This window comes from Myroides odoratimimus, assembly GCF_038039805.1.
GTDB lineage: Bacteria > Bacteroidota > Bacteroidia > Flavobacteriales > Flavobacteriaceae > Flavobacterium > Flavobacterium odoratimimum_B.
Genome location: NZ_JBBPHK010000002.1, coordinates 346,029 through 396,837 on the forward strand (window position 1 = coordinate 346,029; position 50,809 = coordinate 396,837).

General features: G+C 33.2%; 45 protein-coding genes and 1 tRNA gene (1 of these 46 running past the window's edge). 26 read left to right on the forward strand and 20 right to left on the reverse strand.

Features of this window, described 5'->3' with window-relative positions:
- Nucleotides 1-952: the 3' portion of an ornithine--oxo-acid transaminase gene (gene rocD, locus AABL85_RS03380; RefSeq protein WP_286420138.1), read on the forward strand. The gene continues 290 nt to the left of window position 1, outside the view; only the last 952 of its 1,242 coding nucleotides appear in the window; the start codon falls outside the window, past its left edge; it ends in the stop codon at nt 950-952.
- Nucleotides 953-1,082: 130 nt separating this feature from the next.
- Here rocD and AABL85_RS03385 read toward each other — a convergent pair whose 3' ends face one another.
- Nucleotides 1,083-1,370 (reverse strand): hypothetical protein, encoded by a 288-nt coding sequence (locus AABL85_RS03385; RefSeq protein WP_006258901.1) that lies wholly within the window; start codon nt 1,368-1,370, stop codon nt 1,083-1,085.
- Between the two features lie 25 nt (nt 1,371-1,395).
- Nucleotides 1,396-2,415, reverse strand: a complete 1,020-nt coding sequence (locus AABL85_RS03390) for a M28 family metallopeptidase (protein ID WP_341309218.1) — start codon at nt 2,413-2,415, stop codon at nt 1,396-1,398.
- A 218-nt stretch (nt 2,416-2,633) separates the two neighbouring features.
- Here AABL85_RS03390 and AABL85_RS03395 point away from each other — a divergent pair, with 218 nt between their 5' ends.
- Both AABL85_RS03395 and fsa read left to right on the forward strand, forming a co-directional pair.
- Nucleotides 2,634-3,446, forward strand: a complete 813-nt coding sequence (locus AABL85_RS03395) for an SDR family oxidoreductase (RefSeq protein WP_286395297.1) — start codon at nt 2,634-2,636, stop codon at nt 3,444-3,446.
- Nucleotides 3,447-3,590: 144 nt separating this feature from the next.
- A complete protein-coding gene (gene fsa, locus AABL85_RS03400; RefSeq protein ID WP_006258898.1) occupies nt 3,591-4,247 on the forward strand; it encodes a fructose-6-phosphate aldolase in 657 nt (218 codons plus the stop codon).
- Nucleotides 4,248-4,342: 95 nt separating this feature from the next.
- Here fsa and AABL85_RS03405 read toward each other — a convergent pair whose 3' ends face one another.
- Nucleotides 4,343-4,726, reverse strand: coding sequence for a hypothetical protein (locus AABL85_RS03405; protein ID WP_341309219.1), 384 nt, complete (start codon nt 4,724-4,726; stop codon nt 4,343-4,345).
- Nucleotides 4,727-4,940: 214 nt separating this feature from the next.
- On the opposite strand from AABL85_RS03405, the gene AABL85_RS03410 reads away from it, so the two are divergent.
- The 4 genes from AABL85_RS03410 to AABL85_RS03425 all read left to right on the forward strand — a co-directional run bounded on the left by AABL85_RS03410 (nt 4,941) and on the right by AABL85_RS03425 (nt 10,222).
- Complete coding sequence (locus AABL85_RS03410; RefSeq protein WP_341309220.1) at nt 4,941-6,404, forward strand: hypothetical protein; 1,464 nt, start codon at nt 4,941-4,943, stop codon at nt 6,402-6,404.
- A 256-nt stretch (nt 6,405-6,660) separates the two neighbouring features.
- Nucleotides 6,661-7,164 (forward strand): hypothetical protein, encoded by a 504-nt coding sequence (locus AABL85_RS03415; RefSeq protein WP_341309221.1) that lies wholly within the window; start codon nt 6,661-6,663, stop codon nt 7,162-7,164.
- Nucleotides 7,165-7,376: 212 nt separating this feature from the next.
- Nucleotides 7,377-9,590, forward strand: coding sequence for a sensor histidine kinase (locus AABL85_RS03420; protein WP_341309222.1), 2,214 nt, complete (start codon nt 7,377-7,379; stop codon nt 9,588-9,590).
- Between the two features lie 2 nt (nt 9,591-9,592).
- The gene (locus AABL85_RS03425) at nt 9,593-10,222 is read left to right on the forward strand and encodes a response regulator transcription factor (RefSeq protein WP_341309223.1); all 630 of its coding nucleotides are present in this window, start codon (nt 9,593-9,595) and stop codon (nt 10,220-10,222) included.
- A gap of 467 nt (nt 10,223-10,689) precedes the next feature.
- Here AABL85_RS03425 and AABL85_RS03430 read toward each other — a convergent pair whose 3' ends face one another.
- Entirely contained in the window at nt 10,690-12,882 is a 2,193-nt protein-coding gene (locus tag AABL85_RS03430; RefSeq protein ID WP_341309224.1) for a S9 family peptidase, read from the reverse strand.
- Between the two features lie 318 nt (nt 12,883-13,200).
- Between AABL85_RS03430 and AABL85_RS03435 the strand changes: the two genes are divergently transcribed.
- From AABL85_RS03435 to AABL85_RS03445, 3 genes are all read left to right on the forward strand, one after another.
- Nucleotides 13,201-13,896: an SDR family oxidoreductase gene (locus AABL85_RS03435; protein ID WP_341309225.1), complete on the forward strand. Its 696-nt coding sequence runs from the start codon at nt 13,201-13,203 to the stop codon at nt 13,894-13,896.
- 125 nt (nt 13,897-14,021) lie between these two features.
- Nucleotides 14,022-14,426, forward strand: coding sequence for a DoxX family protein (locus tag AABL85_RS03440; protein ID WP_286385784.1), 405 nt, complete (start codon nt 14,022-14,024; stop codon nt 14,424-14,426).
- Nucleotides 14,427-14,495: 69 nt separating this feature from the next.
- The gene (locus AABL85_RS03445) at nt 14,496-14,879 is read left to right on the forward strand and encodes a hypothetical protein (RefSeq protein ID WP_341309226.1); all 384 of its coding nucleotides are present in this window, start codon (nt 14,496-14,498) and stop codon (nt 14,877-14,879) included.
- 11 nt (nt 14,880-14,890) lie between these two features.
- Here the strand turns inward: AABL85_RS03445 and AABL85_RS03450 are convergent, their stop codons facing one another.
- Entirely contained in the window at nt 14,891-15,511 is a 621-nt protein-coding gene (locus tag AABL85_RS03450; RefSeq protein WP_341309227.1) for a class I SAM-dependent methyltransferase, read from the reverse strand.
- A gap of 254 nt (nt 15,512-15,765) precedes the next feature.
- Between AABL85_RS03450 and AABL85_RS03455 the strand changes: the two genes are divergently transcribed.
- Nucleotides 15,766-16,368 carry a Crp/Fnr family transcriptional regulator gene (locus tag AABL85_RS03455; RefSeq protein WP_286385780.1) on the forward strand — a complete coding sequence of 201 codons (603 nt, stop codon included), beginning with the start codon at nt 15,766-15,768 and terminating at the stop codon, nt 16,366-16,368.
- Between the two features lie 30 nt (nt 16,369-16,398).
- Here AABL85_RS03455 and AABL85_RS03460 read toward each other — a convergent pair whose 3' ends face one another.
- The 3 genes from AABL85_RS03460 to AABL85_RS03470 all read right to left on the reverse strand — a co-directional run bounded on the left by AABL85_RS03460 (nt 16,399) and on the right by AABL85_RS03470 (nt 19,147).
- A complete protein-coding gene (locus AABL85_RS03460) occupies nt 16,399-16,764 on the reverse strand; it encodes a DUF2200 domain-containing protein (protein ID WP_341309228.1) in 366 nt (121 codons plus the stop codon).
- Nucleotides 16,758-17,126 carry a hypothetical protein gene (locus AABL85_RS03465; RefSeq protein WP_341309229.1) on the reverse strand — a complete coding sequence of 123 codons (369 nt, stop codon included), beginning with the start codon at nt 17,124-17,126 and terminating at the stop codon, nt 16,758-16,760. The genes AABL85_RS03460 and AABL85_RS03465 overlap by 7 nt, the downstream gene beginning before the upstream one ends.
- A gap of 854 nt (nt 17,127-17,980) precedes the next feature.
- Nucleotides 17,981-19,147 (reverse strand): MFS transporter, encoded by a 1,167-nt coding sequence (locus AABL85_RS03470; RefSeq protein ID WP_341309230.1) that lies wholly within the window; start codon nt 19,145-19,147, stop codon nt 17,981-17,983.
- A gap of 97 nt (nt 19,148-19,244) precedes the next feature.
- Here AABL85_RS03470 and AABL85_RS03475 point away from each other — a divergent pair, with 97 nt between their 5' ends.
- Nucleotides 19,245-20,078, forward strand: a complete 834-nt coding sequence (locus AABL85_RS03475; protein WP_341309231.1) for an AraC family transcriptional regulator — start codon at nt 19,245-19,247, stop codon at nt 20,076-20,078.
- A 67-nt stretch (nt 20,079-20,145) separates the two neighbouring features.
- Here the strand turns inward: AABL85_RS03475 and AABL85_RS03480 are convergent, their stop codons facing one another.
- Genes AABL85_RS03480 through AABL85_RS03490 form a run of 3 tightly spaced genes read right to left on the reverse strand, consistent with a single transcriptional unit; the run spans nt 20,146 to nt 25,651 of the window.
- Entirely contained in the window at nt 20,146-23,232 is a 3,087-nt protein-coding gene (locus tag AABL85_RS03480) for a CusA/CzcA family heavy metal efflux RND transporter (protein ID WP_341309232.1), read from the reverse strand.
- Between the two features lie 19 nt (nt 23,233-23,251).
- Complete coding sequence (locus AABL85_RS03485; protein WP_341309233.1) at nt 23,252-24,352, reverse strand: efflux RND transporter periplasmic adaptor subunit; 1,101 nt, start codon at nt 24,350-24,352, stop codon at nt 23,252-23,254.
- Nucleotides 24,353-24,370: 18 nt separating this feature from the next.
- A complete protein-coding gene (locus tag AABL85_RS03490) occupies nt 24,371-25,651 on the reverse strand; it encodes a TolC family protein (protein ID WP_286385772.1) in 1,281 nt (426 codons plus the stop codon).
- 785 nt (nt 25,652-26,436) lie between these two features.
- On the opposite strand from AABL85_RS03490, the gene AABL85_RS03495 reads away from it, so the two are divergent.
- The 4 genes from AABL85_RS03495 (at nt 26,437) to AABL85_RS03510 (ending at nt 29,142) form a co-directional block, all read left to right on the forward strand.
- Complete coding sequence (locus tag AABL85_RS03495; protein ID WP_041891683.1) at nt 26,437-27,075, forward strand: LexA family transcriptional regulator; 639 nt, start codon at nt 26,437-26,439, stop codon at nt 27,073-27,075.
- A gap of 125 nt (nt 27,076-27,200) precedes the next feature.
- The gene (gene ung, locus AABL85_RS03500; protein WP_341309234.1) at nt 27,201-27,863 is read left to right on the forward strand and encodes a uracil-DNA glycosylase; all 663 of its coding nucleotides are present in this window, start codon (nt 27,201-27,203) and stop codon (nt 27,861-27,863) included.
- 49 nt (nt 27,864-27,912) lie between these two features.
- Nucleotides 27,913-28,503, forward strand: coding sequence for a hypothetical protein (locus AABL85_RS03505; RefSeq protein ID WP_341309235.1), 591 nt, complete (start codon nt 27,913-27,915; stop codon nt 28,501-28,503).
- A 30-nt stretch (nt 28,504-28,533) separates the two neighbouring features.
- A complete protein-coding gene (locus AABL85_RS03510; RefSeq protein ID WP_341309236.1) occupies nt 28,534-29,142 on the forward strand; it encodes a porin family protein in 609 nt (202 codons plus the stop codon).
- A gap of 97 nt (nt 29,143-29,239) precedes the next feature.
- On the opposite strand, the gene AABL85_RS03515 is transcribed toward AABL85_RS03510, so the two are convergent.
- The 4 genes from AABL85_RS03515 to AABL85_RS03530 all read right to left on the reverse strand — a co-directional run bounded on the left by AABL85_RS03515 (nt 29,240) and on the right by AABL85_RS03530 (nt 35,579).
- On the reverse strand, nt 29,240-30,412 hold the full coding sequence (locus tag AABL85_RS03515) for a proline dehydrogenase family protein (protein ID WP_341309237.1): 1,173 nt from the start codon (nt 30,410-30,412) through the stop codon (nt 29,240-29,242).
- A 373-nt stretch (nt 30,413-30,785) separates the two neighbouring features.
- Nucleotides 30,786-31,814, reverse strand: coding sequence for a response regulator transcription factor (locus AABL85_RS03520; RefSeq protein ID WP_286386322.1), 1,029 nt, complete (start codon nt 31,812-31,814; stop codon nt 30,786-30,788).
- A gap of 592 nt (nt 31,815-32,406) precedes the next feature.
- Nucleotides 32,407-34,191: a hypothetical protein gene (locus AABL85_RS03525; RefSeq protein ID WP_341309238.1), complete on the reverse strand. Its 1,785-nt coding sequence runs from the start codon at nt 34,189-34,191 to the stop codon at nt 32,407-32,409.
- An 815-nt stretch (nt 34,192-35,006) separates the two neighbouring features.
- Nucleotides 35,007-35,579: a hypothetical protein gene (locus tag AABL85_RS03530; protein ID WP_341309239.1), complete on the reverse strand. Its 573-nt coding sequence runs from the start codon at nt 35,577-35,579 to the stop codon at nt 35,007-35,009.
- A 136-nt stretch (nt 35,580-35,715) separates the two neighbouring features.
- Here AABL85_RS03530 and AABL85_RS03535 point away from each other — a divergent pair, with 136 nt between their 5' ends.
- Complete coding sequence (locus tag AABL85_RS03535) at nt 35,716-36,561, forward strand: hypothetical protein (RefSeq protein ID WP_286386328.1); 846 nt, start codon at nt 35,716-35,718, stop codon at nt 36,559-36,561.
- Between the two features lie 54 nt (nt 36,562-36,615).
- Here AABL85_RS03535 and AABL85_RS03540 read toward each other — a convergent pair whose 3' ends face one another.
- Nucleotides 36,616-38,886: an FUSC family protein gene (locus AABL85_RS03540; protein ID WP_341309240.1), complete on the reverse strand. Its 2,271-nt coding sequence runs from the start codon at nt 38,884-38,886 to the stop codon at nt 36,616-36,618.
- A gap of 145 nt (nt 38,887-39,031) precedes the next feature.
- Between AABL85_RS03540 and def the strand changes: the two genes are divergently transcribed.
- The 4 genes from def (at nt 39,032) to AABL85_RS03560 (ending at nt 43,125) form a co-directional block, all read left to right on the forward strand.
- Entirely contained in the window at nt 39,032-39,619 is a 588-nt protein-coding gene (def, locus tag AABL85_RS03545) for a peptide deformylase (protein ID WP_341309241.1), read from the forward strand.
- A 63-nt stretch (nt 39,620-39,682) separates the two neighbouring features.
- Nucleotides 39,683-40,102: a DUF5606 domain-containing protein gene (locus AABL85_RS03550; RefSeq protein ID WP_286386331.1), complete on the forward strand. Its 420-nt coding sequence runs from the start codon at nt 39,683-39,685 to the stop codon at nt 40,100-40,102.
- A 77-nt stretch (nt 40,103-40,179) separates the two neighbouring features.
- Nucleotides 40,180-40,950 carry a nucleoside triphosphate pyrophosphohydrolase gene (gene mazG, locus AABL85_RS03555; RefSeq protein ID WP_341309242.1) on the forward strand — a complete coding sequence of 257 codons (771 nt, stop codon included), beginning with the start codon at nt 40,180-40,182 and terminating at the stop codon, nt 40,948-40,950.
- Between the two features lie 120 nt (nt 40,951-41,070).
- Nucleotides 41,071-43,125, forward strand: a complete 2,055-nt coding sequence (locus AABL85_RS03560; protein WP_341309243.1) for a S8 family serine peptidase — start codon at nt 41,071-41,073, stop codon at nt 43,123-43,125.
- Nucleotides 43,126-43,192: 67 nt separating this feature from the next.
- Here the strand turns inward: AABL85_RS03560 and AABL85_RS03565 are convergent, their stop codons facing one another.
- Nucleotides 43,193-43,825 (reverse strand): hypothetical protein, encoded by a 633-nt coding sequence (locus AABL85_RS03565; protein ID WP_341309244.1) that lies wholly within the window; start codon nt 43,823-43,825, stop codon nt 43,193-43,195.
- 112 nt (nt 43,826-43,937) lie between these two features.
- Here AABL85_RS03565 and AABL85_RS03570 point away from each other — a divergent pair, with 112 nt between their 5' ends.
- Nucleotides 43,938-44,780, forward strand: coding sequence for an alpha/beta hydrolase family protein (locus AABL85_RS03570; RefSeq protein WP_341309245.1), 843 nt, complete (start codon nt 43,938-43,940; stop codon nt 44,778-44,780).
- Between the two features lie 82 nt (nt 44,781-44,862).
- Here the strand turns inward: AABL85_RS03570 and AABL85_RS03575 are convergent, their stop codons facing one another.
- Genes AABL85_RS03575 through AABL85_RS03585 form a run of 3 tightly spaced genes read right to left on the reverse strand, consistent with a single transcriptional unit; the run spans nt 44,863 to nt 47,930 of the window.
- Nucleotides 44,863-45,900, reverse strand: a complete 1,038-nt coding sequence (locus tag AABL85_RS03575) for a COX15/CtaA family protein (RefSeq protein ID WP_341309246.1) — start codon at nt 45,898-45,900, stop codon at nt 44,863-44,865.
- A gap of 5 nt (nt 45,901-45,905) precedes the next feature.
- Nucleotides 45,906-47,342 carry a CCA tRNA nucleotidyltransferase gene (locus AABL85_RS03580; RefSeq protein ID WP_286395274.1) on the reverse strand — a complete coding sequence of 479 codons (1,437 nt, stop codon included), beginning with the start codon at nt 47,340-47,342 and terminating at the stop codon, nt 45,906-45,908.
- An 18-nt stretch (nt 47,343-47,360) separates the two neighbouring features.
- Nucleotides 47,361-47,930 (reverse strand): L-threonylcarbamoyladenylate synthase, encoded by a 570-nt coding sequence (locus AABL85_RS03585; RefSeq protein ID WP_286386345.1) that lies wholly within the window; start codon nt 47,928-47,930, stop codon nt 47,361-47,363.
- A 343-nt stretch (nt 47,931-48,273) separates the two neighbouring features.
- Here AABL85_RS03585 and AABL85_RS03590 point away from each other — a divergent pair, with 343 nt between their 5' ends.
- From AABL85_RS03590 to AABL85_RS03605, 4 genes are all read left to right on the forward strand, one after another.
- Nucleotides 48,274-48,696 (forward strand): PaaI family thioesterase, encoded by a 423-nt coding sequence (locus AABL85_RS03590; RefSeq protein WP_286386347.1) that lies wholly within the window; start codon nt 48,274-48,276, stop codon nt 48,694-48,696.
- A gap of 30 nt (nt 48,697-48,726) precedes the next feature.
- Entirely contained in the window at nt 48,727-49,791 is a 1,065-nt protein-coding gene (locus AABL85_RS03595; RefSeq protein ID WP_341309247.1) for a chorismate-binding protein, read from the forward strand.
- 73 nt (nt 49,792-49,864) lie between these two features.
- Entirely contained in the window at nt 49,865-50,581 is a 717-nt protein-coding gene (gene bshB1, locus AABL85_RS03600) for a bacillithiol biosynthesis deacetylase BshB1 (protein ID WP_286386351.1), read from the forward strand.
- A gap of 79 nt (nt 50,582-50,660) precedes the next feature.
- Nucleotides 50,661-50,734, forward strand: a tRNA-His gene (locus AABL85_RS03605).
- Nucleotides 50,735-50,809 lie beyond the last annotated feature (75 nt).

Below are 50,809 nucleotides of genomic sequence, written 5' to 3' on the forward strand. Positions count from 1 at the left end.
TTTTGGTTTTGATAAAGTTCTTCCTATGAACTCTGGAGCAGAAGCTGTAGAGACTGCTTTAAAAATCTGTAGAAAATGGGCTTATGAAGTAAAAGGTATTGCTGAGAATCAAGCGAAAATCATCGTATGTGAGAACAACTTCCACGGAAGAACGACTACGATTATTTCTTTCTCTAACGATCCTGATGCACGTAAAAACTACGGACCTTACACAGACGGATTTATCCGTGTAGCTTATAATGATGTAGAGGCTTTAAAAGCAGCTTTAGAAGCTAACAAAGGAACTATTGCTGGTTTCTTAGTGGAGCCTATTCAAGGTGAGGCTGGTGTTTATGTACCAGACGCAGGTTATTTAACTGCTGCTAAAGCGTTATGTGAAGAGCACAATGCTTTATTTATTGCAGACGAAGTACAGACAGGTATCGCTCGTACAGGTAAAATGTTAGCTATCGATCACGAAAATATCAAAGCCGATATCATTGTATTAGGTAAAGCATTATCAGGAGGAGCATATCCTATCTCTGCTGTGTTAGCAAATGACGAGATCATGAATGTAATCAAACCTGGTCAGCACGGTTCTACTTTTGGAGGTAACCCTACTGCTGCTGCTGTAGCTATGGCTGCTTTAGATGTAGTATTAGACGAGAAATTAGCAGATAACGCTGAGAAACTTGGACAATTATTCAGAGCAGAGCTAAACAAGTATATTGCTACTAGTAATATCTGTACTTTAGTACGTGGTAAAGGTTTATTAAATGCTATTATCATCAACGATACAGAAGAAAGTGATACAGCTTGGAACATCTGTCTTAAATTAAGAGACAACGGATTATTAGCAAAACCAACGCATGGCAACATTATCCGTTTCGCTCCACCATTAGTAATGAACGAAGAGCAGTTATTAGACTGTGTAAATATCATTACTAAAACATTAAAAGAATTCGAAAGATAGAATATCTCATTTATAAATATAAAAGCTCACGTTAATTCGTGGGCTTTTTTTGTTGTTGAGAACAATAGATTCTCCGATGTGATTTCTAAGTAGATAAGTATGAAAATGTCTGCCCATAAAGGCAGACATTTTACCTTAACACAAAGATCAAAAAGAAGTTAATAACTAAACACTTTAAGGATAGGAAGGTAAAGGATTGTATTGAGAACTTTCTATTAATCATGGTTGCTACTACTAAGACTGGTAGGATAAATAAGGCGTATAGCATCGGGGTATATGCTTCTTCATAGATCCATTGAAAGGTCTCAGAAGTATTTGTTCCGATAACGTATAAGCCACGCATGATCCATAGAATCAGATTAATGGTGCACAATAGAAATAAACTTATATCTATAGTTTTGATCCAAATCATTTTCATATCTAAAAGAGGTTTAGCGTTATATTTAGTCTAAACGAGGTTTGTGCTCTGCATTTAGAATAGTCCACGCTGTAGCAAAAGCTAATTGTGTGCGTTTTTTCATTAATTCAAACTCTATTTTGTCATAGGTATCCGTCGGTTGATGATAGTCAGCATGTGTTCCATTAAAGTAGAACATAGCAGGGATATTTTTCTCAGCAAAACTATAGTGGTCTGATCTATAGTATATTTGCTCTGGGTGTTGAGGATCGTTATAAGTATAGTCTAAATCAAGGTTGACAGATAGCTTATTCGCTCTTTCTGAAATGTCGTGTAAATCCTGACTTAATCTATCTGCCCCTACTACATAGATATAATCTCCCTCTTTTTTATACTTATCACTTTTTCTACCTATCATATCGATATTGATATTTGCAATCGTATTCTCTAGTGGAAGAATGGGATGCTGAGCATAGTATTTAGAGCCAAAGAGCCCAAACTCTTCTCCTGTAACGTGTAAGAATAACACAGAGCGCTTCGGTCTAATGCCTTGGCTTTCTAGAGATTTAAATACTCTCGCTAGTTCCATGACAGCTACTGTGCCTGAGCCATTGTCATCAGCACCATAGTATATCTGGTCAAGTAATATCCCCATGTGGTCATAGTGTGCAGAAATTACTAATACTTCTTCAGGCTTTTCACTTCCTTCTATAAAAGCCATAATATTTTCACTATCCTTTAGTTTCATTTGCGCTCTTCTCATGAATTTGGCAGGTACGTGCTGTAAGTAGCCTTCTGGTGATACAGCAGGGGGAGTGATATTTCTCTTTTTATAAAAGTCAACGATGTATTCTGTAGCCTTCTTTTGTCCTGGCTCACCAGTTCTTCTACCTTCTAATTCGTCTGAGGCCATAACCTTTAGGTTCACAGCCATCGAATCAGCAGATATTTGTTTCCAATAATCAGTTTGTACTGTAGTGGGATTACTTGGAGTAATTGTTGTCTTACAACCAGTAATCGAAAGACCTAAAGCGATAAGTCCTAAGGCTATTTTGTAATTATTCATGGTGAGTGTAAATGTGTTTGGGGTAAAGATAATGAAGAAAGGGGAATGAACAATGAGGAATAATCAGTAGGGGCAATCCGTAACAAATAACAAAATGACAAATACTCAAAGTCGGGTAGAGTTTGCCTAGAGTGAGATAACAAAATCACGAAACCACAAAAAAGAAAACTTCATTCTACATTGAATATTTTTATCTTTGTTCTAAATCAAAAAAAACAATGAGTAAAATCGTTTTTATTACAGGAGGTTCTTCTGGTATAGGTAGAAGTGTAGGGGAGTATCTAACACTACAGGGGTGTAAAGTATATGGTACGAGTAGAAATCCTGAGAGAGTGGTAGATTCTAAGATTCCTTTAGTGTGTCTAGATGTTCGCGATACAGCGAGTATTCAGGCTGCTATTCAGGAAGTTATCGATATAGAAGGGAAAATAGATGTATTAATCAATAATGCTGGAGTAGGAATTACGGGGCCAATAGAAGAAATCCCAGCAGAGCATATTCTCAATAATTTCCAAACAAATGTATTTGGACCTATCGAAGTAATGAAGGCAGTACTACCTCATATGCGTAGTAGAAAAGAGGGGTTAATCATTAATGTTACTTCTATAGCAGGATATATGGGATTGCCTTTTAGAGGAATCTACTCTTCATCTAAAGGAGCGTTAGAGCTAATTACAGAGGCTCTGCGAATGGAGTTAAAGCCTTTTAATGTAGAAGTGACTAATGTAGCACCTGGTGATTTTGCAACTAATATAGCTGCAGGACGTTATCATGCGCCTGTGCTAGAGGACTCTGCTTATAGAGAAGTATATCAGATGTCATTAGACATGATGGATGAGCATGTGGATAGTGGTGGGGACCCAATAGAAATGGCAAAGGCAATTCACAAAGTAATTAATACGGCTAAACCAAAAGTAAGGTATAAAGTAGGAGAGCCTTTACAGAAATTCTCATTGATTCTAAAAAAGATACTACCAGGTAAGGTTTATGAGAAGATGCTAATGAATCACTATAAGATTAAGGGGGAATAAAGGAGTTCTTATTACTATTTGGCACTCAACGGATAGAGATGATAGACATAAGTATTGTGATAAAAACTCTTTATAAATCATCGTTTAAAGCAATTTATATTGTACTTTTGGGCTACAACATAACATAATATAATAATATAGATTATGAAGTTTTTTATTGACACAGCTAATTTGGATCAAATTAGAGAAGCTGAGGCACTGGGGGTATTAGATGGTGTTACCACTAACCCTTCTTTAATGGCTAAAGAAGGAATCACAGGAGCTGAAAACATTTTAAATCACTACAAAGCTATCTGTGAGATAGTAGAAGGTGATGTAAGTGCAGAGGTTATTTCTGTAGATTACGAAGGGATGATAAAAGAAGGTGAGCAACTAGCTGCACTTAACCCTCAGATCGTAGTAAAATTACCAATGACTAAAGAAGGAGTAAAAGCATGTAAATACTTTTCTTCTAAAGGAATCAAAACTAATGTAACATTAGTATTCTCTGCTGGACAAGCTTTATTAGCTGCTAAGGCGGGTGCTACTTATGTATCTCCATTCATTGGAAGATTAGATGATATCTCTACTGATGGTCTAACATTAATCGAAGATATCCGTCTTATCTATGATAACTATGGATTTGAAACTCAAATCTTAGCTGCGTCTGTACGCCATACTATGCACATCGTAAACTGTGCTAAGTTAGGTGCGGATGTAATGACAGGACCTTTAAGTGCTATCACAGGTCTTTTAAAACACCCATTAACTGATAATGGATTAGCTCAGTTCTTAGCTGACTACGCTAAAGGAAATAAATAAGAAGAAAATTCTTATACACATATTACAAACTACAAACAAAGAAAAAGGCTACTGTAAGGTAGCCTTTTTTTGATACGTATTTAATTCTATTCTTTCTAATTAAAGTACTTATCTAACTGAGATACAGGACTTGTAATAAATTCTTCGAAAGTACATAGAACTGTAAGTTCTTGGTGTTCTAAATCATAACAAGCTATTTTCTTAGCCTTTGGATTCCAAACAATAATAGTATCTGTGTAATCTCCAGTTTCTTTAGAAATGCGAAGTAGCTTCTGTCGTCCAAATTTGAACGGAACTGTCTCAAGTAAGGTAAAGAATTCAAGATACTCAAAGTCTGAATCAGGTAAGTCAATGCGCAAATTGTCTCCTTGTAAGAACTCTAAAAGGACTTTAGGTAGCTTATAGGCTTTTAACTCATCGAATTTATTGCTTAGATTGTGGAAATCTGCTGGTTCTATAGACTTAAAGTAGTCTGCCATTTTACAATCTCCTTTAAACTTATCATAACTTGGTTTATTTTGATCGTTAAAAGTAGGTATTATTCATTTTAAAAGTATTGTTTTTGTTTTAGATAAATAATGTAAGAGTTAGAATTATCAGTGAGCTAGTCTACTAACATCCCCACTAATAGGGATTGACTCCTTTTGGTTATCTCTTTAATATTGTTACTTACCAAATACAAAAATGTAAAGTATGAAAGTAGCAGTGTTAAGTACCCTTTTGATATTGATCTCTATCATAACTTATGCTCAATTGAAAAAAGACAAATCCTCTTTAAATATGCCTCAAGTAGAACCTACTCAACTTATTCCGTTTTTAACTAAGCAAAATGACTTTATCTATGTAAATAGGGATAATTTAAAGCCTTTTAATGGGATAAGGTATAAAAGCGCATCTGCTTATACTTCGACAGGTTATGCGATGGTTATAAATAATAAGGGAGTTTCTGTTGTTATAGATACCAATGGAAAAGAAGTACTTGAAGTAGGAGAGAGTGAGATAGAGATAGAAGTGGTGAATGGATTGACTTTCTATAAGAAAAGTAGAGAATACGAGAGAAAGATGCTTATCTGGAAATGGGAGTGGAATATCTTAGGAGGAGCTATTAAAAAAGAACAAACCTATCATAGCATTGAGATTGGTGTGATTGAAACCAAGCAGGTCTTACTGCAAAAAGAAGTCCCTTATTTAGAAGATAGTTACACTCTAAACCCTGAAGCAGTAGACGACCAACATATTTATTGGAATGAGACACTTTATGCAATTAAGAATCAATATCTAAAGAAAAAGGAGTCTGATATTATCACAACCTTAGGCAATAAGCGATTTGTAAAGGGATTTAAAGACTCTTTTTCTATTTATGATGTACAGCAGAAGGAAGCAATACATCAGGGCTTAGAAGGTGTTAATACACTTACTATAAAGTATGGTAATGAAGACCTTATACTTGATCAGTTGATGCAAGAACGATTTGAACCAATCGTTCCTAAGTTGTTAAAAGATAGAAATACAGGAAGTGTCTATCCATATCCTCAGTATGACAAGGCTTTTCCTAAAGAGATTAAAACAGCAACAGCTGAGCAAGCAGCCTTTATAAAGAATGCCTCTTTGATTTATTCTATTGCTAATTCTCCTTATTTTTTAATAGGTGTTTTTAACTATGATCACGATATTTGGGCTTATGATTGGCTTTATCTAGATATAAATGGTCAGGTGGTAGAACAGTTTGATTTGGATAGTTTTAAGGTGTCAGATCAAATAGGGAGGCTTGTATGGCCTTCTAAAGAAATGGTTATACCTCATCAGAAAGTTACCTCTGTAAAGTATTATACCGATAGTGATGAATTGTATCTTGTCAACATAGAGGGCAAAGAAGGTGAAAGTAAGTATGGGGTCTGGGATAGAAAAGCTCAACTATGGAGTATAGAACCTGAGTACACTTCTATACTTGCTTTGGATATTTCGAAAGGGATTTATGCTTTGCAGAACGAGAAAGATAAGAATTATACACTTTACAATCAGATAAAGGAGGAGAAGCTAGGTGTGAAGGCTTATCAATACATTGATTCAGATGGTTTAGTTCAAGTAAAACTTGAAGATAAAATAGTTAGTTATTATATCGATATTTATACTGGTAGAGCGTATTTAGAACAATAAAGAGATGAAAGAGAATAGTCAGTTGGTTAGTGACGTTGACTGACTGAAATTAATAGCTTTGAATGGTAAAGGGTATAGAGTAGATGTACTCGATCATCAAAGGAATAGGTTTATATCTAAGTTCTCTTTATTATTAATAAAGAAGTCTTGTTACTTCATCCATATTGTAGTAAAATTAGAAAACCACTACTATCAGTGAGATGTTTTTAAGACAAGAAGCAGTACTTTTAACCAAAATATAGCAATGAAATACCTTATGATTTTAATGTCAATATTTGCTTTGTTTGGCTGTCAGACTAAGGCTCAAACACTGGAAATAACAACTATACATATTGAGCCAAAACGAGTAACTCAAGAAGTACCCGAAACGGGTAAACAACATACTTATACAACTTATCAGGAGGTTACAGAGAGATCTGTACCTGCTGTTTCTTTAGTGTCTAAAGAAGATAATGTGTTGCGATTTAGGATACAAGGAAATATTAGTTCTAGAGGGTTACAGATTCGCAAAGTTTCTAAGATACGCTTTGAACAAGGAGAGCAATTAGGCAATGGTATAACGCTTAAGTACTATGTAAATATTAAACACATACCTGGTAAAGAAGGAGCTACTATAGCTGGGTACAATTATAGTAAGGAAGAGAAATATAAGATACCTCATGATGTAAAAGTAGTTCACGTAGAAGTATATGAAGAACATCCAAATCAAGAACCTAAGTTAATTGCAAAGAATAAGTTTGACTTTTTTGCGAAGATATAAATTATAGAAATGAATATAGAAGATGAATACTTTAAATGACAATCCTTATCAATAAGAATGCTTTGAATAGCTATAATTCTATTTAAGCCAGAGGAGAATAAAGTCTTCTCTTTTTTAAATCCTTTTATCTTTGTAACTAATTTTAGATTAATATAAACCTTTATTTTTTGAAGATATTTCGAATCCTTATTGTGTCTGTAAGGCCTTATTTAATGAGTGCCGCGGTTGTAGTAGTGTGTACATTATCTACGTCGTCTGCGTACGCACAGTCCTTACAATATTGGGAGAAACAATATAAGGCAATTCAAGACAAAAATAAAGCACAGAGCAACACCGTTATCTCTTATCTATCTGCTCTTTATGCCAATAAAGAGTTTGAACAGGCAGAACGTGTGCTTACCCGAAGTATCGATACAGCATTAAAAAGCGAAAACTATAGTGATGTCAGTATTCTGTACTGCATTCAGGCTATGAATTTGCGCATTATGGAGAATACTATAGGAGCAGAGAAGAGTCTTGACTTAGCTAAGCAGTACAGTATAAAAGCAAATGATGCTGAGACTAAGGGATATGTAGCGTATAGTCAGGGATGGTTAAGTAGTCGTAATGGTCAGCAAGAGAAAGCTGTACAACATATTATAACAGCGATTAAGCACTACGAATCAGCACCTAACTCAAATACGCTGAACAAGAGAAAGTCTGTTGCTAATAGCGAGCTAAGCGTTATCTATAACCGTTTAGGTGAAGAGGAGTTGAATGAAAAATATGCCAAGGCTTCTCTTAGCTACGCTTTATTACAACACGAGCCGCAGACTAAGTTTTCGGCTTTTATGCAAATGGGTAATTTATATGATCGATTGTATAGTACTCATCCTGATCATGTAAATTATAGAGATTTGGCAGAGCGCTACTTTTTACAGTCCATAGATATCTTTAATCAGAATAAAGAGGTCATGTATAATCTCTCTGATTTGTCTTTTGCCAATAATAACTTAGCTAGTTTATACCTGTATTCTTTTCCTGACACCTATCGCTCTAAAGCTTTAGAATATGCTAAAAAGGCTAATGCTATTGCACTAAAAACAGAGCGGGCAGATCACATAGCATCATCTTATGGGATTATATCTTCTGTCTACTTAGCAGAGGGGGATGCTGAGAGAGCTATTTCTTACTTGTTAGAAGCAAAACAAGCTCTAGAAAAATCAAGTATTGCAGATCGCAATATAGAATTAAATATATATGAATCTCTTGTAGAAATATACGCAGAGTACGGCAATTATAAAGAGGCTTTTCACTATCAACAGGAGTACTTGGAGTTATTCAAGAAGTTGTATAACCAAGACAAATTAGAAATAGTAAGAAAGTTAGAAGCTCAGTTTGACAAGGAGAGACAACAACAAAGGTTGGTCAAACTTCAATATGAATCAGAAAAGAATAGACAACAGATTGCGCTAATGCACGTTTTAGCTCAGCAGAGAGAGCAGCTGTTGAGCAATCTAAAGTTGATAGAGGAGAATCAACGTAGCAGACTGAAGTTCTCTGAGTTGGAAGCACAGAAGAATGCTCAACAGCTACGTCTATCACAGTTAGAAACAGAACAAAAGAATAAAGATTTATTGACATATAAGAGTATTGTGGCTTATAAGGATAAGCTCAACACTTTTTATGTAGCTTCTATGATATTCTTTATAGTAGTGGTTCTTCTATTATTATATGCCTATAGACAACGTCTAAAGACTATGAAACAGAGAGATACACTACATCACTTAGCCATCGAGAAGGAAAAACAGAACTCTAAAATATCGACTTTAACAGCTCTTTTAGAAGGGCAAGAACAAGAGAGAGGGCGTTTGGCTCGTGATTTACACGATGGTTTGGGAGGACTACTCTCAGGTACCAAATTACACCTTACACAATTAAATAAGAAAGTAGGTGAGTCAGCACAAGAGGGATTGAATAAGTCTGTGGAGCAAATAGATGCTGCAGTCACAGAGCTACGTAAAGTAGCGCATAATCTGATGCCTGATCTATTAGTTAATTACGGACTGAAAGAAGCGTTAGACGAATTTGGGATTCGTATGTCTAATGAGACTTTAGATATTCATATTGAATTTCTGAGCTATACGAGTTCCCTATCCCAAGAAAAACAATTGTTGGTCTATCGCATTATACAAGAGTTAGTAAACAACGCTATTAAGCATGCAGAGGCCTCTCAGATTATTATTCAATTGGTAGAAGAAGAACACGAAATTATTATAACAGTTGAAGATGACGGAAAAGGCTTTGATACTAATAAATTAGATTTGAAGAAGTCAGCTGGTTTTCACAATATACAATCGCGCATACAGTTTATGAAAGGGACACTAGCTGTGCACTCAGAAGAAAATATAGGAACAAGTGTAGAATTTAAATTTCCTAAAAAGTAATTATGATAAAAGTAGCTATTACAGATGATCATCCTTTGTTATTAGAAGGATTAAAGAATATATTGAGCAACCAAATAGAAATAGAGGTAGTCGCATGTTTTTCGGATAAAGAAAGTATGATGCAAGGGCTGCTAACTATAAACACAGATATCATACTATTAGATATCAATTTAGCAGATATTAATACCCTAGAATTAATAAAACCGCTTAAACAGAAATTTCCACACATAGAGATTATCATGTTGAGTGTACACAACGAATATGCTGTTATCAATAGTAGCTTAGTAGAAGGAGCCAAGGGATATATTCAGAAGAATGCTTCAGTAGAAGAAATAATCCACGGTATACAGGCTGTACACAGAGGTCAGAAGTATCTGTGTTCTCAGTCCACTATTGTATTGGATAAGAAAGAAGAAGTGGGTTTAAAACAAATCCCAAAACTGACTCGTCGTGAGAAAGAGATCTTAATAGAGGCTGCATCAGGTCTAACAACCAATCAAATAGCAGAGAAGTTATTTATAAGTCACCATACAGTAGAGAGTCACCGCAAAAACTTAATTGAGAAGTTCCAAACTTCTAATCTGAGTACTGCTATTAAAATGGCAATAGAGTATAACCTGATACAGAAATAGTCATCAATATATTCTGAGCAATGTATTGTTTGTATAATTCACTCAGTAGTTAAATATGTTTTTGTTTAGCTAAATTTATACAGTGTAGCTTATTATTTGCATATTTATTTATACTCTAGTCAGTTGTGATTCTTTTGTATATATCATTAGAACATGCTTGAGGATTGCTAGAGGTATGCTTGCCCAGTTGTTCGACAAAAAGGCCTTCTAGGCTAGAAAACATAAAGAAACCCCCTAGCAATCTCCTAGAAACAGCAAGCGGAGCATGGAGTAGTTATAAAGAATAGAGACAATAAATAGATTGTAAATTAGTGTTTATTAATGCTTTAGTACTATAAGTTTATATTTGATAATACATATAATAAGCTTGAGGTACTTACTAGAGATAATATAAAACGAGAGAAATTATACTATCAGTAAAATAAAAAAGCCGAGACATTGTCTCGGCTTTACTGTTTATGAAAATACTATTTTGTATTTGGTTTCTCTAGGTAATCAAAGAAATACTGTGCTATCTTGTCATTTAAGTGAACTCTATCTACTCCCATAACATTGTGTTCATGAGAAGGGTATAAGAAGTAATCTACTTGTTTCTTTGCTTTAATAGCAGCTTCTATAAACTCCATAGAATGCTGCTGAACCACTACAGGGTCTTGAGCTCCATGAATAATTAAAAGCTTGTTGTTTATTTTATCTGCTTTGTTAAGTAAGCTTGTTTTTTCGTATCCATCAGGGTTTTCGCTAGGCATATCCATATAGCGTTCTCCATACATGATTTCGTACATTTTCCAATCCATTACAGGGCCACCTGCTACACCTACTTTAAATACTTCTGGGTAGTTAACAGATAAAGTTGTAGTCATAAACCCACCAAAACTCCATCCATATACACCTATCTTGTCTTGATTTACATAAGGAAGTGATTTTAAGTAATCAACCCCTTTCATTTGATCTGCCATCTCAGCTTGACCTAATTGTCTATGGATTACTTGTTCGAAGTCACGTCCTCTATTAAAACTACCTCTACTATCTACCGTAAATACGATGTAGCCATGCTGTGCCATATAGTTAAAGAATAAGTTCGCTCCACCTAGCCATGTGTTGGTTACTAACTGTGCATGAGGCCCTCCATATACGTATACCATCACTGGGTATTGTTTGTTCGCATCGAAGTTAGTAGGGTAGATGATACGTGCATTTAAAGGGGTTTTTCCATCTGCAGCTGTAATCGTCTTAATCTCTGTCTTAGGCATCGTCACAACACCATCAAAAGGATTTTTAGACTCTAGTACTTGTTGCTCTTTTTTAGAATCAGCATTGACAATAGTAACTTTGTTAGGAGTCTCTAAGTTGTTAAACTGATCTAAGAACAATGATTTACTCTTGTTTAAGACTACACTATGTGTTCCTGATAACGTAGTAATCTGTTCTGTTTTACCTTTTTTAAGGTTTGTTTTGAATAACTGTCTATCTAATCCTTGATTTGTAACTCCTATATAGTAAAGATTTTTAGCCTCTTCATCGAAACCTAAGAACTCATTTACTATCACGTTTTCATGACCTAATTTCTTAATTAGTTTACCGTTTGTATCGTATAAGTAAAGTTGTCTATACCCATCTGCTTCAGAGAAATATAAGAATTGATCAGTAGTACCAGGGACAAATACTAGACTGTTAGAAGGCTCAGTATACGTTTTAGATTTCTCTTCGAATAGAGTTTTTTCAAAGGCACCTGTAGCAGCATTGTATTGATTTACTTTTAAGTGATTTTGTTCTCTATTAAGCACTCCTACATAAACATAGTTTCCAGAAGGGTCCCAAGTAACCATGGTTAAGAATTGATCTGCTTCCCCTGTTTGTAGAGTTACCTTTTTACCAGTGTATACATCATAGATTACTAATGATACTTGTTCATTAGCCATACCAGCCATAGGGTATTTGATGTTTTTTACTTCAGCTACGCGCTCACTCCATTGAATGATAGGGTATGAAGTCACCATACTCTGGTCTTTTCTATAGTATAGAAGTTGGTCTTGTTTTGGGCTCCACCACATACCTTTATTAATACCAAACTCGTTACGGTGAGTATCACTACTTCCGTTAATGATATCTAGTGCAGGATCATTAGTCACTTTAACATTGTCACCTTTATTAGTAGTTACTACGATATTATTATCTTGTAGCCAAGCGATGTGATCTCCATTGCGCGAGATGATTTGTTGACTTCCTTTAATATCAAATTTAAATGAGCTAACTACCTTTTTATCAGCAAGATCAACTTTAAAGTAATACTTTAACTTATTCGTTGAATCATTGGTGTAAAACTCTATTTCACTGTCGTTTAACCACGTTAAATTAGTAGGGATGATCTTAAGGATGAAAGTAGCTCCTTTGACCGCATTATTGATTATCTCTTCTAATTGCTTAGCCGTAAGAGCTGTTTGAGATTCCCATTTGTTAGCTTGACTTTTTATTAAAAGACTATCTCTATTTTTAGTTACAAAACTCAGGGTATTGTCATTCTTCCAAGATGGTTGAAGGATTCTTTCTGTAGCGAACTGTCTACCTTGTCCTAGTGTAGCCTCTGTCATATCAAAGTTGCGTTGTGCAAACATGATGTTCCCAGCTAGCAAAAAGAATAATACTGATTTGTTCTTCATAATTACTATAGTTGTTTTTATCGTTGGCTAATTTAAATCCAAATATGTCACTAGCCAAATTAGAGTATAAAAAAAAACAAGGTATCAGTCTTTATGACAAGATAAAATTGTTCTTTATTTTATATCTTTATTTTTTTAAACTCAGATTCCGAGATAGACATATAGACAAAAAGTAATTATACAAAATAGCTCTGAATTAGTGAGTAAAGCATACTATAGTATGGTTTTAAAACTAATGAAAGAAATAGGAAGTAGAATTGCTTTATAGTATATGGCTAATGCTGAATCTGGGTTGAAATAACTCATAAAGAAAAGTATATGCAGAAAGTAGTGTACATCACAGGAGGTACTAAAGGTATAGGAAAAGGAATAGCTCAGGCTCTTTTAGAACAAGGGTATAAAGTAGCGATATCAGGTAGAAATATAGATACAGTAAATGAAGCCATCAGTGAGTTGGGCCATACAGATGATGTATTAGCGATTCAGTCTGATGTGAGAAAGTATGAAGATGAAGAAAAGGCTGTGGAACAGATCATTCAGAAATTTGGAAAATTAGATATTGTGATTGCCAATGCGGGAGTAGGTATCTTCTCATCTATAGAAGATATGAGTCTAGAGGATTGGAATACGATGATAGATACTAATCTAACAGGGGTGTTCCATACCTTAAAGGCATCTGTAAAGCAATTAAAACAGAATAAGGGATACTATATTAGTATTGCAAGCTTAGCAGGGATAAACTTCTTCGCTAATGGAAGCGGTTATAACGCTAGTAAATTTGGTGTAGTAGGTTTTACTCAAGCAGCTATGTTAGATCTTAGAAATGCTGATGTAAAGGTGACAACAATCTTACCGGGTTCTGTGACTTCTAACTTTAATAATCATCAGCCGTCTGATGCAGATCACTGGAAGATACAACCAGAGGATATGGGACAGTTGGTAGTAGATATCTTAGCGATGAATCCTCGTGTACTGCCTAGTAAGATAGAAATAAGACCTACTAAAACTAGTTAATACAATATACCTCAGAGTAAGGAGACTTAGAAAAATTAGTTTGTATAAGGTATTATTTCTGTGTTTTTTATTGCAAAATGCCAAAATCACGAAATAACAGAATCACAAAAAAAACAATAGAATATATGAATGCAGATTTCGGAAAGTTTTTATTAAGACTAGGTGTGGGAGGGTTAATGATCTTCCACGGGATCCATAAATTAATACATGGACATGACTTTATTATTAATCAATTAAAAGCGCATAATCTACCAGAGCTGTTATGGATAGGCGTTCCTATTGGTGAGATAGTGGCACCTATATTTTTACTTGTAGGATTTGCAACACGTATTTCGGCTTCTATTGTAGCATTTACGATGTTTATGTCTTTATTTTTAGTGAAGGGAATGGGGAGTTTTGGTCTAGATCCTAATACAGGTGGGTTAAATGCTGAACTGAACTTGTTGTATTTATTATCTGCATTAGCTATTGCCTTTATCGGTCCTGGAACTATCCGTTTTTATAAAGGGAAAAAAGGTATTTGGGTATAGTTATTTTGTAAACCTTAATACAAAATCACAGAATCACAAAAAAAAACAAAAAAACAAAATCACAATAGAATGAGAGTGTCATTTGATTTTGACGGAACATTGACAGAAAAAGAAGTCGCCCAATATGCAGAAGAGTTAATTAATAGAGGAATAGACGTTTTTATCGTAACGGGGAGGTATAACGAATTGCTTTGTGCTATGAATGGAGGGAGAAGTAATGATGATTTGTTTTTATTAGCAGATAAAATAGGTATCGCACATAAGCATATTATATTTACCAATAGGGCAGATAAGAGCTACACTATAGGAGGTAGTGGTCTTATCTGGCATTTAGACGATGATTTAAACGCTCTAAACGATATTAATAGACATTCAGACGTGAAGGGAATTTGGATAGGAGAGGACGACTGGAAAGAGCAATGTACTAAATTGATAAAAGAGGCTAGTATCTAATACATAGCCTCTTATTTTTTTCGTAAGACAACTAGTTTCTCTGTAAGAGTCTCTATTTGATACCCAAATTGTTTTGCTATATACTCAATAGTTTTGAAGGTATATATAAAAACATGTGTTTGATCCTTGCGATAATACCAATTTTTAAAATCAGCTTGTTCTGTAAACAAATGTGTTTTAATGATGAGTAAGCCTCCTTGTTTTAAAATCTTCGTTAGTTTATCAATTTCTTTATAAGGGGTATAAAAATGCTCAAATACTTCACAGCTAAAGATATAATCATATACTTTATCTAGATAAGTAAGGTCTGGATGAAAAAAAGGATCATAAAGATCGACAGTATAGCCTCGCTCCACCAGTTGTTTTGTAATTACGGGCCCTTTTCCACATCCATAATCTAGACCTAGCATAGCTGGTGTGCAGTGTGCTAATACGGTATTCGTTACAGGAGCTGTAAAATGTTGATAACCTAGATCATTTACATCATTATTATGACATTCATAGTGACTTTTTTCTTTGTCTTGATCAAAGTAAAGTACTTCATCCTTTAGATATGCGTTACATGTATGACAGCTATAATATTCTTCATCAATCTTATTTATTAAGGGCTTTTCGCAAAGGGTACAGTTCATGTTTAGGTTTTAATTAGAGTACAAAAGTAACTTTATTACCCTAAACACAACTATAAATTTCATTCAATAGATATTTTCTGAAGCACAGAGAGATAGCTTTATAATTTAAGAAATAATTAAGTTAGAGAAGTCTATAAGATGACAATAATCATACGTTATTAATTATCCTTTATTTAATCTAATTTATTAACAATATATATTCTTGTTCTGGCATATAATATGATATCTTTAATATATACCAATATTTTATCATTATGATGAATATCAAATTGTTAAAAAAATATGGGGCAGAGACAGTTGTTTACGAAAAAGATGATTTCATTTTTGAAAAAGACATGTGGCCAGAATATTTTTACTATATCGTAAGTGGAGAAGTTAAGCTAAACATTTATGATGAAGATGATACTAGAGAGTTTATATTTAGTTTCTATTCTCAAGATCAGAACTTCGGAGAAGGGACTATATTTCTAGAAACTACTTATATCTGTAATGCCATTGCAGTTGAACAAACAGAAATATTAAAACTACATAAAGATAGCTTTTTAACTCTTATCAAAGAGAACCATGACTTTTCTTTATTGATTAACTATAATCTGTCAAAGAAATTATACTTCCAAGGAGTGATGGCTCCTAAGATTTCGGCTCAGGATGCTGAATTGCGCGTACTAACGTTATTAAATTATTTAAAAACTAATTGGCAACACCCTTTGATTCAGCAAGATCTATACATAGTAGATTTAACTCGACAAGAGATTGCAGATATGACAGGTCTAAGAGTAGAAACTGTGATTAGAAGTATTAAAAAATTGAGAGAAGACAACAAGTTAAGAATTATAAAAGGAAGAATTGTATTATAGAAAAGCCTCTGTTTTAGAGGCTTCTTTAGTCTAAGTTCGCAGTATTTTTTCCATTGTTTTTCCTTTTGCTAGCTCATCAATTAATTTGTCTAAGTAGCGTATTTTCTGCATAAGTGGATGTTCAATATCTTCTACGCGGTAACCGCAGATAACCCCTTTTATAAGCTTAACATTAGGATTAATGAGAGGAGCATTAGCAAAGAAATCCTGAAAGTTTACTTTAGTCTCTACTATCTGCCTCAAATCATCTTGATTATACCCTGTAAGCCATCCTATGATAGTATCTACTTCTTCTTTTGTCCTACCTTTTTTCTCTGCTTTAGCAATATAATGTGGGTATACACTCGCAAAGGAGGTGCTGTATATTCTATGATTCTCCATGTCTTTACTTACCATATTTCAATTTCTTTTGTAAATGTCTGGTCACCGTCTACTTCTATAATAACCTTAGAAGGGATAAAGCTATTGCCCTTATACTCAGGAAAAGCTTTGTATTGTACTTTATAGCCCTGTTGAAGTAAAGCTACAATATAATTATCTATCTCTCTTTTTTGAAGAGCAGCTGCAGGTGAAACATATAGAGTATTAAAAGAAGAATCGTCTCCACCGAATGCTAATCCTATTAGATGAAGTTTCTGTAAATGTCCTGCAGCATAATATTGTTCTGCAGTGTCATTGCTACAGATATCCGCATAGCTACAAGGTCTAGTAGGATCTATGAGGCTACTTTTGCTCTTTAAAAAATTGAAGAATTTCATAATCGTCATTGTTTGGGTTAGTTAATGGTAGTGTAAATATAATTAAGCTTGATATAATTACAACAGTTTATACTTCCCTATTTCTTGTTAGGCAAGTTAATATTGGTTTATCATTCAGGGAATTAAAAGGATGGGGGCTTTTTTCTAGAATTGATAATATAGATAGCCTTAGACTAGAAAACTTATGACTGATAATTTATTATATATAGTTTTCTTTTTTTGGATATTCCATTTTATTCAAAAGTAAACCTAAAATGAGATTAAAAAATAGAAGCCTAAATGCACGTTGTTCGGGAATTTATTGGACAGTCTTCGGATGTTCTTCGGAAAACTGCCCCTCCGTCCGAACAAATACTGAACTCTTCCGAAGAGCTTCCGAAGAAATGGGTGTGTTTAAAAGTGTTATATATTGATATTCAGTTATTTAAAATTTTAAAAGTGGAAATAAATGGACTTTTTTGGAACTATTAGGAAGAATTCGGAAAAGAATGGAAGAAAATGGAAAAAAGTGGAAGTAAGTAGGATTAGTACATTTAAGTCTTTATAGATTTGTAATCTACGAAAGAGGGGAATACAATACTTTGGGGTCAACTTAAGCAACTGCTAAAAAACAATGTACAATTAAATAACCATAAATAATACATGCCTTGCTAGTGAAAATGCCTCCTATAGAGAAGTTTGAAGAAGGTAAATATCTAAATATCATACTGCGGGATAAGCCCACAGGGTATAATCAGTTAATATACTAGGAGTAGTGATCATACTAAGATAGCCCTCTAGGTTCAAAAGTTATATTTTTAAAATCTAGAGAGCTATAGGTTGGAATTAGTTATATTAAACTAATAATGTCGAGATTATAGTTTGCCCTTCTTAGATAGAAAGACTATACCTAAAGCTAAGAAACTCCACAACAGCATTTGGGTTAGAGAACCTATCCAGCCATTTATACTCCAACTAATCAGACCAAAAAAAGTACCTATACCTGCTCCAATAAAATAAGCGGTCATATAGACTGTATTCAACCTACTGTGTGCCTCTTCACTAAGAGCGTAAATACGAGTAAAATTAGTGATTTGTGTTGCCTGAACTCCGATGTCTAATAAGAATATAGCGATAATAAGAACAAGAATAGAGTTAGGGAAAATCAACATAGCGATAAGGCTAATAATGACTAAAGAAATAGTTAGAAACAAGTTTTGAAAGACTTGTCCTTTGTCTGCTAATTTGCCAAAATAAGGGGCTACTAAAGCTCCTCCGATAGCGACTATTGCAAACATACCTATCATAGAGGGTGTATAGTTAAAGGGAGTTCCACTTAAGTGAAAAGTAAGTGTAGTCCAAAAAGAACAGAAGATTCCAAAGGTTAAAGAGCCTAATAAGGCGGCTTGTCGCAATGTTTTGTGTTCTTTGACTAAGCGTAGTGTAGATTGTAGTAACTGTATATAACTACCCTTAAACTTAATAGGAGCATTAGGTAAAAATTGCCACATTAATATGATACTAATAAAGATCATGATAGCAGAAAAAGTATAGACACTCTGCCATCCCCATAAATCTGTTAACCATCCACTGATAAGACGAGAGCCGAGAATACCACATAATATTCCACTAAATACAATACCGACACTTTTTCCTCTATTCTCTTTGTTTAACAAAGCTGCCATTGGTAGAATAATTTGTGCAGGAGTAGAGCATACCCCAGCTAGGAAGCTCAAGATTAGCAAGATGTTTAGATGAGTGGTGTTAGCAATGCATAGAAGTACAAGAATCTGTATTATAGATATTGCAATGATTAATCTTTTTCTATTGATCTTATCTCCTAAGGGAAGTAGAAAGAACATACCAATACCATAACCAATCTGAGCTAGCATAGATACTCTCCCTACTGTAGCTTCAGGCTCTATAAGTGTTTCTGCTATATTTTTTAAAATAGGTTGGCTATAATATACATTAGCTACAATGGTTCCAGCGGTAAATGCCATAATAGGGATAGCATATTGTTCTTTGTTTTTGATTGACATATTGTTTAGTTTGTTAAGTAGGCAAATGTAGTAGAGTTATCGGTTGTGCTTTTGTATATTATGTCATATTAATGGTATATTTCGTTATGTTTGTAAGATGAAGTTAGTACAGTTTGAACCTTTGTTTTTAAGGCATTTTCGCACAGAAGAGTGGCCATTTACTTACCATAATCACAATCACTATGAATTAATGTTGATCAGTGAGGGGAGTGGTATACACGATTTAAATAAAGAGCAATCTGTCTATCAGGGAGATACTGTTTTCTTTCTCTCTCCAGAAGATAGTCATCATTTCTATATAGAAAAAAGAACTAGGTTTAGAGTCATCAAGTTCTTGCCTAGTGCAGTTAAAGATGGAGTCAATGCTAGTACAACAGATTATTGGGATAACCTACTGATTAACTTAGGTAGGAGATGGGAGGTTGTTAAAAGTAATGTTGTTGATATAGAGTTGGTTAATAAGATTATATCAATTATTAATTTAATGATTATAGAGTGGGAAGTTAATAATAAACAAGTGTCAGAATTACATACTAATTTATTAAGAAGTGTATTATTATTAATGGATAAATATACGACAGATAATGCCCATATAATAGATCAGTATGACACTTCAAAAATAGAGAGAATACAGAATTATATTCATGCTAATATTCATGCTCCAGAGAAGTTAGTACTCAAAAGGTTGAGTTATTCTTTTGGGCTATCAGAATCGGGATTTAGAAACTACTTCTCAACTAATATGGGAATGAATCTGACACAATATATAAATGGTTTAAAAATAGAAATGATCAAAAAGAGAATTAAGCATAGTGATCATAATTTGTCAGCAATAGCATTAGAGTTTGGTTTTACTGATGCTAGTCATTTCACGAAGTATTTTATAAAGCATACTGCGCTGACTCCTTTACAGTTTAAAAAAGAAAAATAAAGTATAAAAAAGGGACACTTTATTAAAAGATAAAGTGTCCCTCCAAAAAAAAATATATGAAAAAAATCTACTTCTTATTTCTATAAGCCCAATAGAATACTTGTGGTAAGATTGTAAAAGATAAAATCATACAGATGATTAATCCTCCTACGATCATAATTGCCAATGGCTTTTGTATTTCTGATCCCATTCCATTAGACAAAGCCGCAGGTAACAATCCCATAGATCCCATCAAAGCAATCATTACTACTGGTCTTATTCGACTTTTAACTCCTTCTTTAATAGCTTCTTTCAATGGCATACGATGTTGTAAGTTTTCTCTCATAACACCAATAAGAACAATACCATCTATAGTCGCTACTCCAAAAAGAATAATAAATCCGATCCCTGCAGATATTCCAAATATCGTGCCAGTTGCCCAAAGTGATAAAAAACCACCAATAAAAGCAAAAGGAATAGTTAAGGCTGCAATAGCAGTATCTTTCACATTACCAAAGTTGAAGTATAGCAATACTAGAATTAGGATTAAAGATACTGGAACAACAAGCATTAACTGATTTGCAGCACGTTCTTTACTTTCAAATTCACCAGCCCATTCCATTTTATTTGCTGCTGGTAATTTGACCTCCTTGTTTACTTTAGCCCTTGCTTCAGCGATAGTACTTCCTAAGTCTCTTCCTTCAATACTAAAACCTATACCAATATATCTACTACCACCTTCTCTATAAATAAAAGCAGGACCGGTATGATAATCAATGGTAGCTATTTCTTTTAATGGAACTTGTTTGCCATCAAGAGAAGGAATTAAGATATCCCCAATTTTATCAGCCGAATCTCTATATTCTTTATTAAAACGCAGTACCACATCGAACATTCTTTCATTCTCATATAATGTCGTAGCAGCTTGCCCACCGATAGTCATCGCTATTACAGCCTGCGCATCAGCAGTGGTTACAGCATATTTTGCCATTTTATGATCGTGTAGTTTAATTCTCAGCTCTGGTTGTCCAATATTTTTAAAGACATTCAAGTCTGTAATACCGTCAACATCTTTAATACTTTTGGCTACTTGGTTAGCATATTTTTCTAATTCGAATAAATCATCTCCAAATATCTTGATTACAAGAGAACTTTTAACTCCAGCTACATACTCTTCCACATTGTCTTGTATTGGTTGACTAAAACCGAAGTTTACTCCTGGATATTTCTCAAGTTCAACTCTAATTTCTTCTAGAAGTTGGTCTTTACTTATTTTTCTAGTCCACTCATTATCTGGTTTTAACTCTGTGTGAAATTCTATATTAAAGAAGCCAGTTGGATCAGTACCATCATTAGGTCTACCTGTTTGTGTCAATACAAATTTAACTTCATCAAACGCTCTAATTTTAGCTTTCATTTCTTTTGCTAACCTCACTGATTCATCTAGGTTGATGCTACTAGGTAGTGTTGCTCTAATATATAGCGCTCCTTCGTTTAGCTTTGGTAGAAATTCAGATCCATAGTTGTGGAATCTAATTCCGCAGATTAGTAATAACCCAATAAACATAGAAAGAGTTAACTTCTTATGTGTAAAACTCCAATTAAACATTTTATAGATATTGTTCTTAAAGAAACGAGAAATAACATTCTCACGTTCTTTGATATCTTTAGTTAATAAAAGTTTACACATGGCTGGAACATAGGTCAGACTCAATATTAGTGATCCTAATAAAGCATAACCTAAGGTAAACGCTAAGGGAGAGAACATCTTGCCTTCTACTTTCTGGAAAGAGAAAATAGGCATTAAGGCTACGATTAGGATTAATAGAGCAAAGAAAATATAGCTCGCTACACTACTTGCACTTTTCTTAATCGTTCCTAATTTAGACATTCGATTGAATCTAGCCATTCCCACTTGTTCGGCTCTTTTTTCTAATCCTACAAAGACATGCTCAACGATAACTAAAGTTCCTTCTAACAATAGACCAAAGTCTAAGGCTCCCATAGAAATAAGGTTGGCAGGTAATCCCTGTATCTTAAGCATGATGATAGCAAATAAGAAAGCCAGTGGAATAACAGAAGCAACGATAAATGTAGTACGCCAATTATACAAGAAGATAAACACAATAATAGATACTAAGATGACACCCTCTACCAAGTTTTTGGACACAGTATGTACTGTGGTGTTAACTAAATGAGTTCTATCAACTACTGTTTCAATCTGTACATTTTTAGGTAGAACACGCTCATTTAAGTCTGTTATTTTATCTTTTAGTCCTTCAATTACTGCACTAGGGTTTTCACCTCTAAGCATGACTACGATTCCTTGTACTACATCTTCATCATCCTGAAAGGCTACTTGCCCTAAGCGAGGTTTAGCAGAAACAACTACATTAGCTACATGTTTCACTAGAATAGGGGTACTCCCTTTTACTTCGATGAGAATATTCTCTATATCTTCAACATTGTCTAGCAAACCTACACCTCGAACTACATAAGCCTGATCTCCACGTTGGATTACATCACCACCTACATTGATATTACTCTTTTCTACAGCTTCATAAACATCTAGAGGAGATAAGTCGTAATTAATTAATTCAGTAGGGTTAATCTGTATTTCAAATATCTTTTCCTCACCGCCAAAGCTCACTACGTCAGCTACACCAGGTACAGATAATAGTTCTCGTTCTATAACCCAATCTTGTATAGCTGTTACTTCTTTTATAGGAAGATCGCTCTTAATGATATATCTAAAGATCTCTCCTGTAGCTCCAGAAGGTGGCTCTATTTCAAAATCAGCTCCTTCAGGAAGATTCACATTTCCCATTCTATTAGAAGCGTATTGTTGAGCGAAAAAGTCATCTACATCATCGTTAAATAATACTGTAACAACAGATAAACCAAATAAAGAGATTGACCTTACTTCTGCTTTATTAGGAATAGTGTTAACCTCCTTAGAAATAGGAAGGGTAATAAACTTTTCTACTTCTTCTGCACTACGACCAGGCCACTGCGTGATAATACGTGCACGTGTATTAGTCACATCAGGAAAAGCTTCAATAGGAGTGTGTATATAGCTATAAATCCCTCCAAATAATAATAACAATACTCCAAAGATAACGATGAAGGTATTTTTAAGTGAAAAGGATACTATATTTTTTACGAATTTTTGCATAAATAAAGGCTTTTACGAATTACAATTTATTAGTTAATTGCTCATAAATAAGTAATTCATTAGTAGTTACGACCATTTCATTCTCTTTTACACCATCATTTACATAAGTATAAATATTGTTCTTAGAGATAGGAGTGATCTTTCTAACTTCTTGTTCACAATCGTTTTTATAAACTACCACATAGTTTTGGTTGTTATCAAATATGATAGCAGTATTAGGTATAGCTAATGACTTACCTTCGTTTGTTTCTAATTGGATAATGATATCAGCAGACATTCCAGGCTTCAACTTCATTTCTTTATTTTCCATTGATATACGAGCTTTTAAGACTCTCTCTTCGGTATCAAATACTTGAGATATTTTAGTTACTTTTCCAGCGAAGTATTCATCAGGATAAGCAAGAGTAGATACCTTTACTTCTTGATTAGGCTGTACATGACGCATATTAGCAGCATATACATTAGCCATAATCCATACATCCGATAAGTCTGCTATGGTAAAGAGAGGTTCGTCACCTGCATTTACTGTCATACCACTACTTACACTTTTAGTAACGATATAGCCTGCCTGAGGGGCAACTATGTTTACTATTCCAGATTCACCTTGGCTATTGAATATAGCAAGGCTACTTCTAACAGCAGCTACTTTGCTATTTAAGGTTTTTACATCTTCTTGAGCCTCTATCAATTCTTTTTGAGATGCAATACCGTCTTTATACATCGCTTCTACAGATTCTAATTCGCGTTTAGCTACTTTTAATTCAGCTTCACTAGCTTTTAGTTCGCTATAGATTTCATTAGTATCAGTACTTTTTATTTGAGCTAAGAGTTGTCCTTTTGTTACATAATCACCTAGAGAAAAGTAGGTGTTAGTCACTAATCCATCTACTAGACTATTGTAAGGTACAGTTCTATCTTGGTTATAGTCGATATATCCATTGAGCGTTAAGCTACGTTCTATAGGTCTAAGAGTTACTTTTTCCATATTAAGCGTATTCTTCATTGCTTCAGATAAGCACTCTTTTTCTTTAGATACTTCTTCCTTATTTTGATTCCCTTGGTTACAACTCATCAGAACCATGTTTAGAAAAGCTAGTGTAAGTATAGAATATTTTGTCATTTTCAATTCGTTTAGTTTTTATAAATCTTTTCCTACAGCGTATTGTAGTTTTTCAAAGTGATCATGTAGATCTTTTTTAGTTTCTAGTAGAATAGTCTTGTTCTCTATATAAGCTTCTACAAAGTCTAAATATTCAATTAAGCTAACATTTCTCTTTTGAAAGTTTTTTAAATAAGCATCGAGTAGTTGATCTAATTGTTGTTCATATCCAGTTTCTATCTCTTTATATAATTGTTCAGCGTGATAATAGTTTCTAAACGCTTCTACTATATCATTAGCAATCTCATTTAGTTTAGTTTGTGTATCTAATTTGGCTAATTCTATTTCTATTTTAGCTTCTTTAATGCCTCCCTTATTTCTATCAAAAATAGGTAGGTCAAAAGAAAGACCGAAACCAACAAAATCACGCATAATATTACCACCTCTATCATAATCAACACCTAGAGTAATATCTGGAACTCGCTGAGCTTTCTCTATCTCTAATCGTTTTTCAGATTGTTTTTCTAGAGTTTTACTTTTTAAGGCATCTGGACGTTGTTCCTGAGCAGTGATAATCCAATTTTCCAATTCTAATTCAGATATTTCTTTCTCAGGAGCGACTAACTTATCTGTAACAACGACCAGGGTGTTATTCCCAATGTTTACAAAGTTTTTAAAGTCTTTAATTGCTTCTTCAAGTTCTTTGTTTATATTGACTAATTCTTTTTTAAACTGAAGTTCTGCAGCCTTAAGGCGGATGTATTGTGCCTGACTTATATTACCTTGATCTAATTGGTTTTTGTATGCACTAATTAGGGACTTAGTACTTTCTATCTGTTTTTCGTATATTTTTTGTTGTTCTTGAAGCATTTGTAAGTTAGAAAGGTTATTTCTCAATTCTAACTTAAGTTCTCTCATAATACTTTCGAACTCTTGTTGTTTTTCTTCTATTGTAAGTTTTTGTAGATCAATATTTTTACGGCGTTTACCACCAGTTTGAATTAATTGTTCAACTCTAAAAGCGTATTGCTGTGCTTCGCCCCAGTTGCCTATAAGTTTAGGTTGTTCTTCTATATCAGTAGTTTTCCAGAAGTTGATTTCTGAAACTTCAAAAGTAGGGTTAGGCCATAACTTAGCTTGTAACAATTGTGCTTCTGCTTGAGAAATCTCTAAATTCTTAGCGATAAGCTCTAAGTTCTGCTCTAAGAAGAGTGCTTCTGCTTCTTCTTTCGATAATGTCAGTGTCTTAACGGAGCTATCTTGTGCATAAGTACTTAGTACAAAAGCGGATAGAATGGTTAATAAAGTGTTTTTAAACATTGTCTTTTTATTTTAAGGTCAAAATTATTGTTTAGGACTTATAGAGAACTTTGAGTTCCATTAGAGAGAGGTTAAAAAAACATTAGAAAACGATTAGAAGATGGAATACAAGTACTCTTTATAATCGCAATATTCAATCAGCTTAGTTTCTTTTTTCTTGCATTACCTCATAGAGTTATTATTATTCTATTTAACTCAAAAGTTTAACAAGCTCTCTCTTTATTATAAAACGCTTATTCTCTACAGAGTGACTATTACAAAAAAGAAGCCAAAAAGAGCTTTAACCCTAAAAAACATACAATTATTTAGTTTTATTTTTTAATTGGTTTGACGTTTTGTGATGTTTGAATCTGTCAATCTATCTTGTAATCAATGCTTTATTGTGAATAATTGACAAAGTGTAATCTCTTAAAAATTAATAAACATTGGCAAAATTATTGTAAAGGACATATTCGAGTACATTATTGCGAATTATTACACATGTAATTATATGTATTGTTTGAATATTATGATTTATTAGTATTTATATTTTGTAATTTGTACTATATGAGTAATAATAAACTAATGGTTAAATACTTTGTTTAAAAATCAGTAATAGCCTTGTATAGGCTCTATAACGTGGTTTTAGGCTAGATAAATAATAGGGCAGTTTATACTACTAAGCTAGAAGAACTGTACAAATAGTCACTCATTAAAATATTTGATTATTATCATTTAGAGCTTACAAATTGCCTAAATGGTAGTGGAAAAGAAAAAAATAAAGTAAACACTAAAAAATTAACGCTATGCAAAATGCAACAGGAGTAATTAAAAAACTAAAAAGAATGCTAGGAATTAAAACAGATTTACAACTAGCAGATATTCTTGATGTTAAACCGAATACTATCTCTTCATGGAAAAAAAGAGATAGTTTACAATATGAAGGTTTAATAGCTTTGTGTAAAGAACACAAGATTGATTTAAATGAATTATTCTTTTCTGACTCTACAGCTGTTTATAACAGTAGTTATCACAAGAGAAAAGTAAAGATGATTTCTATCGATCATCACTTCGAATATTTCTTAGATCCAGAGAAGACACTAGCTACAGCTCCAAGTTATGTTTTTCCAACTGTAGAAGAGGTAGATACAGCTTTTCAGGTATCAGTAGATAATATGTATCCTACTATTAAAATGACTTCTTATGTGATTACTAAACGCATTCAGATAGAAGAGTTACAGTTATGGCATGTTTATCTATTCGTACTTAAAGGAAAGGGAATAGTAATCTATCGCTTCAAGAGAATGGTAGATGATAATACATTACTATTAATAAGTGATAATCCTACATTTGAGAATATACAAGTAAAAATAGATGATGTAAAAGAACTCTTCTGTATTAGAGGTGCTTTTTTACCACAAATGAAAGGAATATCTGAGATATAACGAGTTAAAAAGACTAAGCGAGAAGAGTAGTTAAAGAATAGTATTTAACTACTCTTTTCTTTTAGTTTTTCACTGTAAAACTAGTTTAATATTTTAGTTGAAAGCTTATATTTGAAGAAAAAAGAATGAAACTAAAAGCAAAAGGTTGGAATAAGCATTTAGCAGCAGAAATGACTTCTCCTTATTTTAAAACACTAATAGAGAATATTGATTGTTTATATGAAACTACTATGGTATATCCTCCTAAAGAAGAGATTTATACAGCATTCGAATTAGTAGACTTTGAGGATGTTAAAGTGGTTATCATAGGACAAGATCCTTATCACGGTGCCTTTCAGGCGAATGGTCTTTCTTTTAGTGTAAGTAAAGGTGTAAAGTTACCACCTAGTTTACAGAATATTTATAAAGAGCTAGAAGATGATTTAGGAATTAGAAATATAAATGGTGATCTGACGAAGTGGGCAGAACAAGGAGTATTTCTATTAAATGCTACATTAACTGTAGAGGAGAAGAAAGCTGGCTCACATCAGAAGTTAGGTTGGGAGAAATTCACAGATGCTGTAATAGAACAACTAAGCAAACATAGAGAGAATATTGTTTTTATTCTATGGGGGAGCTATGCTCAAAAGAAAGGAAAGAATATCGATCGTTCTAAACATTTTGTAATAGAGACAGTACATCCATCTCCTTTATCTGTTTATAGAGGATTTTATGGCAGTAAACCTTTTTCTCAAACCAATTCTTACTTGGAGTCTAAAGGAATCAAATCAATTGATTGGAAAATCTAGTATTTCTTATTTGTAAGTAAAGAGTGTAATTAACTTATTTTTTTTTGATATGTTTAAAATAAAAAACCAAGAGTTTGAGGTAAAGTATGCTTATTTAGATGCTTTTATGGATAGTTCAACGAAACAGTTAGTCTTTGGATTACAAATAAAGGCTGATGACACTAAGGGCAGATTAAAAAGAGGTGGCCTGTATTTTAATTCAGAACTATTATTATTTATCAATCCTAATGAACTGAACCAATGGCAAGATATTGCAGGATATGATATAGAATGGGAAGATTATCAAGAAGAAGAGGGGAAACCTAGAGCTCTTTTTTATGTTTATGAACATACAGGAGTGTATAATGCAAAAATCAACTTTAGAAAAGTCAATGACCAAATAATAGTCAAAATATCTGCTACTATTGACATTTATGCAGATGAAGATTTTGATGAACAATTATCCCTTGAAGTAGAAACAGAGGTTCAATTCTTTGGTATACTCTGTGGAAAGAGAAGTGCAGAAGAATGCGCTGAATTAATTGGGAATTATTTAAATATTGACCATTTAAAATATGTTCAAAACCAATACAATGTTTCACTACTAGTTCCCAAAGATACAGATATGGAAACAAACTTATTAGTACTAGGTGATTATTAAAAGAAAAATATAAACACTAAATAATTAAATATGAAAAAATTACTACTTAGTACATTAGCTTTTATAGCTATATCTACAGCTGCGGTAGCTCAGCATCACGAAAAAGGAAAGACTAAAGTAAGCTTTGGGGTTAAAGCTGGATTTAATCAAACCATGGTTACCAATATAGATGATATCGTTGGTAAATCAGGTTTTCATATTGGAGGTGTGGTAGAAGCTAAATTTTCTAAGCGATTTGCATTACAAGGAGAGCTTTTATACACTACAATGGGAGGTAAGTTAGAGAGTCTTGATATTCCTTGGATATCTACTGCCTCTTATGATGGTAAAGTAAAATTAAACTATATCGCTGTGCCAGTAATGGCTAAAGTTTTTATAACCGAAGGTTTCAATATTCAAGTAGGCCCACAATTTAACTTTGCTGTTAAAACAGAAGGAGAAATAAATGGAAAGACTGGTGATATCGGAGAGTTAGTAAATAAGTTTGACTTAGGGCTTAATGCTGGTCTAGGTTATGATTTTAAGAATAATCTGTTTATTGATATGAGAACTAGTTTTGGAGTAATTGATGTCTTTAAGGATGTTCCTGCTAGCAATAAAAACTTTGCATTTATGGTAGGTGTAGGGTATAAGTTCTAGTGTAATAAAAGTATAAAAAAACGGAAGCTATATAGCTTCCGTTTTTTTATGATGAATTACCTTAGACAGGTAATTGTATTTCTAAATCCGTAATTAATTACAGTTTTCTTCTTTTCAGTTCAGTTTCGATAAGATCTAACTCTCTATTTGTTTGACCAGCAACAGAAGTATTTTCTTCTGCACGTCTGATTAAGTAAGGAATTACATCACGTACAGGTCCGAATGGTAAGTATTTAGCTACATTAAACTTCTCTTTCGCTAAGTTAAAGCTGATATTATCACTCATTCCGTACAGCTGTCCGAAGTATAATCTACGGTCTGTATGAGAGATACCATGTTTCTCCATTAAGTCCATGATTAAGTAAGAACTCTTCTCATTATGAGTACCAGCGAAGATAGCCATAGAGTCAATGTTCTCTAACATATACGTTACCCCAGCATCATAGTTTACATCAGTAGCAGCTTTGTCTACACAGATAGGAGATTTATATCCTCTCTCTGTAGCTCTTTCGCGTTCTACCTCCATATAAGCCCCACGTACTACCTTCATACCTACGTGGAATCCTTCTGCCTTAGCGATAGCGTGTAAATCTTTTAAATACTGTAATCTATCCCAACGATACATCTGAGCAGTATTATAGATTAATGCTTTCTCTTTGTTATACTTGCGCATCATATCTAAGCAGATATCATCAGCAGCATCTTGCATCCAGCTGTGCTCAGCATCGATTAGTAGAAGTACATCATTGTCATAAGCAAACTTACAAGCCATGTTAAAACGGTACACGATGCGTTCCCATTCTTTTTCTTCTTCAGCAGTGAAAGCTACTTTCTCACCTTTTTTTACAAACATATCAAATCTACCAAATCCAGTAGGTTTAAATACAGCAAAAGGGATAGAGTCTGGACGTTGCTTTGCATATTCGATTGTTTTGATCGTCATGTTTAGAGCTGCGTCGAATTGCTTTTCAGTTTCTTTACCTTCTACAGAATAATCTAAAACTGATGCCACACCACCTTTAGCGTACATATTATCTACTACAGTTAAGCAGTCATCTTCACTAATACCACCACAGAAGTGATCGAATACAGTTGAACGGATTAAACCAGTAACAGGCAAATGAGTTTTAATTGCAAAATTTGCAAGGGAAGAACCAAGTTTTACTAAAGTTGGTTTGCTAATCATTTTAAATAAAAAATGTGCTCTTTTTAATTCTTTATTATTTTTAAGAGCAAATGCTACTTCAGTATTATTAAATAAATTTTTCATTATAAAAAGTAAATTCGTTAGGCAAATATAATTACTCTTTTAGTAATAATTTAATAGTTTTTGGTATTTATCTTCTTATTAAAAAAATGTGATGTTTTTTAATCGCTTAGTGATTATAAAGTGTTAAATACTTTTAATCCTTATCGAACCATAATTAATCTCTTAAATTCTTTGATGCATCTAACTTTATCTTCTTTTTAAAGTTGTAAAAAATTAGAGATACCTCGCTATTTAGCCTTGTATAAAGACAAAAGAATTATTTATATCATTAAAATTCTCAGAAAATAGCATTGACTGTAGAAGGATTGCTTTTAGAAGAAGAGAATACCTTTTTTTAGCTAAAAAATAGTCGAATACAACAAGAGTACAATGCTTATTCTAACTTGTCTTTAAAAGCATAAATCTGTGCTCTAGAATTAATGTTTAGTTTAAAATATATCTTACTAATATGGTATTTGCAAGTATTAATAGAGATAAATAACTCATCAGCTATTTCTTTATTAGTAGCGCCTTCCCACAGTAGGCTAAGTACTTCTAGCTCGCGTTCTGTAAGACTGTATTTATTCTTTAATTGATATAGAGGTTGATCTTGTATCGTTGTTTTCTCTTGTTCTACTTTGGTTATTTTATCTGCATTTAGACTCTTCTCGTATTCTAACTGTTTATGATAATCTTTTACCATATACATATATTGATACAAGTATCTTTTATAGATAGAATTTCGTTCGTGTATTTTCTTTACTTCTAATAGTGTGATACAACTAGAACAAATAAGAATAGGGATTCCTATTAGGCGCAATGTAGGCCATACAATGAATAACTCATAAAGTGTATCGTTAATAGATGGAGCCAGAATAATAGTACTAGCCGTAATACAGATGATTAAGAAAGAAATATAATTTTTATAATTGTAAGTATGATTCAGAATGAAGAATAAGTACAATGCTAGTATAGTTAATATCGTCGTGATAGGGTGGATGAAGCTATTCCCATGACTTGGAACTATAAATAGATTAGAAACCAACTCTATCGCTACCAAAGCAAAGAGTACAACGATGCCTGTTTTATAGAACTGTTGTTTATGTTTAAATCTTAAAAATGGGTAGGGGAGTAGTATTAATAACACAAGTGATGTACCGATATTCCAAGCTAATAAATAACCGATAGTAGCATGGTGATCAGGTAAGTAGAAGTAAATGATGTCCTTGACTAAAAAACTAGAGAAGATACTTAATTGTAAGAAAAAACTAAAGCTTAATTTCTTATACTTGAATATAATGTAAAGCGCAAGAAGTATAACTAGAGAAAGAAATGATATTCCATAATATAGACCGATAATAATATATTTAGGCGTATCTGTTTCAAAAAAAGGAAATTGATTAAATAGTGGTAATGAAATCATATAAGGTTTATAATGCTCTATTTTATGTATGAGTATAGAGTGATAATAAATATTTAATTAGACCTGTTTTTTTAGAGAACCTCTCTGCTGATCAAGATGTAAAATTAACTAAAATATCAGTGCAGTACTTTCTTAAATCTGTGTAGTGAAATGTTAAAAAAGTATAGTGTTAGTTGTGTTTTGAGTTCAGATCATTGATACAGAGGTTTTTGTTTTAGGTGTTTACAATCCTTTTTACTAGTGTATATTTTTAAAATAATCATACTTTAGCTCTAGAACTATTAAAAAGGATAGTTTGTTTTCTAATAAAAGGTATTACTTTTGAATTGTCTTTATTACTAAAAACTATCCTTTTTTGTTTTTCTCTTTTGATATATTGATGAAAAGAGTGAAAATCCAAAGTCCCCACAAGTTATAAAGACCTTAGGCAAAACTAACGTAAAAGATACATTTCGTTTGTCTATTTTAGGCATCAAGTCACCTGTTGATTTGATGCTTTTTTATTTGATACTAGTAATAAAATTTACAGTTTTTAAAAGTTAATAAAAAAAGAAAATCCAGTGTATTTTCTAATCACTGGATTTCTGCTTATTTACTTTAAAAGTTCTGTTTCTATCTGAAGTAAATCTTTAAGTATACTTTCTTGTTCCTGTATAAAGTAAGTATTGTCTTCTCTAAAGAGTTTCTTATAATAAGTAATTCCTTCTAGCAGGTTCTCTTTTGTTTTCATAAGTCTTTTTAGCTTAGGGGCAGAGTGTTCTGATGCTAAAGCTATTTTTTCTTCTCTATAGTGATCTAAGTACATTCTAAGTTCTTTAATAAAGAAATGTGGACGTTCTTTAGTTTCGATCACATTATCTCTTCCATAGATATGATTGACCATTTTCTTAAGAGATACTTCTTTTGTGAAGTATGCTATATTAGGGCCAGGACAGATAGCTACACCTTGCGCTTCTCCTTTGATAGGTAAGTTAAGCTCCATATAAGAAGCATTGGCCAAACCTATACACAGACATGCTTTCTCTGTTATCTGTTGATACTTCTTATTGTATTCCGCTTGACTGATACTATTTTTCTCTTGCTCTAACTTTTCTATTTCGATAGTTTGATACTTTCTAGAAGCTGTACACAGTCCTTCATTAGAGTAATTCTTGTTCAAGGCTAGATATTTTCTAGGACAAGAGCTACCTGCCTTGTTCTTATTAATTCTTTCTGACTTAAAGAAGTCATTAGATGTCCCCTTAATACTGTTAAACGGCACACCTAAAGGAGAAATATTACTCAAATATAGATCCTCTTCTTTTGCCTTAGCTAGTAATTCTCTTGTAGTCTGATCTACAGAAGTAGCTTCTGGTACTAATAAGAATGGCGAACCCCAACCGACAGAGTCTACCTCGTAATGCTCTAGTAAGAACTGATGTTCTGCCGCTGTACCTACACCACCTTGGGCTGTTATTTTTAAATCTAGAGGAGCGGAAGGGATAAATCTATTTTTCTGTTCTAAAGCTTTTACTAATAATTCATGGGTAGAACCTATTAATTCCGCTTTTCTAGCTTTAAACTCTTCTAATATTACGCCCATTAGATAACCATCTGTAGCGAAAGCATGCCCTCCACAGTTTAGCCCAGACTCTATGCGATACTCAGATACCCATAAACCCTTTTTAGCTAGGAAATTACCCTGTATTAAGGCGGATCTAAAATCACTTACTTTTAAGATAATCTTCTTTTGTAAAGTACTGTCAGCAGTGGGATAAAAAGCATCAAATTCCTCAAAATAGCTAAACAATCTTGGATTCATACCAGCAGATAAGACTACTGATGAGTTTAAAGTACTGTTCACAAAGCCTCTTAGAGCAGCATGCGCATCATTGTATTCTACAGGAAGGGCTTCTCTTTTATTGAAGTTTTCTTTATCTACTTTGGTCATGATGTTTACATCGATATCACCAGGAGCTAGATAGTGCTCTAAGAGTCCCTTAAGATGGTCTATGGATAGCTTGTCATCTAAGTGCTGTTGTAGATTTTTTCTGATTTCTGATACAGATGGCAACATCTCGATATAATCCTCAACCTCTTTTTTGCTCTCTAAGAAAGAAGCTTTTAGGTTTTCGAATTTCCCTTTTACGATAGTATCTAATGTATTTAGATAGGCCGTAATACGTTTGGCTCTAAAGTCTTCTATCTTCTTCGTTATCTCTTGATATGGCAGTTCGAATTTCTCACAATAGAACTTGTTCATTCGTTCTATTAATTCATCATCCATCACAGAGATAGTAGAGGAGAAACCATACTGAGCCACTCTCACTGGACTATCAATAGTATAGGCCAATCCCATCACAGGAATGTGAAATGAGTGTATTGGTTTTAATTTCATTTTGGTTTGTTTGTTATATTTTATAAGGGAGGAAAATTCTTTAAATATTCTGAGTAATTAAGTGACAAATATCATGTTAGGCGATTATCTCATATTAAATTTATGTAAAGCTCAAGGGAAGATGGGAGAGATTAGAGGTAAAATACGTAGAAGAAAGTAGGTATAAGTAATAGGTTGTATTGTTTATAATTATCTCACAATGAGAATAATTTAACCACTATAAATTCTAAAAACAGGACAAATCACAGATGTTAAAAATATTAACATATAGGCGTTTTTTAAGAATTTGAAGCATGTGATAAAGCCAGTGATAGCAAGGCTTTCGGGAAGGTTGTTTGGGCGTTGTTCGGAAGTTCATTGCAAAGTGTACGGAAAAAGGGGGTATTTTCCGAACACCTTCCGAACAAACCACAACGGAGACCGCATGAATACTCAATTTATGGCGAATTAATAGTGTTAAAAAACTTGTTAAAATTTAAAAATAGAGATTTTGAAAGCTGTGATTTGTGCTTTCTTTTTGGAGAGATGTACCAGACTTTGAATAGAAGAATATTCTCAATACCAGCCATTGAGTCAAAGCCTTTACTGTAGGCAAAGGTAGTAAAAAAATAGATAGGAGAAAAGAGGGTGTAGGAGGTAGATGACTTGTGATAATTCAACAGTATAAATATGCCTTACCCTTATTCCTAAAGATGTTTAGAATTGGTTTATAAAAATATAATACTAAGCGTAAAATAGATACCTAGCTATTATACTAAAAAAAGCCAATAATAGTCTTCTATCATTGGCTTTTAAGTAATAAGCGATTTTCTTTTTTAATTAAATCTTAATTCTGCTGTATATCGAATAATAACCTCTGTCAGATTATAGTTCTCATCGTAAATAGGGGAGTAAAAATACACATATACAGAATCTTTAAATTTCGTTAAGGGAATTGTCTCATAGCTAGACAAATTATTAAGTACATTTATTGTTCTATTTCCAACCCACTGTTCTGCATTTCCTTTAGGGTTTTTATCAAATCGGTGGTCTTTAGCACTTGTAAAATACCAATACGTAGGTACTTCGTCCGAAATAATCAATTCCTTATTAGGATTAAAAACTTCATCTGCGATAGCAGTGCTGTTAAACCATTCTACCTCTAGATCAGCTTCGCCTATAGCAGAGCGATAGATATCGTTGTCAAAAGTAGCTCCTATTAGAAAACCATCTACGTTATTTGAAGTAACTTCAAATACAAATTCATTGCTTTTAAGTGTGACAACTCCATCCTGCATAGGAATGATAGCTCCATTCTGTTTCACTTCTACTTGGATAGTTCCTTCTTGCGCCCAGCTGCTTATTTGTACAGTTATGAATAGTAATAAGCTAAGACCTATTTTTTTCATTTTGAAATTTTGTTTTTTCATTATTTGTTAAACAAAGATAAGCTATATATACTATACGAATATTCGCTGTAAATGGGGATATTTACGAAATGAGAATAGTATGACCTTTGGAATAATATAAAAGAGTGTAATAAAGATGTATATAGGTACAACAACCCCTGGCCGTAAAGAAAGATTCATTATAGTAGAAAAAGGAGATTCTGCTCAATCTCTCTTAATCTTTAGTCAAGAAGAACGAATAACTAATTTAATTATATCAGGACAGGAAAGTGGCTTAGAAATATTATTAGATGAGTCCTTTACTCCTTTGTTTAAGAACATACATATTCTTTATTTAAAAGATATAAGTATTGATAAGAATTGGCTATATCAGTTTGTAAACTTAAAGCGCTTAGAGATTAAAGGTTGTCAGTATAAAGGGAAAGAACCATTAGATTGGTTGAAGTTTACAGCTTTAGAAGAATTGTTTACTCCTTATTCTAAGCTATTTGAAAATTTATTTGTACATCCTACTCTAAGAACAGTCTTTATAGAAAACTTTGATAAGGAAGGCTTTGTTTTTCCTTTAAATACTGTAATAGAATCTTTATCAATAGAAAAAAGTAAAGAGTGTAAATGGAGTAGTTTAGTTAACTTAAGTGCCTTAAAAGCACTCTATTTGGTAAAAATACCTACGCTGATAGATGTTACTTGGTTAAGTACACTTACGCGCTTAGAAGATCTAGAGTTGAGCACTTGCAAAAAGATAAATAATGTGATAACGTCTATTGCAGAAGTAAGTACTTTAAAGACTGTTTATTTATCAGTTATAGGAGATATTGAATCGTTAAAACCACTTGAGAAGCTTCAAAATTTAAAGGACTTAACCATCGAAGAAGGAGGAAGGCTTATCGATAAGAAAAGTAGTACCATTCTTAATAAACTAAATAATCTTGAATATAGTATAGAGATGAAAAATTATGTAGATAGTAGTGAAGAGTAGAATTACATACTTAATAGAAAACAAAGGGGGATGTACATAACATCCCCCTTTGTTTTATGGTATAATCTTCTTTCTAAGTGAACTCAACATAGATACTTCAGATTCTTCTTGTTTTTTTAATGCTGCAATACTGGCTGTGATCTTGAATATCTTTTCAGATAAGCTAGATAACCACATCAGTTGCTCAATAACCAATACAGATTCTTCCATTAGGCTCTGTATTTGTTTATCATCAGAGTAAGTTTTCTTTAATTCGTATTCACGGATACCTTTTAGATATGACATGCTGAGATTAAAGTTCTCACTGCGTTCTATTATAGTTATCTCACCATTATTATAATCTTCTAATAGAGTGATAGTCTGTTTTAAATTGCCTATTGTGTAGTCCATGACTACATTAAATGCTTCAGAAGCTTTGGTAGTTGTATGTGACTGTACGTATATTCCTATAGAAGCAGCAGTGGAAAGGAAGGTATGATTTAGCACGGCTAACTCATAGAGCTCTGTTCTATACTTCTGTTTAGACTTAGGTTCTTGGATCATACGTTGAAAAGAAGCCATGAGGTTACCTATTTCAATAAAAGCATATTTTCTAGCGAGTTTATAAGGTAGGGTTACCTCTCCTTTTTCATTGTAGTAAAGCGTAATTTCCTTTACGTACTCTTTATTAGCTTCTATCGATTTTCTTAGATGCGTATTTAAGTTTAAAAACTCCCATGAAGGCCATAGTAGATAGTTCGCTCCGAAGGCTAATAAGGCTCCTATGATAGTATCAATGATTCTATAGATCATTACATCCATAAAATCAGGAGTAAGTAATCCATATATAAGTACTACATACATCGTGATAAAAGTAACTCCGACTTTATAATCTGTATGAGAGAACCAATACCCTATAATCATGGTTAGTACTGTGATATAGGCAATAACCGTAGCACTAGGAATAATGTATAACAATCCTATCGCTACTAAACCGCCTATGACAGTACCGATAACGCGTTCAAAAGATCGCTGCTTCGTCAATCCAAAACCAGGACGCATAATAACAACGATCGTTAGTAATATCCAATACCCGTTCAACACACCTGATATTTTACTTACTATAAGTCCTGCTAATATGGTTAGTGTAAGCCTTAAAGCATGTCTAAATATGGTAGAGGTAAAGTTTAGGTTCTCTTTTAAAGTCTCTAAACGATAGTGTACAGGAGTTAAGAATTTTTCTAAATCTTTAAAGCGCTCTTCTACATCTGCACTGAATGCTTTTTCGGTAAGAGATTTCTCTAAGTCATGGATTTTGTTTACCTGATTTTCAGCATAATGAATTACATTAGAGAACATCACTACAGCTTCTACCATATTAGTAGATTCTCCGCTTTTAACAAAATCATTAAGCATCGTCTGTATCTCTGCTAATTCATTAGAAAGATCGTATTTAGACTTGTACTTAGTACCTAAATTTATAGAATAAGCGATATCATCTATTGTCTCTGCAAAGTGATAGGCTAACTTCTGATAGCGCTCTATTATTTCTGGTCTATTACTAAATAGCTCATGTAATTTATTGTGTTCAAAAGAAGTAGATACAGCTACTTCTAGTATTTCTACTAGAGTAGAGAAGGCTACTAGTAATCTACGGTTATTAGAAGAGTTACCTGTATTAGCTTTATTTCGAACTAAATATTCTCTAAGATTTTCATGTACCTCATTAAGGCTTACTTGTATATTTAATTGTTCTTCTGTGATCTTTTCTACATTTGCATTTTTATCCCACAGTTGACCTCTGTGCTTTAGATAATCTGCTGTAAGCTCCATACACTCAGATGTCTGTAATACAGCATATCGCTTAGGTCTAAGGAGATTAAAAGTAACGGATACCAATAAGTAAAGTAATCCCCCTAATAGAAGCATTAAACAGTGCATGAATAGGGCATGACCTTCATAACTATGTGCTAATCCTAGACTGGCAGCTAATAATCCTGTAAACGACAGCATATTTGCACGATGTCCATATACAGATATCATGCTTAAAGAGAAAAATACAAAGACAAATATAGGGTAGAAATACCAGTTGCCATCAGTAATGGATAGAGTGAAAGTAACAGCAGGTACAGTAAATGCACCTACTAATAGCCCTATTATTTTATCTTTTTTATTACTAGGAATATCTACAGGTGCAGTTAACATGGCACCGATAGCAGCAGCAAAAGCCCAATCAAAAGCCTCATAGGGCATTAGTATTAAAAAAGGGACAACAGCTGATATAGTGATCTTTAACGAATCTGCAAGATGCGTATTATCTGTGAATTTTCTAGCTTTTCCTAGCATTGGTTACTTAATCTTTGACTTTAATTAGAGAATAATACTTTTTATCAAGCAAGATAAAACAAATAAGACATCAAAAATAATTTGTAGTATTATTTATTCATTTATTTTTGAGTATTTTTGCACCTTTAGAATAAAATAAGAAGACATGATATTATCAATAGTTGGGTATGGTGATGCTGTTCTGCGTAAAGTAGGAGAAAATATTACTAAGGACTATCCAAACTTACAAGAGCTAATAGCTAATATGTACGATACAATGTATGGAGCACATGGAGTGGGATTAGCAGCACCTCAGGTAGGATTACCTATTAGATTATTCGTTGTAGATACAGCACCTTTTGCTGAGATGGATGGAAATACAGAAGAAGAAATCGCTTTTTTGACTACTTTTAAAAGAACATTTATAAATGCAAAGATTTTAAAAGAAGAAGGAGAAGAGTGGTCTTTTAATGAAGGATGCTTGAGTATTCCAGATGTTCACGAGCCAGTAAAAAGAAAACCTAAGATTCAAATAGAATATTTTGACGAAAACTTCGTTAAACATGTAGAAGAATTTGATGGACTAGCAGCAAGAGTTATTCAACATGAGTACGATCACATTGAAGGTGTGCTGTTTACAGATAAAATATCTATCTTAAAAAAGAAGTTAATTTCGAAAAAGTTAAATAATATCCTTGAAGGAAAAATATTTACAGATTATAAAATGAAATTATCTAAGAAAAAAGGTAGATAAATAACTTGATTATTAATAACAATTTAAGATATTTGCGACTCTTAAAGTAAAATTTAGAAAAAGATGAGTTTAGAAAAAGTTTTAGCTATTTCGGGAAAACCAGGTTTATATGAGTTATTAGTACAAACTCGTACAGGATTTATCGCTGAATCATTAGCGGATGGGAAAAAAAGTACTGTAGGATTAAGAAATAATGTTAGTTTACTTTCAGAAATTTCAATCTATACTTATAATGAAGAAGTAAAATTATTCGAAGTATTTAGAAATATTGCAGCGAAAGAGAACAATGGAGAGGCTATTTCTCATAAAGAAGACAATCCTACATTAGTGGCTTACTTCAGAGAGGTATTACCAGAGTTTGATGAAGAAAGAGTATATGTTTCTGATATCAAGAAAGTATTGAATTGGTATAATATCATTCAAAGAAGAGGATTAATTGCAGAAGCTTTTAGCTCAGCTGCGACAGAAACTGAAGCAAAATAATTTATAAGAATTATATGTAGAAAGCCCGTTTTGTAAAAAAGCGGGCTTTTTTTTATATTTTAGAGCAAAAGAATTATATGCATACAAGACAAGAACAATTAGAGGCTGTAGATCGCTTATTAACTATACTAGACGAGCTTAGAATAAAATGTCCATGGGATAAGAAACAAACATTCGATAGCTTAAAAAACCTTACCGTAGAAGAAATGTATGAGCTAGTAGATGCTATTACGGAAGGTGATACTGATGAAATGAAAAAAGAACTGGGAGATTTATTAATGCATATTGTTTTTTATGCAAAAATAGGTAGTGAGCAGTCTTTTTTCGATATTAAAGATATTGCTGATAGTATTTCGGATAAACTTGTTTTTAGACATCCTCATATATATGGAGATGTAAAAGTAGACTCTGAAAAGGATGTATTGGCCAATTGGGAAAAACTAAAGTTAAAAGAAGGAAATAAATCAGTCTTAGCGGGTGTGCCTAAAGGATTGCCAGCTTTAATAAAGGCTTATCGCATTCAAGAAAAAGCAAGTGGAGTAGGATTCGATTGGGACGAGGCTAGTGATGTTTGGAAAAAAGTAGAGGAAGAAATAGAGGAGTTTAAGGTAGAAGTGAAGGCCGATAATCAGGATCTAATGGAAGAAGAATTTGGAGATATCTTGTTCACCTTAGTTAATTATGCTCGTCATAAGGGGATTGACCCTGAAAAAGCATTAGCAAGATCTAACAGTAAGTTTATTTCGCGCTTTAATATAGTAGAAGAATTAGTTAATAAAGAAAAAGGTGGCTTTGAAGATGTAACTCTTCAGGAGTTAGATGAATATTGGAATAAAGCAAAAAAATAAATATGAACTTATTTATATCACTATTCAAATATTATGTAGAGTAAAATGAATGAATTAAAATAATTAACATTGTAAGGCATAGGCTTTGGGCGTTTTAAAATAACAACAAAACGAAACGCCATGAAAAAACTAATCACCCTATCCTTATTGTGTTTTTATAGTATTTCATTTGCGCAGAATGACTCTATTATTAAAAACATTATTACAGCTAGAAGTATGTTCAATGAATATGAACTACTAGCAGAGTTTAAAGAGCAACATCTCCTTCGTCAAGAGAGAATAAGTAAAATAATTAATGATAAAAAGATTCCTTATAGTTATTTTTCTAAAGAAGGAGGCTATTATGAATTAGTAGATGTCTATCCCGACCAACAACCTATTTATTATCAAACGTATAATTCTAGAGCAGGAGAATTAGCTAACATTAACAGTGTTAAAAGGGGAGGAAAGCACAATCTAAACCTTACTGGTAAAAATGTACTTATAGGTGTTTTTGATGCTACTCCTGTTTTTAAAAAGCACGATGAATTTAAAGATAGACTTTACAAAATAAATGTAAAGTCCGAAGTTGTATCTGACTATGCACCATTAAGAGAGAGACGCATATTTCAAATGGCTCAAGAGCATTCTACGCACGTTACAGGAACTATATTTTCTAAAGGAATAGATGCTGAAGCGAAGGGGTTAGCACCTAACGTGAATCTCCATTCATATAACTGGCGTAGTGATGATATTAATATGTTCGAATTAGCTAAACAAGGAGCCTTGACGAGTAATCATTCTTATGGTACAGTTGCTATTGGTGCTAATGGACAGTTGGTAGTCGATCCTCGTCTAATTGGGATTTATGATTGGAAAGCAGAAGGTTTTGACAGAGTGACTTCTATGTATAAAAACTATCTTCCTGTTATTGCTGCGGGTAATAATCACCTCTATGCTTCTACGCTTAATCCTAATGGATCTGAGTATAATAATTTAGTAGGTATAGCAATGAGTAAAAATGCTTTATTAGTTGGTTCTTTAGAGCAGTTAGCAAGCTCTAATAGTATTAGCAATGTAAATATTGCTGCTAGTAGTAGCTATGGGCCTACAAAGGACTTTAGAATAAAACCCGATGTAGTGGCTAAAGGAGAAGGACTTTACTCTACTATAAATGATTATTCTAAAACTGAAGATTATGTACTTAGAACAAACAAATATAGTTATTTATCTGGCACCTCTATGGCTACACCAGTAGTCACTTCATTAGTAGCCTTACTTCAAGAGTGGAGTATAGATGCTTTTAAAGCACCTTTAAAAGCGGCATCAGCTAAGGCCATTCTCATCCATACTGCTTATCCTCTCACTAAAGTATATGATAAGAAAACAAGTAAAACAAAATACTTAGGAGAAGGACCTAATCCTATTTATGGTTGGGGAGCTGTGGACATTGATAAAGCTATCACTTTATTAGAAAATACTTCTAAGCAAAAAAGCTTTCTTATAGAACACACGTTAGAAGTAAAAAGAGGAATACATTATATTATTAGTAATGATTATGTAGATAATGAGATAGAAGCTACTCTTGTTTGGACAGATCAAGCCTTTCCTTTTGACTATAGTCATCTAAATGCTAATCCGTACGGTACTGCTTTAGTTAACGATTTAGACATGAGAATTAAAACTAGAGATAATGAGTATTATCCTTGGGCTTTAAAGAAAGATATGACTAATCCTATAGCACTTGAAAAAGATAATGATGTAGATAACGTAGAACGTATAACAAGAAAGAAACTCCCTAAAGGAGAGAGTAGTTTAACTATTAAAAGTAAAACACATCTAATTCCTGGAGGGATACAAGAATTTTCATTAATTATTTCTTCAAAAAATCCTATATCTATTAGTGAAGTTAAAACAGGAAGTTATCATGTTCAGAAAAGTGATAAGATAGAAGCTGACTCAATTGATATTGTGCTATGGCCTAATCCTGTTGTTGAAAAGCTTTATATGAACTATGATCATGAAAGGTTAGTACTGGAGAGTATTTATATCTATGATCTCAATGGTAGAGTAGTTAAGTACTTTCAGGATGTAAAGGATGATGTTGTATCATTTGATCTTATAAATAGAGGTACATATATACTTAAGATAGCAACGAATAAGGGAATCATAACTAAGTATATATTGAAAAAATAGTAATAAAACAGAAATCCTTATATGTAATGATAAGGATTTCTGTTTTATTCAAGTGCTGGCTACTTGCTTATTTATTTTTGTTAGCTTCTTTTGAGTTTGACTTCTCTTTTGTTAGAGCTTCTTCATGCTCACGCAATAAGTTAATAAACATATCTTGTTGAGCTTTCATATCCTCTTGCATTCCCTTCATTAATTGCATAAAATCTTGTGCAAAGAACTCTTCAAACTCATCATTTGCTTGCTCAGAATATAAGGCTCTTCCTGCTTGTGGATCATTTGCAATATTTAACATAGGATTAGTTCGATTGCCTAACTCTAAATAACGTTCTCCTGCTTCATTTTGATGTATTTTAACTGTGAAATCAGCTATTCCATTAGAGTTGTATTCTGACTTTTGTTGAGAAGACCCTCTCTCATCTCTAAAGCTTGTTTTTAACGAAATAAGTTCTCCTTTCTCATTCCTCTTTATATTAGAGAAACTCAAGTTCGCCATCTTTTCATTATTAACTTCTTTTTTAATCTCATCTAATTCACTATCTTTAGTATTCTTATTAATATGATATTCTATTGTAGTACTCTTAATGTTTAAACCCTCTTTCTCTTGTGCGTTTACGGTACTACCTGAAAAGAATAAAAAAGTAGCTAAAACAGGAACTAGTAAAGTTTTAGGTGAAATAATTAACTTTTTAAATACATTCATAATAATAGATTTTAAATAAAAAAATGTTTTATGGTTAAAGACGAATTTAAGTCTTTAAGTTTTAAACTTTTTTTAAAATTAATAGTATGAATGTTAAAAAACAAAAAATGATATGTATAAAGACTTAATAAAAGAAGAAGTATTAATAGAAGGGACTATACGTCCTTTTCTTTCAGACAGTAGTTATCCTAGAGATTCGAAATCTCTACCTTTAGTAATATTCTGTCATGGGTATAAAGGCTTTAAAGATTGGGGGGCTTGGGATAAAGCAATGGATTATATTGCAGAAACAGGATGTTATACAGTTAAGTTTAATTTTTCTTTAAATGGTACAACAATAGATAACCCTAAACAATTTGATGATCTAGAGGCTTTTGGACAAAATACTTACTCTCAAGAACAGCGCGATCTTAGCACTGTGATCAACTATTATAAAGAAAAGCCTGAAGTAGATAAAGAGAACATTTATTTAATAGGACATAGTAGAGGAGGAGGGACAGTTATTCTACAAGGGTATTATAACACAGAGGTTAAAGGAATTATTACCTGGGCAGGAGTCTCAGATTATAGGAAACGATTTCCAAAAGGAGAACGATTTGAAGAGTGGAAAACAAAAGGGGTATTCTATAGTGAGAATGGTAGAACAAAACAGCAGATGCCGCACTACTTTACTTTTTGGGAAGATTATGAAGAAAATGAGACAATACTAAATGTGCAGAAAGCAGCACAAAATTTAAAGAAACCTACTCTAATAGTACAAGGTACTAAAGATCCTGCAGTACCGTTAAAAGAAGCTCAATTATTACATCAGTGGATATCTAATTCTCTTTTAGATATAGTAGATGATGCGGATCATGTATTTGGTTCTAGACACCCCTATACAGAAGAAATATTGCCAAAACATTTGGAACATATCGCTAAAGTTACGAGTCAATTCATTCATTCAACGAAATAATGCTGACAGGTCTGAATCATAAAAAAGGAGAGGTAAATAATATTATTTACCTCTCCTTTTTTATGATTTTTTATTATTTATTTTAGTCTAAATTACTTTTGCCACAGTGATAGCATTTTCTTGCTTCTAGAATCAATTGGAATTGAACTCCAAAAAGGATAGAGGCTAATACTAGATGAGCTGCTTGACTTCCAAATGGGAAATGAACATAATACATCATAATACCCGTAAATATCTCTAAGATTAATAAAACCATCACCCATTTCATCTTATCAAATCCTAAGTTAGATCTTCTATTGATATAAAATAGATACATGTTCAAAAACATTATTATAAAAGAGAAGCTACGGTGAATATAGAAGTCTAGAGTAGGGTTATTTAACCATAAATACTCATTTCCTATACCAGCTTGTACCTGTTCATCAATGAACTCACGTACTTGTGTTCCTAGTACTACTTGAACCAAAGTGAAGATAAGAGAGACTACTAATAAGCTTCTAAAGGTACCGTTGTACTTTTTAATTTCAGTTTCTTTCTTAGCACTTTTTATGATTCCTATTATAATAGCTACAATAACTAAAGCCATAACCATGTGTACTGTAATCTTAATAGGATTTAATACTGAATATACTACAGTAGCACCTAGCCAAGCTTGGAATCCCATTAAGAAAACTACCAACCAAGAAGCTAACACTAAACCTTTGCGGTCTCTCCAGAATCCAAAAGAAGCTATAGCCATTGCGAAACAAGCTAATCCTGCTAATGCTCCACAAAGTCTATTTACATACTCTGTCCAAGTGTGCTTAGCATTAAATTCTGCATAATCATGACGAGTATATTTCTCCCAGTGACTCTCATTATAGGTATCTGTAGTTGTAAAAGTTTCTTTTGCTTTCCACAGGCTCTGATCATGTATGATCATTTGTCCTTTTTCGTATTCTCTATTCGGTTCCCATGTAATTTCTTGTTCTTCCGTAGGAGGGATGTAATATCCAAAACACTTTGGCCAATCTGGACATCCCATTCCTGAGCCTGTCATTCTTACTGCTGCACCTGCGAAGATAACTAGATAAACCAGTATAAGAGATGCTTTAGCTAATGGCAAAAAATAGTTTCTCATTATTCTTATTTTTTATTTTTAATTTCAAGTCCCATCTTAGACGCTTTAGCTTTCATAAATTCAAAAGCGGCATCGTATTCATTCGGGATAATACCTTCTAAAATAGCTTCTTTAATAGCCTCTTTAATCATTCCTATTTCACGGCATGGTTTAAGATCATAAAGCTCCATAATCTCTTCTCCAGTAATAGGAGGTTGAAAGTTACGAACATGATCGCGCTCTTCTACTTCAACTATTTTATCTCTAACAATTTTAAAATTATTGTGATATTTCTTAAACTTAGAAGGATTCTTTGTTGTAATATCAGCTTCACATAAAGTCATTAAGTCTTCTACGTGTTCTCCTGCATCAAAAACTAATCTACGCACTGCAGAGTCCGTTACTTCTTTTTGAGCCAGTACAATAGGCCTAGAACTCATGATAACCATCTTCTGCACGAACTTCATCTTTTGATTCAGTGGCATGTGTAGTCTCATAAAGATCTTCTTTACCATCTTACCTCCTAAGAATTCGTGTCCATGGAATGTCCAACCTTGTTTTTTAGAAAAGCGTTTTGTAGGTGCCTTTCCTATATCGTGTAATAAAGCAGACCATCTTAGCCATAAGTCATCCGTATTAGCACAGATATTATCTACCACTTCTAGTGAGTGATAGAAGTTATTTTTATGGGTGTGTCCCTCTATTTCTTCTACTTGATTAAGAGCTGTTAGCTCAGGCAATATTAAGTCTAGTAATCCTGTTTTATAAAGTAAAAGAAATCCTTTTGAAGGCTTTCTAGCCATTAATATTTTATTTAGCTCATCTACGATACGTTCTCCAGAGATAATCTCTAATCGCTTGTGATTAGCGGTTATAGAATCAAGAGAATTTTGTTCTATCATAAAATCTAATTGAGTAGCAAATCGGATAGCTCTCATCATACGCAACGGATCGTCTGAATACGTAATATCAGGATCTAGAGGAGTACGAATAATTTTATTTGCTAAATCAGCCACTCCGTTAAAAGGATCTACTAGCTGACCATATGTTTCTTTTTTAAGAGATATAGCTAAGGCATTAATGGTAAAGTCACGTCTATTCTGGTCATCTTCTAATGTGCCATCTTCTACTACCGGTTTTCTACTTTCAAAGTGATATGACTCTTTTCTTGCCCCGACAAATTCAATGTCAATATCGTCATAACGTAACATAGCTGTTCCGTAGTTCTTAAATACTTGTACTTTAGGTTTGTTAGGAAGTAATTCAGATACTTTTAAAGCTAATTCGATACCACTACCAACAGCAACAATATCAATATCTTTTTTAGAATCTCTTTTTAATAAAAAATCTCTTACAAATCCACCAATTACATAGCTATCTACATTTAAACTTTCTGCAGCTTTAGAGATATAGTCAAATATAGGATGCGTAATGGCTTCTTTATATATAGGGGTATCAGTCATAATATATTCAATAGGAGGCTACTTTCTAATGATAGTAACTAGGCTATTATCTTTTAATTTAATAATGGTAGAAGGCTTTGCAGGTTTCATGTCGTTTTGACGCAAGTTTACTACATAATCAACTCCTTCTATAATCTCTTTACTAATTTCGCTAAAGTTAGCAGGAGAGGGCTCACCACTAATATTTGCAGAAGTAGAAACTAGAGGCGATTTCATTTTTTCAATTAATCTAAAACAGAAAGGCTCTTCTACAATACGAACTCCTAAAGAGTTATCTGCAGATACTACTTCTTTTGCCACATATTTAGGATTGTCTAAGATTAATGTAGTAGGTTTCTCACTGCAGTCTAGGATATCCCATGTCACTGCAGGTGGAGAAGTAAATACTCTGTGGAATATTCTCTCGTTTACTAAGACAATCATGCTTTTTGATTCTGCACGTTTTTTTAGTGCATATATTTTTTTAATAGCTTCAGGGTTATTTGCATCACATCCTATTCCCCATACAGTATCAGTAGGGTATAAAATAATTCCGCCATTTTTAATGACTTCATATGCATTGAAAACTTCTTGTTGGATATCTTCCATTATTTTGTTGTAAATAGTATCGTTATAATCAAGGAGGTAAAATTACTAAAAAAATAGGATAGAACTAACTGATAGAAGTCATTAAAAATGCTGACTGAGCCAAATTCAAAACAATTATAATATTTTTAAGAAATCAAGAGTTATTTTCATTTAATTTTAATGCCTCTATAGGAATCAATATAAACAGATATATAGAGAAAGATAACTTTAAACTCAATACTTTTAGTTGTCCTTAATTTTAATAATTATAGTAAAAAAGCGATTTTTGAAACCCAATTCTTCTACTGAAGATATCGCTTATCTCTAAGTTTTTAACTTCTAACTAACAATGAGCAAAAAGAATATGAAAGATTTTAATAAAGAAGAGCTATTAGCTATGTATGCCAAGGTGTCTAAGAATACACTAATGGAAACATTGGAGATAGAATATATAGACGCAGGACCTGACTTCTTAGTAGCTAAAATGCCTGTCAATCCAAGAGTACACCAACCTATGGGGTTATTACATGGTGGAGCATCTGTAGCCTTAGCCGAAAGTCTAGGTAGTGGAGCATCTTTAATGCTAATCGATCCAGCTAAACAGGAAATTAGAGGTATCGAAATTTCAGCTAATCACGTAAAAAGCAAGCGAGCTGGATACGTAATAGGAACTGCTAGATTATTACACAGAGGTCGCACATTACACCTATGGGAAATAAGAATCACCGATGAGAATGATGTATTAGTTTCTATTTGTAAAATTACAAATATTGTGATTGACAAATAATAAGAGTTTATAAAATAACAAAAAGAATAAATGTATTTATTTAAATGTTTAGCAAAACAGTATGCTGATCAAAAACCTTTTGCTATTTATCGCAAACCTGATTCTAAAACTGTAGTAGGATTATTTCAAAAAACATATACTCTACACAAGGTAGAGACATTTGAAGAACAAGGTTTTGTATTCGCTCCCTTTGCTGAAGGGACGAGGTTTTATATTCCTTTAATAGAGTCCGCTATTGTAAAGGAAGCTCAAGAAGAAATTGCTTTTGATTTAAGTGAAGTAAAGCTTAATTATAATGACAAGCAAGCTAAAGAAGATTTTGAAGATTTAGTAGAACGCTGTGTCGAGGCTATTAAAAATAATTTATTTGGAAAAGTAGTTCCATCGCGAATCGAGAGTGTTCCCTATCAAGTAGAAGATATAGGATTGCTATTCAAAAAGTTGTGTAGTATTTATCCAACAGCATTTTGTTCTTTAGTATATCATCCAGAGATAGGATTATGGGTAGGTGCTACGCCAGAGACCCTTTTATCTCTAAAAGATAATACTCTAAAGACAATGGCACTTGCAGGGACTCAAGTAAACCATGGTCAGGAAATTGTAGAGTGGGGGCAGAAGGAACAAGAAGAACAATTATTTGTGACTGATTTTATAACAGCAACGTTAAAGCCTTTTGTACAAACGATTTCAACTTCAGAACCATATTCTAAACGAGCTGCTAAAGTGATGCATATATGTACCGATATTACAGCTACCCTAAACGATAAAAATCTTAAACCAATAGTTGAAGCTCTTCATCCTACACCAGCTGTCTGCGGGATGCCAAAGGAAGTAGCTCGTGACTTTCTAGTCAGAGAAGAGGGGTACTATAGAGGATACTATGCCGGTTATTTAGGTGAGCTAAATTGCAATGTAGAACAAGAAAATACAGACGAAACAAATCTATTCGTAAATTTGCGCTGTATGAATATAGAAGAGGATAGTGTTAACTTGTATATTGGCTGTGGAGTAACTATAGATAGTGATCCCTCTAGTGAGTTTATAGAGACCGTTAATAAGTCCTCTACAATGAAGAAGGTATTAAACCTCTCATAACAATGATGAATAAGAGTGTGTTTGCTTTGGGATACAGCACCAAAACACTACATAAAAACAAAATTATAAAAAGATGAAATTAGATATATTAGCATTTGGAGCTCATCCTGATGATGTAGAATTAGGATGTGGAGCAACTATAGCAAAAGAAGTATCTCTAGGTAAAAAAGTAGGGATTATCGATCTTACTCAAGGAGAATTAGGAACTAGAGGCTCTGCAGAAATCAGAAAAGTAGAAGCGACTAATGCAGCTGCTATATTAGGGGTATCTACTAGAGAGAACCTAAAATTCAGAGATGGGTTCTTTGTTAATGATGAAAAGCATCAACTAGAGATCATCAAGATGATTCGTAAATACCGCCCAGAAATAGTACTTTGTAACGCTATTGACGATAGACATATTGACCACGGAAAGGGAAGTAAATTAGTATCTGATGCTTGTTTTCTGTCAGGACTTCGAAAGATAGAAACGGTACTAGATGGTCTACCTCAAGAGGCGTGGAGACCTAAAGTTGTTTATCATTATATCCAATGGAAAAATATAGAGCCAGACTTCGTTGTAGATGTTACTGGTTTTATAGATAAGAAAGTAGATTCCGTAATGGCATATAGTACGCAGTTTTTTGATCAAAATTCTAAAGAACCTAGCACTCCAATCACGTCAAAAAACTTCTTGGATAGTATAACTTATCGCGCACAGGACCTAGGAAGGTTAATAAATAAAGATTTTGCAGAAGGTTTTACAGTAGAAAGGTATTTAGCAGTCAATACATTAGAAGATTTGATATAAATTTAGTGTAAAAAATAAGCGAAAAAGCTTGCGAAGTATAGAATAATCGCTAAATTTGCAACCGTTAAACAAAAACATGGTGACTATAGCTCAGTTGGTTAGAGCGTCGGATTGTGGTTCCGAAGGTCGTGGGTTCGAGACCCATTAGTCACCCTAAGTACTTACTGCATCATACATGGTGACTATAGCTCAGTTGGTTAGAGCGTCGGATTGTGGTTCCGAAGGTCG

Bases quoted from the DNA above. Each gene is read 5' to 3' on its own strand.
- AABL85_RS03385 (WP_006258901.1), bottom strand. From the start codon at position 1,370: ATGAAAATGATTTGGATCAAAACTATAGATATAAGTTTATTTCTATTG.
- AABL85_RS03390 (WP_341309218.1), bottom strand. From the start codon at position 2,415: ATGAATAATTACAAAATAGCCTTAGGACTTATCGCTTTAGGTCTTTCG.
- AABL85_RS03395 (WP_286395297.1), top strand. From the start codon at position 2,634: ATGAGTAAAATCGTTTTTATTACAGGAGGTTCTTCTGGTATAGGTAGA.
- fsa (WP_006258898.1), top strand. From the start codon at position 3,591: ATGAAGTTTTTTATTGACACAGCTAATTTGGATCAAATTAGAGAAGCT.
- AABL85_RS03405 (WP_341309219.1), bottom strand. From the start codon at position 4,726: ATGGCAGACTACTTTAAGTCTATAGAACCAGCAGATTTCCACAATCTA.
- AABL85_RS03410 (WP_341309220.1), top strand. From the start codon at position 4,941: ATGAAAGTAGCAGTGTTAAGTACCCTTTTGATATTGATCTCTATCATA.
- AABL85_RS03415 (WP_341309221.1), top strand. From the start codon at position 6,661: ATGATTTTAATGTCAATATTTGCTTTGTTTGGCTGTCAGACTAAGGCT.
- AABL85_RS03420 (WP_341309222.1), top strand. From the start codon at position 7,377: ATGAGTGCCGCGGTTGTAGTAGTGTGTACATTATCTACGTCGTCTGCG.
- AABL85_RS03425 (WP_341309223.1), top strand. From the start codon at position 9,593: ATGATAAAAGTAGCTATTACAGATGATCATCCTTTGTTATTAGAAGGA.
- AABL85_RS03430 (WP_341309224.1), bottom strand. From the start codon at position 12,882: ATGAAGAACAAATCAGTATTATTCTTTTTGCTAGCTGGGAACATCATG.
- AABL85_RS03435 (WP_341309225.1), top strand. From the start codon at position 13,201: ATGCAGAAAGTAGTGTACATCACAGGAGGTACTAAAGGTATAGGAAAA.
- AABL85_RS03440 (WP_286385784.1), top strand. From the start codon at position 14,022: ATGAATGCAGATTTCGGAAAGTTTTTATTAAGACTAGGTGTGGGAGGG.
- AABL85_RS03445 (WP_341309226.1), top strand. From the start codon at position 14,496: ATGAGAGTGTCATTTGATTTTGACGGAACATTGACAGAAAAAGAAGTC.
- AABL85_RS03450 (WP_341309227.1), bottom strand. From the start codon at position 15,511: ATGAACTGTACCCTTTGCGAAAAGCCCTTAATAAATAAGATTGATGAA.
- AABL85_RS03455 (WP_286385780.1), top strand. From the start codon at position 15,766: ATGATGAATATCAAATTGTTAAAAAAATATGGGGCAGAGACAGTTGTT.
- AABL85_RS03460 (WP_341309228.1), bottom strand. From the start codon at position 16,764: ATGGTAAGTAAAGACATGGAGAATCATAGAATATACAGCACCTCCTTT.
- AABL85_RS03465 (WP_341309229.1), bottom strand. From the start codon at position 17,126: ATGAAATTCTTCAATTTTTTAAAGAGCAAAAGTAGCCTCATAGATCCT.
- AABL85_RS03470 (WP_341309230.1), bottom strand. From the start codon at position 19,147: ATGTCAATCAAAAACAAAGAACAATATGCTATCCCTATTATGGCATTT.
- AABL85_RS03475 (WP_341309231.1), top strand. From the start codon at position 19,245: ATGAAGTTAGTACAGTTTGAACCTTTGTTTTTAAGGCATTTTCGCACA.
- AABL85_RS03480 (WP_341309232.1), bottom strand. From the start codon at position 23,232: ATGCAAAAATTCGTAAAAAATATAGTATCCTTTTCACTTAAAAATACC.
- AABL85_RS03485 (WP_341309233.1), bottom strand. From the start codon at position 24,352: ATGACAAAATATTCTATACTTACACTAGCTTTTCTAAACATGGTTCTG.
- AABL85_RS03490 (WP_286385772.1), bottom strand. From the start codon at position 25,651: ATGTTTAAAAACACTTTATTAACCATTCTATCCGCTTTTGTACTAAGT.
- AABL85_RS03495 (WP_041891683.1), top strand. From the start codon at position 26,437: ATGCAAAATGCAACAGGAGTAATTAAAAAACTAAAAAGAATGCTAGGA.
- ung (WP_341309234.1), top strand. From the start codon at position 27,201: ATGAAACTAAAAGCAAAAGGTTGGAATAAGCATTTAGCAGCAGAAATG.
- AABL85_RS03505 (WP_341309235.1), top strand. From the start codon at position 27,913: ATGTTTAAAATAAAAAACCAAGAGTTTGAGGTAAAGTATGCTTATTTA.
- AABL85_RS03510 (WP_341309236.1), top strand. From the start codon at position 28,534: ATGAAAAAATTACTACTTAGTACATTAGCTTTTATAGCTATATCTACA.
- AABL85_RS03515 (WP_341309237.1), bottom strand. From the start codon at position 30,412: ATGAAAAATTTATTTAATAATACTGAAGTAGCATTTGCTCTTAAAAAT.
- AABL85_RS03520 (WP_286386322.1), bottom strand. From the start codon at position 31,814: ATGATTTCATTACCACTATTTAATCAATTTCCTTTTTTTGAAACAGAT.
- AABL85_RS03525 (WP_341309238.1), bottom strand. From the start codon at position 34,191: ATGAAATTAAAACCAATACACTCATTTCACATTCCTGTGATGGGATTG.
- AABL85_RS03530 (WP_341309239.1), bottom strand. From the start codon at position 35,579: ATGAAAAAAATAGGTCTTAGCTTATTACTATTCATAACTGTACAAATA.
- AABL85_RS03535 (WP_286386328.1), top strand. From the start codon at position 35,716: ATGTATATAGGTACAACAACCCCTGGCCGTAAAGAAAGATTCATTATA.
- AABL85_RS03540 (WP_341309240.1), bottom strand. From the start codon at position 38,886: ATGCTAGGAAAAGCTAGAAAATTCACAGATAATACGCATCTTGCAGAT.
- def (WP_341309241.1), top strand. From the start codon at position 39,032: ATGATATTATCAATAGTTGGGTATGGTGATGCTGTTCTGCGTAAAGTA.
- AABL85_RS03550 (WP_286386331.1), top strand. From the start codon at position 39,683: ATGAGTTTAGAAAAAGTTTTAGCTATTTCGGGAAAACCAGGTTTATAT.
- mazG (WP_341309242.1), top strand. From the start codon at position 40,180: ATGCATACAAGACAAGAACAATTAGAGGCTGTAGATCGCTTATTAACT.
- AABL85_RS03560 (WP_341309243.1), top strand. From the start codon at position 41,071: ATGAAAAAACTAATCACCCTATCCTTATTGTGTTTTTATAGTATTTCA.
- AABL85_RS03565 (WP_341309244.1), bottom strand. From the start codon at position 43,825: ATGAATGTATTTAAAAAGTTAATTATTTCACCTAAAACTTTACTAGTT.
- AABL85_RS03570 (WP_341309245.1), top strand. From the start codon at position 43,938: ATGTATAAAGACTTAATAAAAGAAGAAGTATTAATAGAAGGGACTATA.
- AABL85_RS03575 (WP_341309246.1), bottom strand. From the start codon at position 45,900: ATGAGAAACTATTTTTTGCCATTAGCTAAAGCATCTCTTATACTGGTT.
- AABL85_RS03580 (WP_286395274.1), bottom strand. From the start codon at position 47,342: ATGACTGATACCCCTATATATAAAGAAGCCATTACGCATCCTATATTT.
- AABL85_RS03585 (WP_286386345.1), bottom strand. From the start codon at position 47,930: ATGGAAGATATCCAACAAGAAGTTTTCAATGCATATGAAGTCATTAAA.
- AABL85_RS03590 (WP_286386347.1), top strand. From the start codon at position 48,274: ATGAAAGATTTTAATAAAGAAGAGCTATTAGCTATGTATGCCAAGGTG.
- AABL85_RS03595 (WP_341309247.1), top strand. From the start codon at position 48,727: ATGTATTTATTTAAATGTTTAGCAAAACAGTATGCTGATCAAAAACCT.
- bshB1 (WP_286386351.1), top strand. From the start codon at position 49,865: ATGAAATTAGATATATTAGCATTTGGAGCTCATCCTGATGATGTAGAA.